Source organism: Micromonospora sp. PRAS1 (assembly GCF_059553435.1).
The window spans coordinates 1-55,857 of sequence record NZ_JCANNB010000021.1 but is presented as its reverse complement, the minus strand read 5'-3'; the positions used below and the strand labels follow the sequence as shown (position 1 = coordinate 55,857).

The 55,857-nt window shown below is 71.7% G+C and carries 55 protein-coding genes, 2 tRNA genes and 1 riboswitch (1 of these 58 only partly in view); of the genes, 41 read left to right on the top strand and 16 right to left on the bottom strand.

Translation table 11 applies throughout. The features are described from left to right. Positions 1-806: the start of a transglycosylase domain-containing protein gene (locus tag AC507J_RS20055; RefSeq protein ID WP_496290696.1), read on the bottom strand. It extends 1,327 nt beyond the left edge of the window; 806 of the gene's 2,133 nt are visible here — the first part of the coding sequence; the start codon lies at positions 804-806; its stop codon lies off the left edge, out of view. Between the two features lie 121 nt (positions 807-927). On the opposite strand from AC507J_RS20055, the gene cobC reads away from it, so the two are divergent. The 3 genes from cobC to cobA are packed head-to-tail and all read left to right on the top strand — an operon-like array spanning position 928 to position 4,561. Next, positions 928-2,052 (top strand): Rv2231c family histidinol phosphate aminotransferase CobC, encoded by a 1,125-nt coding sequence (gene cobC / locus AC507J_RS20050; protein ID WP_496290695.1) that lies wholly within the window; start codon positions 928-930, stop codon positions 2,050-2,052. Continuing rightward, entirely contained in the window at positions 2,052-3,203 is a 1,152-nt protein-coding gene (locus tag AC507J_RS20045) for a nicotinate-nucleotide--dimethylbenzimidazole phosphoribosyltransferase (protein ID WP_496290694.1), read from the top strand. The genes cobC and AC507J_RS20045 overlap by 1 nt, the downstream gene beginning before the upstream one ends. Further along, positions 3,200-4,561 carry a uroporphyrinogen-III C-methyltransferase gene (gene cobA, locus AC507J_RS20040; protein ID WP_496290693.1) on the top strand — a complete coding sequence of 454 codons (1,362 nt, stop codon included), beginning with the start codon at positions 3,200-3,202 and terminating at the stop codon, positions 4,559-4,561. The genes AC507J_RS20045 and cobA overlap by 4 nt, the downstream gene beginning before the upstream one ends. 120 nt (positions 4,562-4,681) lie before the next feature. Here the strand turns inward: cobA and AC507J_RS20035 are convergent, their stop codons facing one another. The 3 genes from AC507J_RS20035 to AC507J_RS20025 all read right to left on the bottom strand — a co-directional run bounded on the left by AC507J_RS20035 (position 4,682) and on the right by AC507J_RS20025 (position 9,645). Continuing rightward, positions 4,682-5,272, bottom strand: coding sequence for a hypothetical protein (locus AC507J_RS20035; protein ID WP_496290692.1), 591 nt, complete (start codon positions 5,270-5,272; stop codon positions 4,682-4,684). Positions 5,273-5,641: 369 nt separating this feature from the next. After that, on the bottom strand, positions 5,642-8,221 hold the full coding sequence (otsB, locus tag AC507J_RS20030; RefSeq protein ID WP_496290753.1) for a trehalose-phosphatase: 2,580 nt from the start codon (positions 8,219-8,221) through the stop codon (positions 5,642-5,644). 23 nt (positions 8,222-8,244) lie between these two features. Beyond that, a complete protein-coding gene (locus AC507J_RS20025; protein ID WP_341717264.1) occupies positions 8,245-9,645 on the bottom strand; it encodes an alpha,alpha-trehalose-phosphate synthase (UDP-forming) in 1,401 nt (466 codons plus the stop codon). A 332-nt stretch (positions 9,646-9,977) separates the two neighbouring features. Between AC507J_RS20025 and ettA the strand changes: the two genes are divergently transcribed. The 4 genes from ettA to AC507J_RS20005 all read left to right on the top strand — a co-directional run bounded on the left by ettA (position 9,978) and on the right by AC507J_RS20005 (position 13,506). Beyond that, positions 9,978-11,654 carry an energy-dependent translational throttle protein EttA gene (gene ettA / locus AC507J_RS20020; RefSeq protein ID WP_496290691.1) on the top strand — a complete coding sequence of 559 codons (1,677 nt, stop codon included), beginning with the start codon at positions 9,978-9,980 and terminating at the stop codon, positions 11,652-11,654. 14 nt (positions 11,655-11,668) lie between these two features. After that, entirely contained in the window at positions 11,669-12,100 is a 432-nt protein-coding gene (locus AC507J_RS20015) for an acyl-CoA thioesterase (protein ID WP_496290690.1), read from the top strand. Beyond that, a complete protein-coding gene (locus AC507J_RS20010; RefSeq protein WP_496290689.1) occupies positions 12,097-12,789 on the top strand; it encodes a DUF8185 domain-containing protein in 693 nt (230 codons plus the stop codon). Before AC507J_RS20015 ends, AC507J_RS20010 begins: the two co-directional genes overlap by 4 nt. A gap of 132 nt (positions 12,790-12,921) precedes the next feature. Beyond that, positions 12,922-13,506 (top strand): type III secretion system chaperone family protein, encoded by a 585-nt coding sequence (locus AC507J_RS20005; RefSeq protein ID WP_496290688.1) that lies wholly within the window; start codon positions 12,922-12,924, stop codon positions 13,504-13,506. A gap of 123 nt (positions 13,507-13,629) precedes the next feature. Here AC507J_RS20005 and AC507J_RS20000 read toward each other — a convergent pair whose 3' ends face one another. From AC507J_RS20000 to AC507J_RS19990, 3 genes are all read right to left on the bottom strand, one after another. Then, on the bottom strand, positions 13,630-14,058 hold the full coding sequence (locus tag AC507J_RS20000; RefSeq protein WP_496290687.1) for a globin: 429 nt from the start codon (positions 14,056-14,058) through the stop codon (positions 13,630-13,632). Positions 14,059-14,154: 96 nt separating this feature from the next. Next, positions 14,155-15,519 carry an MFS transporter gene (locus tag AC507J_RS19995; RefSeq protein ID WP_496290752.1) on the bottom strand — a complete coding sequence of 455 codons (1,365 nt, stop codon included), beginning with the start codon at positions 15,517-15,519 and terminating at the stop codon, positions 14,155-14,157. Positions 15,520-15,735: 216 nt separating this feature from the next. Next, positions 15,736-16,791: a mechanosensitive ion channel family protein gene (locus tag AC507J_RS19990; protein WP_496290751.1), complete on the bottom strand. Its 1,056-nt coding sequence runs from the start codon at positions 16,789-16,791 to the stop codon at positions 15,736-15,738. Positions 16,792-17,057: 266 nt separating this feature from the next. On the opposite strand from AC507J_RS19990, the gene AC507J_RS19985 reads away from it, so the two are divergent. Beyond that, entirely contained in the window at positions 17,058-17,591 is a 534-nt protein-coding gene (locus AC507J_RS19985; protein WP_496290686.1) for an HNH endonuclease, read from the top strand. Between the two features lie 41 nt (positions 17,592-17,632). Here the strand turns inward: AC507J_RS19985 and AC507J_RS19980 are convergent, their stop codons facing one another. From AC507J_RS19980 to AC507J_RS19970, 3 genes are all read right to left on the bottom strand, one after another. Continuing rightward, complete coding sequence (locus AC507J_RS19980; RefSeq protein ID WP_496290685.1) at positions 17,633-18,463, bottom strand: class F sortase; 831 nt, start codon at positions 18,461-18,463, stop codon at positions 17,633-17,635. Between the two features lie 13 nt (positions 18,464-18,476). Next, positions 18,477-19,007 (bottom strand): GVDTG sorting domain-containing protein, encoded by a 531-nt coding sequence (locus AC507J_RS19975; RefSeq protein WP_496290684.1) that lies wholly within the window; start codon positions 19,005-19,007, stop codon positions 18,477-18,479. 89 nt (positions 19,008-19,096) lie between these two features. After that, on the bottom strand, positions 19,097-19,576 hold the full coding sequence (locus AC507J_RS19970; protein ID WP_496290683.1) for an Lrp/AsnC family transcriptional regulator: 480 nt from the start codon (positions 19,574-19,576) through the stop codon (positions 19,097-19,099). Positions 19,577-19,722: 146 nt separating this feature from the next. Between AC507J_RS19970 and AC507J_RS19965 the strand changes: the two genes are divergently transcribed. The 16 genes from AC507J_RS19965 to AC507J_RS19890 all read left to right on the top strand — a co-directional run bounded on the left by AC507J_RS19965 (position 19,723) and on the right by AC507J_RS19890 (position 33,395). Next, the gene (locus AC507J_RS19965) at positions 19,723-20,616 is read left to right on the top strand and encodes a tryptophan 2,3-dioxygenase (protein WP_496290682.1); all 894 of its coding nucleotides are present in this window, start codon (positions 19,723-19,725) and stop codon (positions 20,614-20,616) included. A gap of 14 nt (positions 20,617-20,630) precedes the next feature. Next, complete coding sequence (kynU, locus tag AC507J_RS19960) at positions 20,631-21,938, top strand: kynureninase (RefSeq protein ID WP_496290681.1); 1,308 nt, start codon at positions 20,631-20,633, stop codon at positions 21,936-21,938. 17 nt (positions 21,939-21,955) lie between these two features. Continuing rightward, entirely contained in the window at positions 21,956-23,311 is a 1,356-nt protein-coding gene (locus AC507J_RS19955) for an FAD-dependent oxidoreductase (RefSeq protein ID WP_496290750.1), read from the top strand. 20 nt (positions 23,312-23,331) lie between these two features. Continuing rightward, entirely contained in the window at positions 23,332-24,813 is a 1,482-nt protein-coding gene (locus AC507J_RS19950; RefSeq protein WP_496290749.1) for a 2-hydroxymuconic semialdehyde dehydrogenase, read from the top strand. Then, a complete protein-coding gene (locus AC507J_RS19945) occupies positions 24,810-25,604 on the top strand; it encodes a 2-keto-4-pentenoate hydratase (RefSeq protein ID WP_496290680.1) in 795 nt (264 codons plus the stop codon). The genes AC507J_RS19950 and AC507J_RS19945 overlap by 4 nt, the downstream gene beginning before the upstream one ends. After that, on the top strand, positions 25,601-26,530 hold the full coding sequence (locus tag AC507J_RS19940; RefSeq protein ID WP_496290679.1) for an acetaldehyde dehydrogenase (acetylating): 930 nt from the start codon (positions 25,601-25,603) through the stop codon (positions 26,528-26,530). Before AC507J_RS19945 ends, AC507J_RS19940 begins: the two co-directional genes overlap by 4 nt. Then, on the top strand, positions 26,527-27,576 hold the full coding sequence (gene dmpG, locus AC507J_RS19935; RefSeq protein WP_496290678.1) for a 4-hydroxy-2-oxovalerate aldolase: 1,050 nt from the start codon (positions 26,527-26,529) through the stop codon (positions 27,574-27,576). The genes AC507J_RS19940 and dmpG overlap by 4 nt, the downstream gene beginning before the upstream one ends. Beyond that, on the top strand, positions 27,573-28,346 hold the full coding sequence (locus AC507J_RS19930) for a 2-keto-4-pentenoate hydratase (protein WP_496290677.1): 774 nt from the start codon (positions 27,573-27,575) through the stop codon (positions 28,344-28,346). The genes dmpG and AC507J_RS19930 overlap by 4 nt, the downstream gene beginning before the upstream one ends. Before the next feature lie 127 nt (positions 28,347-28,473). Continuing rightward, positions 28,474-28,908, top strand: a complete 435-nt coding sequence (locus AC507J_RS19925) for a RidA family protein (RefSeq protein WP_496290676.1) — start codon at positions 28,474-28,476, stop codon at positions 28,906-28,908. Continuing rightward, complete coding sequence (locus AC507J_RS19920) at positions 28,901-29,425, top strand: 3-hydroxyanthranilate 3,4-dioxygenase (RefSeq protein WP_496290675.1); 525 nt, start codon at positions 28,901-28,903, stop codon at positions 29,423-29,425. The genes AC507J_RS19925 and AC507J_RS19920 overlap by 8 nt, the downstream gene beginning before the upstream one ends. Next, positions 29,425-30,447 carry an amidohydrolase family protein gene (locus tag AC507J_RS19915; protein ID WP_496290674.1) on the top strand — a complete coding sequence of 341 codons (1,023 nt, stop codon included), beginning with the start codon at positions 29,425-29,427 and terminating at the stop codon, positions 30,445-30,447. The genes AC507J_RS19920 and AC507J_RS19915 overlap by 1 nt, the downstream gene beginning before the upstream one ends. 29 nt (positions 30,448-30,476) lie before the next feature. After that, positions 30,477-30,695, top strand: a complete 219-nt coding sequence (locus AC507J_RS19910) for a type II toxin-antitoxin system VapB family antitoxin (protein ID WP_496290673.1) — start codon at positions 30,477-30,479, stop codon at positions 30,693-30,695. Continuing rightward, positions 30,692-31,120: a PIN domain-containing protein gene (locus tag AC507J_RS19905; RefSeq protein ID WP_496290672.1), complete on the top strand. Its 429-nt coding sequence runs from the start codon at positions 30,692-30,694 to the stop codon at positions 31,118-31,120. Before AC507J_RS19910 ends, AC507J_RS19905 begins: the two co-directional genes overlap by 4 nt. A gap of 56 nt (positions 31,121-31,176) precedes the next feature. Then, entirely contained in the window at positions 31,177-32,640 is a 1,464-nt protein-coding gene (locus AC507J_RS19900) for an amidase (RefSeq protein WP_496290671.1), read from the top strand. A 46-nt stretch (positions 32,641-32,686) separates the two neighbouring features. After that, entirely contained in the window at positions 32,687-32,995 is a 309-nt protein-coding gene (gene ctaJ / locus AC507J_RS19895) for an aa3-type cytochrome oxidase subunit CtaJ (RefSeq protein WP_496290670.1), read from the top strand. Beyond that, entirely contained in the window at positions 32,982-33,395 is a 414-nt protein-coding gene (locus AC507J_RS19890) for a DUF5130 family protein (protein ID WP_496290669.1), read from the top strand. Before ctaJ ends, AC507J_RS19890 begins: the two co-directional genes overlap by 14 nt. 62 nt (positions 33,396-33,457) lie before the next feature. Here AC507J_RS19890 and pepN read toward each other — a convergent pair whose 3' ends face one another. Further along, the gene (pepN, locus tag AC507J_RS19885) at positions 33,458-36,010 is read right to left on the bottom strand and encodes an aminopeptidase N (protein ID WP_496290668.1); all 2,553 of its coding nucleotides are present in this window, start codon (positions 36,008-36,010) and stop codon (positions 33,458-33,460) included. Between the two features lie 218 nt (positions 36,011-36,228). Between pepN and AC507J_RS19880 the strand changes: the two genes are divergently transcribed. The 4 genes from AC507J_RS19880 (at position 36,229) to AC507J_RS19865 (ending at position 39,578) form a co-directional block, all read left to right on the top strand. After that, a complete protein-coding gene (locus tag AC507J_RS19880; RefSeq protein ID WP_496290667.1) occupies positions 36,229-36,852 on the top strand; it encodes a mycothiol-dependent nitroreductase Rv2466c family protein in 624 nt (207 codons plus the stop codon). A gap of 537 nt (positions 36,853-37,389) precedes the next feature. Then, positions 37,390-37,695 carry a hypothetical protein gene (locus tag AC507J_RS19875; RefSeq protein ID WP_496290666.1) on the top strand — a complete coding sequence of 102 codons (306 nt, stop codon included), beginning with the start codon at positions 37,390-37,392 and terminating at the stop codon, positions 37,693-37,695. A 140-nt stretch (positions 37,696-37,835) separates the two neighbouring features. Further along, on the top strand, positions 37,836-39,041 hold the full coding sequence (locus AC507J_RS19870) for a DUF1015 family protein (RefSeq protein WP_496290665.1): 1,206 nt from the start codon (positions 37,836-37,838) through the stop codon (positions 39,039-39,041). A 69-nt stretch (positions 39,042-39,110) separates the two neighbouring features. Beyond that, positions 39,111-39,578: a ribose-5-phosphate isomerase gene (locus AC507J_RS19865; RefSeq protein WP_496290664.1), complete on the top strand. Its 468-nt coding sequence runs from the start codon at positions 39,111-39,113 to the stop codon at positions 39,576-39,578. A gap of 153 nt (positions 39,579-39,731) precedes the next feature. Here the strand turns inward: AC507J_RS19865 and AC507J_RS19860 are convergent, their stop codons facing one another. After that, the gene (locus AC507J_RS19860) at positions 39,732-40,055 is read right to left on the bottom strand and encodes a hypothetical protein (protein WP_496290663.1); all 324 of its coding nucleotides are present in this window, start codon (positions 40,053-40,055) and stop codon (positions 39,732-39,734) included. Positions 40,056-40,180: 125 nt separating this feature from the next. Further along, positions 40,181-41,455, bottom strand: coding sequence for a GNAT family N-acetyltransferase (locus tag AC507J_RS19855; protein ID WP_496290662.1), 1,275 nt, complete (start codon positions 41,453-41,455; stop codon positions 40,181-40,183). Between the two features lie 70 nt (positions 41,456-41,525). Here AC507J_RS19855 and AC507J_RS19850 point away from each other — a divergent pair, with 70 nt between their 5' ends. From AC507J_RS19850 to AC507J_RS19820, 7 genes are all read left to right on the top strand, one after another. Next, positions 41,526-42,065 (top strand): hypothetical protein, encoded by a 540-nt coding sequence (locus AC507J_RS19850; protein WP_496290661.1) that lies wholly within the window; start codon positions 41,526-41,528, stop codon positions 42,063-42,065. Between the two features lie 294 nt (positions 42,066-42,359). After that, complete coding sequence (locus AC507J_RS19845; protein ID WP_496290660.1) at positions 42,360-43,457, top strand: questin oxidase family protein; 1,098 nt, start codon at positions 42,360-42,362, stop codon at positions 43,455-43,457. Between the two features lie 87 nt (positions 43,458-43,544). Beyond that, complete coding sequence (locus AC507J_RS19840) at positions 43,545-44,201, top strand: MOSC domain-containing protein (RefSeq protein WP_496290659.1); 657 nt, start codon at positions 43,545-43,547, stop codon at positions 44,199-44,201. Between the two features lie 62 nt (positions 44,202-44,263). After that, on the top strand, positions 44,264-45,655 hold the full coding sequence (locus AC507J_RS19835) for an MFS transporter (protein WP_496290658.1): 1,392 nt from the start codon (positions 44,264-44,266) through the stop codon (positions 45,653-45,655). 115 nt (positions 45,656-45,770) lie between these two features. Then, positions 45,771-45,846: riboswitch (S-adenosyl-L-homocysteine riboswitch) on the top strand. Positions 45,847-45,860: 14 nt separating this feature from the next. Then, positions 45,861-46,640, top strand: a complete 780-nt coding sequence (locus tag AC507J_RS19830) for a class I SAM-dependent methyltransferase (protein ID WP_496290657.1) — start codon at positions 45,861-45,863, stop codon at positions 46,638-46,640. A gap of 75 nt (positions 46,641-46,715) precedes the next feature. Next, positions 46,716-47,258, top strand: coding sequence for a levansucrase (locus tag AC507J_RS19825; protein WP_496290656.1), 543 nt, complete (start codon positions 46,716-46,718; stop codon positions 47,256-47,258). After that, a complete protein-coding gene (locus tag AC507J_RS19820; protein ID WP_496290655.1) occupies positions 47,236-47,601 on the top strand; it encodes a contact-dependent growth inhibition system immunity protein in 366 nt (121 codons plus the stop codon). The genes AC507J_RS19825 and AC507J_RS19820 overlap by 23 nt, the downstream gene beginning before the upstream one ends. Here the strand turns inward: AC507J_RS19820 and AC507J_RS19815 are convergent. Together AC507J_RS19815 and AC507J_RS19810 are read right to left on the bottom strand one after the other, a co-directional pair. Continuing rightward, positions 47,567-48,808 carry a hypothetical protein gene (locus AC507J_RS19815; RefSeq protein WP_496290654.1) on the bottom strand — a complete coding sequence of 414 codons (1,242 nt, stop codon included), beginning with the start codon at positions 48,806-48,808 and terminating at the stop codon, positions 47,567-47,569. The genes AC507J_RS19820 and AC507J_RS19815 overlap by 35 nt on opposite strands. A 271-nt stretch (positions 48,809-49,079) precedes the next feature. Continuing rightward, a tRNA-Gly gene (locus AC507J_RS19810) sits at positions 49,080-49,153 on the bottom strand. Positions 49,154-49,631: 478 nt separating this feature from the next. Here AC507J_RS19810 and AC507J_RS19805 point away from each other — a divergent pair. The 6 genes from AC507J_RS19805 to AC507J_RS19780 all read left to right on the top strand — a co-directional run bounded on the left by AC507J_RS19805 (position 49,632) and on the right by AC507J_RS19780 (position 55,067). Beyond that, positions 49,632-49,705: transfer RNA gene (locus AC507J_RS19805), tRNA-Pro, on the top strand. 166 nt (positions 49,706-49,871) lie between these two features. Further along, positions 49,872-51,218, top strand: coding sequence for a trigger factor (tig, locus tag AC507J_RS19800; RefSeq protein WP_496290653.1), 1,347 nt, complete (start codon positions 49,872-49,874; stop codon positions 51,216-51,218). A 170-nt stretch (positions 51,219-51,388) separates the two neighbouring features. Beyond that, a complete protein-coding gene (locus AC507J_RS19795; protein WP_341717229.1) occupies positions 51,389-52,030 on the top strand; it encodes a ClpP family protease in 642 nt (213 codons plus the stop codon). Positions 52,031-52,044: 14 nt separating this feature from the next. After that, positions 52,045-52,707 carry an ATP-dependent Clp protease proteolytic subunit gene (locus tag AC507J_RS19790; protein ID WP_396703786.1) on the top strand — a complete coding sequence of 221 codons (663 nt, stop codon included), beginning with the start codon at positions 52,045-52,047 and terminating at the stop codon, positions 52,705-52,707. A gap of 208 nt (positions 52,708-52,915) precedes the next feature. Then, positions 52,916-54,211, top strand: coding sequence for an ATP-dependent Clp protease ATP-binding subunit ClpX (gene clpX / locus AC507J_RS19785; protein WP_341717227.1), 1,296 nt, complete (start codon positions 52,916-52,918; stop codon positions 54,209-54,211). Positions 54,212-54,269: 58 nt separating this feature from the next. Beyond that, positions 54,270-55,067 (top strand): carbon-nitrogen hydrolase family protein, encoded by a 798-nt coding sequence (locus AC507J_RS19780; RefSeq protein WP_496290652.1) that lies wholly within the window; start codon positions 54,270-54,272, stop codon positions 55,065-55,067. Between the two features lie 7 nt (positions 55,068-55,074). On the opposite strand, the gene AC507J_RS19775 is transcribed toward AC507J_RS19780, so the two are convergent. Continuing rightward, positions 55,075-55,302: a hypothetical protein gene (locus AC507J_RS19775; protein ID WP_341717225.1), complete on the bottom strand. Its 228-nt coding sequence runs from the start codon at positions 55,300-55,302 to the stop codon at positions 55,075-55,077. Between the last annotated feature and the right edge of the window lie 555 nt (positions 55,303-55,857).

Sequence of the window (55,857 nt, the reverse complement as noted above, 5' to 3'; positions counted from 1 at the left end):
GCTGAGTCCGGCGACAGGTAGCCGAGTCTGGTCATGTTGTCCAGCACATAGTTGCGCCGTGCGGTGGCCTCCTTCTGGTCCGAGCTGGCCGGGTCGTACTGCGACGGCGACTTGACCAGCCCGGCGAGGGTGGCTGCCTCGACCGGGGTGAGTTCCTTCGGGGTCTTGGAGAAGAAGATCTCGCTGGCGGCGTAGATGCCGTACGCGCGGTGCCCGAAGTACGCCGAGTTGAGGTAGCGCTCCAGGATGTCCTCCTTGCTCAACTCCTTCTCCAGGTCGACCGCCATCCGCATCTCCTTGACCTTGCGGACCGGGGTCTGCGCGGTGGCCTCCTGCACCTCCCGTGGGCTGGTGGCGCTGTCCCGCAGCGCCATCCGGACGTACTGCATGGTCAGCGTGGAGGCGCCCTGGGAGACGCCGCTGGAGCGGGCGTTGGCGACGAAGGCGCGGGCCACGCCCTTCGGGTCGACGCCGTGGTGCTGGTAGAAGCGGTTGTCCTCGGCGGCGACGATGGCCTGCTGCATGTTCGGCGAGATGTCCGCCAGCTTCGTGTACTGCCGGTATTCCTCGTAGAACATGGTCAGCACGGTCTTGCCGTCCGGTGCGTACAGGTAGGAGGTCTCGGCGGGCATGGCGTTGGCCAGCAGCCTGGTCTTGCTCTCCACGGCGTGCGCGGTGGCTTTGGCGCCGAGCCCGGTGAGGGCCACCACGGGGTACGCGACGGCGGCGACCACGATGCCGGCGATGAGCCCGGCACGGAGGAGAGGGACGAGACGACCAGCGGCAGCAAGGGGTCGATTGCTCACACCGCTAAGTTATGACATTTCCGATTCTTCTATGAGAAATACTCATGAAGTGATGGGCGGTGATGCGGGCCACGCTCCGGGCGGCTGTCCCCGACGCCGCCTTCCCGGCAGGATCGCGGACATGCACGCTCAGTTGACCGGAGCCTTCGCCGCGTCGCCGGCCGGGCCGGACCCCGGCCGCGACACCGGACGGGGGGCCGGACCGGTCGACCTCGGCCACCACGGGGACGCGGAGGTGGGCGAGGGGCTGGTCGACCTCGCCGTCAACGTGCGGCAGGCACCGCTGCCGAGTTGGCTGGCCGAGCCGATCACGGCGTCCCTGGCCGACCTGGCGGCGTACCCGGACCCGGGTCCGGCGCGGGCGGCCGTCGCCGCCCGGCACGGCCGGGAGCCGGCCGAGGTGCTGCTGACCGCCGGCGCCGCCGAGGGCTTCGTGCTGCTCGCCCAGGCGCTGCGCGGCATCCGCCGGCCGGTGGTGGTGCACCCGCAGTTCACCGAGCCGGAGGCCGCGCTGCGGGCGGCCGGACACAACGTGCAGCGGGTACTGCTCGACCCGGCGGACGGCTTCCGGCTGCACCCGGAGCGGATTCCCGCCGACGCCGACCTGGTCATGATCGGCAACCCGACCAACCCCACCTCGGTGCTGCACCGCGCCGCCGACCTGGCGTCCCTCGCCCGACCGGGTCGGGTGCTTGTGGTCGACGAGGCCTTCGCCGACACCACCGCCGCGCCCGGCGTACCGGGCGAACCCGAGTCGCTTGCGGCCCGCCGGAACCTGCCCGGGCTGCTGGTCGTCCGCAGCCTCACCAAGACCTGGGGACTTGCCGGGCTGCGGATCGGCTACCTGCTGGGCGAGGCCGACCTGCTGCGCCGGCTGGCCGCCGTACAGCCGCTCTGGGCGGTCTCCACGCCGGCCCTGGCCGCTGCGACCGCCTGCGCCGGCCCCGAGGCGGTCCGGGCCGAGCGCGCCATCGCCGCACAGCTCGCGGCCGACCGCGACCACCTGCTCAGCCGGCTCGCCGCCCTGCCCGGGGTACGCGTTGCGGGCCGCCCGGCCAGCGCGTTCGTGCTGATCCACCGGCCCGGTGCCGATCGAATCCGAGCCGAGCTGCGCCGCCGGGGCTGGGCGGTACGCCGGGGCGACACCTTCCCGGGGCTCGGCCCGGACTGGCTGCGGATCGCGGTGCGCGACCGGGCCACCACCGACGCGTTCAGCACGGTGCTGGCGGAAGTTTTGGAGGCATGATGCTGGAAAGCACGATCGCGGCGATCGGTCCGCTCGACGAGCCGGCGATGACCGCCGCCCGGCAGTTGCAGTCCCGCCTGACCAAACCGGCCGGCTCGCTCGGTGTCCTGGAGGATCTCTCGGTACGCCTCGCCGGCCTGGCCGGTGCCTGCCCGCCGCCGCTGCCCAGCCCGGCGGCGGTGGCCATCTTCGCGGGCGACCACGGAGTGCACGCCCAGCGGGTCACCGGCTGGCCGCAGGAGGTCACCGCGCAGATGGTCGCCAACTTCCTGGCCGGTGGTGCGGTGGTCAACGCGTTCGCCCGGCAGGCCGGTGCCACGGTGACCGTGGTCGACGTGGGCGTGGCCACCCCGCTGCCTGTCCCCGAATCCGGCGCCACAACCGCCGCCAGCCCCGCGACAGGCTCCGGCGGTCCGGCCGCCGCCAGCCCCACGACCGGTACCGGCGGTCCGGCCGTGCCGGGGGTGCCCGGGCTGGTGAGCGCCAACGTCCGCCGGGGGACCCGGGACCTGGCCGTCACCGCCGCGCTGACCCGCGACGAGACGCGCGCGGCGATCGAGGTCGGCATCCGGGTCGCCGGGGAACTGGTCGACGCCGGGGCCCGGATCCTGCTCACCGGCGACATGGGCATCGCCAACACCACCCCCGCCGCCGCGCTGATCGCCGCCTTCACCGGGGTCGACGCCGCCGAGGCGACCGGCCGGGGCACCGGGGTCGACGACGCGACGTACCAGCACAAGATCGAGGTGGTGCGGAATGCGCTGCGCCGGCACGATCCCGACCCGGCGGACCCGCTTGGCGTACTGGCCGCGGTCGGCGGCCTGGAGCACGCCGCGCTCACCGGGCTGCTCCTCGGCGCCGCCGCGCGTCGGGTACCGGTGCTGCTGGACGGGGTGATCGCGGTCGCCGCCGCGCTCGCTGCGGTGGCCTTCGCGCCCGACGCGGTCGGTGCGATGATCGCCGGTCACCGCTCCGCCGAACCCGGCGCCACCGTCGCGCTGCGGCGGCTCGGCCTCACCCCGCTCGTCGACCTCGGACTGCGGCTCGGCGAGGGCACCGGCGCGCTGCTCGCGCTGCCCGTGGTCGGCGGTGCGGTCCGGGTGCTGCACGAGGTGGCGACCTTCGACTCCGCAGGGGTGGCCGAGAAGTGACCGCCAACCCCTACCCCCTCGGGCTCCGGCTGGCCGGCCGGCGGGTGGTCGTGGTCGGCGGCGGCGCCGTCGCCACCCGACGGGTACCGGCCCTGCTCGACGCGGGAGCGGACGTGCTGCTGGTGGCGCCGGAGATCAGCCCGGCGCTGCGCGCACACGCCGACGCCGGACGGCTGCGCTGGCTACCCCGCCCGTTCGTCCCCGACGACCTGGACGGCGCCTGGCTGGTACACGTCGCAATCGACGACCCGACCGCCGCCGGTTCGATAAGCACCGCCGCCGAACAGCGGCGCATCTTCTGCGTACGCGCCGACGACCGGGCGGAGGCGACCGCCTGGACTCCGGCGGTGACCCGGCACGGCCCGGTCACCGTGGCGGTCCTCGGCGGCGGCGACCCCCGCCGAGCGATGGCCGTCCGCGACGCCATCCGCACCCTCCTCGGTGCAAGGAAGGGCCCCTTATTAACGGATTCTGTAGAGGAAGGGCCCCCTCTTAACGCCGCAGCCGGCACCGCAGCCGGCACCGCAACCGGCACCGCAGCCGGCACCGCAACCGGTGCGGCGGCCAATGCCGTGGCCGACGTTGTGACCGGCACCGCGGCCGATACCGCGACCGGTGCGGCTGGGGGAGGCGGCCGGGTCGCCCTGGTCGGCTCCGGTCCCGGCGATCCGGAGCTGATCACCGTCCGGGGCTGGCGGCTACTCACCGAGGCGGACGTCGTCGTCGCCGACCGGCTCGTGCCGGGCCTGCTGCTCGACGAGTTGCGCTCCGGCGTGGAGCTGGTGGACGCCTCCAAGATCCCGTACGGCCCGTCCCGGACCCAGGAGGAGATCAACCGGATCCTGGTCGACCGCGCGCAGGCCGGCGCCTTCGTGGTACGCCTCAAGGGCGGTGACCCGTACGTCTTCGGTCGGGGTGGTGAGGAGCTGCTGGCCTGCGCGGAGGCCGGCATACCGGTGACCGTGGTGCCGGGTGTGACCAGTTCGATCGCCGCTCCGGCGGCGGCCGGCATCCCGGTCACCCACCGGGCGGTGGCGCACGAGTTCACGGTGGTGTCCGGGCACGTCGCGCCCGATTCGCCGGCCTCGCTGGTGCGCTGGGACGCCCTGGCTCAGCTGCGCGGCACGTTGGTGATCCTGATGGGGCTGAAGAACCTGCCGGCGATCACCGCCACCCTGCTCGAACACGGGCGGCCGGCGGACACCCCGGCGGCCGTCGTCCAGGAGGCCACCACCGGTGCGCAGCGGATCGTCCGCTCGACGCTCGGTGCGGTGGCCACCGACGCGGCCGCCGCGGGCCTGCGCCCACCGGCCGTGGTCGTGGTCGGCGACGTGGTCACCACCCTCAACGCACTCTGACCCGTCGGCCACGGCACCTCACTCCGGAGACGCGACTCCGGAGACGCCGCTGGACTCCGGGGACGCCGCTGGCCGGCACCCTTGTCGGGTGCCGGCCAGCGTGTGTTCGTTGGGTGGTGGTCAGCTGTTCCAGTGCTGGGTGACCAGGTCAGCGGCCTGCTGCTCCCACTGGGCGTAGTGATCCGGGTACGCCGACACCTGCACGGTCTGGGCGGCCTCGGTCAGCGGCATGTCCTGCCAACCCTTGACCTGCTTCAGCCCCTTCAGGAACGCCGTGGTCGAGTACTCCGGGTCGGTGATCTGCTCCACCGTGCCCCAACCACTGGACGGACGCTGCTGGAACAGACCCTGCGAGTCGTGGTCGTTGCGGTCGCCGAGGTGGCCCAGGTTCTCCAGCTTCGACTCCTGCAACGCGGTTGCGATCGACACCACGGCGGCACGCTCGTCCATGCCGGCCTTCTTCGTCGCGGCGATGATCGCCTTCACATTTGCGGTCTGCTCGCCGTCCAACTCGATGCGGGACTGCTCACCCTGCACACCGTGCGGGATCAACTTGGCGGTGTCCGGCTTGTCGGCCTGCACCGCCGCCACCGGCTTACCAGCGGCCAGCGCGCCACCGTCGACGTGCGCGGCGACCGGGCCGGCGACCATGCCACCGGCGAAGGCCAGACCAGCGATACCCAGCATGCTCTTACGGAAGATCGTGTTCATGGCGAAGCTCCATTCGGGGGTCGGCGTACACCACCGATGGGGGTCGGCAGGCGTACGCAAGCACCGTCCGGCGCTCAAAGAAGAGGGGGGAGTCTCCGGCGCGTGGGGTAACTGCCGCATCACGCCGCCGGGTCCAGGTGTAACGACCGCAGGCCCGCCATCATTCCGGGCCCGCAACCCCGCACATCCCGGGATCCTGCTGCGGTCGGTCACCCGGTTACAACGCCACGACCCCGCCGCCGATTCCGGCTGCCGGCCGGCGACGCCCTTCGGAAACCGGACATCCGGCCGCATCCACGACAGGCGGCCGCAATGGCGAAGCGGCCGGAGGCGGAACGCTCCGGCCGCTTGGGCGGTTTGTCCGGCGAACTACTGCTTGAGCATGTTGTCCAGCAGTAGCGCGCAGCGGATGACCCCGAGATGGCTGTACGCCTGCGGGTGGTTACCCAGGCCGCGCTCGGCGAGCGGGTCGTACTGCTCGGGCAACAGGCCGGTCGGGCCCGCCGTGTCGATCATCTGGGTGAACAGCTCCTCGGCGTCGGTACGCCGGCCGGTACGCAGGTACGCCTCGATCAGCCACGCGGTGCAGATGTGGAAGCCACCCTCGCGGCCGGGCAGGCCGTCGTCCCAGTGGTAGCGGTAGACCACCGGGCCGCTGCGCAGGTCCGCCTCGATCTTCAACACGGTGGAGAGGAAGCGCGGGTCGTCGCCGGGCAGCAGACCGGACAGGCCGATCCACAACGACGAGGCGTCCATGTCCTCATCGCCGTACGCGACGCTGTACGCCTCGGCGTGCTCGTGCCAGCCGTACTCGAGCACGTTGGCGCCGATCCGGTCGCGCAGCTCCACCCACTCCGTCCGGTCTCCGCCGCCGTGCTGGCGCGCCACGTGCAGCGCCCGGTCGACTGTCATCCAGCACATCACCTTCGAGAAGATGTGGTGCCGGGGTGGCAGCCGGGCCTCCCAGATGCCATGGTCCGGCTCGTGCCAGCGGCGGCGGACCGCCTCGACCATGTTCTCCAGCACCCGCCACTCCTCGGCCCGGACCGAGCCGCGTACGTCGGCGGTGGCGGCGATCAGGTCGGCGATCGGGCCGAAGACGTCCAGCTGGAGCTGGTGGTTGGCGAGGTTGCCGACGCGTACCGGCCGCGATCCGGCGTAGCCGGGCAGGGTGTCGATCACGGCCTCGGCACCCAGTTCGTAGCCGTCCACCGTGTAGAGCGGGTGCAGCCGCTCGGGGTGCCCGCCGGTGCGTTCCACACAGCCGTCCACCCAGCGCAGGAACGCCTCGGCCTCGGTGATCGAACCCAGGTCGACCAGGGCGCGGGCGGTCATCGCGGCGTCGCGCAGCCAGCAGTAGCGGTAGTCCCAGTTACGGACGCCGCCCAGCTCCTCGGGGAGCGAGGTGGTTGCCGCCGCGAGGATGGAACCGGTCGCCTCGTGGCAGAGGCCGCGCAGCGTCAGCGCGCTGCGGGCTACCAGGTCCCGGGCGGTGGTGGGCAGCCGCAGCGTGGCGACCCAGTCCTTCCAGGGCCGCTCCGCCGCAGCCTGCCGCTCGTGGATCGGCAGCCGGTGGTGTTCCAGGCTGTGCGTACCGAAGCGCAGCTCCAGCACCACCTGCCCGCCGAGTGCGGCGAGGTCCACCACCGCCTTGGCGCTGGCGTACCCGCCGTCGTTGCCCACCTCCCACTGCACGCCGGGGGAGTAGAGCGCGGCCGGCTCGTTGGAGCCGAGCACCAGCAGGCCGTCGCCGAGCGGTTGGAGCTGCACCGCGACCTGGGCGAACTCCGGCCGTGGCGCGAACTCAAGCCGCACCCGGCCGGTGCCGGTGAGGACCCGGATCAGGGTGGAGTCGCCGGCGATGATCGCCGGACCGTCCGGCGTGGCCTTGGGGTCGGGCTTGTCGAGCCAGTCCGTGACGGTAAGCCCCGACCAGCGCGTCTCCACGGTCATCGTGCCCGACCGGTAGCGCTGACCGAGCGGGATGCCGCCACGCTCCGGGGCGACGCTGAAGTGGCCGGCGGGGCTGCCGCCGACCAGGTCGGCGAAGATCGCCGCCGAGTCGGGCTTGGGGTGGCAGAGCCAGGTCACCTTCGCGTCGGGCGTGAGCAGCGCGACCGTACGCCCGTTGGCGAGCATCGAGTGCCGTTCGATAGGCACCGCCCGCTCACCGAAGAGCCAGTGCCGGCGGGTCTCCAGCAGCAGGCCGAGCGCCCGGGCGGCCTCGATCGGCTCGGCCACCCGGTAGTCGGCCTTGGTCTCGCCCGGCCCGATCTTGATGCCGACGTCGGGGCCGCTCAGGTTGCCGAAGGCGTTCTCGTCGGTGACGTCGTCGCCGATGAAGAGCACCGCGCTGGCCGAGAGCTGGGTACGCAGCTGGTCGACCGCGGTGCCCTTGTGGGTGGCCACCACGGAGAGTTCGATGACCTCCTTGCCCTGGGTGACCGTGACGTCGGGCCAGGTGGCGGGGCCGCTGCGGACCGCCTCGATGGCTGCGGCGGCCACCGCGGGGTCAACCCCGCGGGTGTGCACGGCGACGCTTGCCGGCTTGCGTTCGAGCCGTACGCCCGGGTGGGCCGTGGCGATCTCGCGCAGCGCCTCCCGCAGCCGGGTGCGTACCGCGATCAGTTCGGGGGAGAGCCGTTCGACGAAGCCGATGTCGAACTCGGAGCCGTGGCTGCCGACCAGGTGGACCTCGCTGGGCAACCTGGAGAGGGCGGCCAGGTCACGTAGCGCGCGCCCGGAGACCACGGCCACCGTGGTCTGCGGCAGCGCGGCCAGGGCGCGCACCGCCGCGACCGACTCCGGCAACGGTACGGCCTTGCTGGGGTCGGACACGATCGGCGCGAGGGTGCCGTCGTAGTCGCAGGCGACCAGGAGCTGAGGTACCCGGGCGATCCGCCCGATGGCGGCCCGGAGTTCCGGTGCCATGGTGCCCGCAGGGGGCATGACGATCTCGGTTGCGGCGGCGTTCACGCCGCCTCCATGTCGGGGACACCGAGTTCGGTGAGGAAGGACTTCGCCCAGTGCCCCACATCGTGGGTGCGCAGATGGCGTTGCATGGTCCGCATACGGCGACGAGCCTCCGGCTTCTCCACATGCACGGCCCGGAGCAGAGCGTCCTTGACCGCGTCCGGGTCGTGCGGGTTGCACAGGAACGCCTGACGCAGCTCGGTGGCCGCGCCGGCGAACTCACTGAGTACGAGTGCGCCCCCGTGGTCCGCCCTCGACGCGACATACTCCTTGGCCACCAGGTTCATACCGTCCCGCAGTGGAGTCACCATCATGACGTCGGCGGCGGCGTACATCGCAGCCAGTTCGGTCCGACTGTACGACTGATGGAGATAGTGCACCGCCGGGACTCCCACTCGACCGAATTCGCCATTAATCCGACCGACCTCGCGCTCTACCTTGACGCGAAGAGCCTGGTAGTGCTCCACCCGCTCCCGGCTGGGTGTGGCGACCTGCACCATGACGGCGTCCGGCACTGTCAACTTTCCGTCAGCCAGCAGTTCGCGGAAGGCCTTGAGTCGCAGCTCGATGCCCTTGGTGTAGTCGAGCCGGTCCACGCCCAGGATGATCGTCCGAGGGTTGCCCAGTTCCTCGCGGATCTCCTTGGCCCGCGCCTGGATCGCCGGGTCCGCGGCCAGCCGCTCCATCTCCTTCGTGTCGATCGAGATGGGGAAGGCGCCGGCCTTCACCCGGCGGCCGTCCACCTGGATCATCTGCCCCTCGTACCGCAGGCCGAGCAGGTGCCGGGCCAGCCGGACGAAGTTCTGGGCGGCGAGCCGCTGCTGGAAACCGACCAGGTCGGCCCCGAGCAGCCCGCGCAGGATCTCGGTCCGGAACGGCATCTGCATGAACAGCTCGATCGGCGGGAACGGGATGTGTAGGAAGAAGCCGATCCGCAGGTCGGGCCGGAGTTCCCGGAGCATCGCCGGCACCAGCTGGAGCTGGTAGTCCTGCACCCACACCGTGGCACCCTCGGCCGCCACGTCCGCCGCGGCCTCCGCGAACCGGGCGTTGACCAGCCGGTACGCCTCACGCCAGCGGCGCTTGAAGGCGGGCGTCTCGACGGCGTCGTGGTAGAGCGGCCAGATCGTCGCGTTGGACTGACCCTCGTAGTAGCGCTCCAGCTCCTCGGCGCTCAGCGGCACCGGATGCAGCCGGATGCCCTCCAGATCGAACGGCTCGGGCGCGGGGCCGGTGCCACCGGCCCAGCCGACCCAGGTGCCGTGATGCTCGGCGAGGACGGGATGCAGCGCAGTGACCAGCCCGCCCGGGCTGCGTCGCCACTGCCGTCCCTCTGGTGTGCTCACCTCGTCGACCGGTAGGCGATTCGCCACTACGACAAAGGAGCTACGGACGGTCACGATCGGCCACCTCCGGGTGCTGACGGGTCCACCGCGATGAGCGTACTGAGCGTAGCCGCGGTGTCTGTTCCCCCGTGCCGGAGTCCCGTACCCGTCCCAGACTGGCCCAACCGCAGGCGTGATCATGCTGACAGGTCGTCCGGCCGAGCGCGCAGCCGACCCGCCGTCGCGGTCGTCCGGGCGGGGCGATGTGGGCGCGGGCCCGCGTACCTGTCAGGATTGAGGATGGCGTGCGCGCGGCCGGCCCCGGCCGGCGGCCGCGGATGGCGGCCCGGCCCGCGCCCCGCACCACGCAATTCGGCGAACGCAACCGACGGAGGGTAGCCCGCACCGTGGCCCAGTACATCTACGTCCTGGAAAAGGCGCGCAAGGCGCACGGCGACAAGGTCGTGCTCGACAACGTGACGCTTAGCTTCCTGCCGGGGGCCAAGATCGGTGTGGTCGGCCCGAACGGTGCTGGTAAGTCCAGCCTGCTCAAGATCATGGCAGGCCTGGACCGGCCGAGCAACGGCGAGGCCCGGCTGATGCCCGGCTACACGGTCGGCCTGCTGGCCCAGGAGCCGCCGCTCAACGACGCCAAGACCGTCCTCGGCAACATCGAGGAGGCGGTGGCGGACACCAAGGCCAAGCTGGAGCGGTTCAACTCCATCGCCGAGCAGATGGCCACCGACTACTCCGACGAGTTGATGGAGGAGATGGGCAAGCTCCAGGAGGAGCTGGACCACGCCGACGCCTGGGACATCGACTCCAAGCTCGAGCTGGCCATGGACGCGCTGCGCTGCCCGCCGCCGGACGCCGACGTCACCAAGCTCTCCGGCGGTGAGCGGCGCCGGGTGGCGCTCTGCAAGCTCCTGCTGGAGGCGCCCGACCTGCTGCTGCTCGACGAGCCCACGAACCACCTGGACGCGGAGAGCGTGCAGTGGCTGGAGCAGCACCTCGCCAAGTACGCCGGCACCGTGCTGGCCATCACCCACGACCGCTACTTCCTCGACAACGTGGCCGGCTGGATCCTGGAACTGGACCGGGGCCGGGCCGTCGGCTACGAGGGCAACTACTCCACCTACCTGGAGAAGAAGGCCGCCCGGCTCTCCGTCGAGGGCCGCCGCGACGCCAAGATGAAGAAGCGCCTCTCCGACGAGCTGGAGTGGGTCCGCTCCAACGCCAAGGCCCGGCAGACCAAGTCCAAGGCCCGTCTCGACCGGTACGACGAGATGGCCGCCGAGGCGGAGAAGACCCGCAAGCTGGACTTCGAGGAGATCCAGATCCCGCCGGGCCCGCGCCTGGGCAACACCGTCATCGAGGCGCAGAACCTGACCAAGGGCTTCGGCGACCGGGTGCTTATCGACAACCTGTCGTTCTCGCTGCCCCGCAACGGCATCGTCGGCATCATCGGCCCGAACGGCGTCGGCAAGACCACGCTGTTCAAGACGATCGTCGGGCTGGAGCAGCCGACCGCCGGCTCGGTCAAGGTCGGCGACACGGTCTCGCTGTCGTACGTGGACCAGAACCGGCAGGGTCTGGCCGGTGACAAGACCGTCTGGGAGGTCGTCTCGGACGGGCTGGACCACCTGATGGTGGGCAAGGTCGAGATGCCGTCCCGGGCGTACATCGCCGCCTTCGGGTTCAAGGGGCCGGATCAGCAGAAGCCGACCAAGGTGCTCTCCGGTGGCGAGCGCAACCGGCTCAACCTGGCGCTCACGCTCAAGATCGGCGGGAACGTGATCCTGCTCGACGAGCCGACCAACGACCTGGACGTGGAGACGCTCTCCAGCCTGGAGAACGCGCTGCTGGAGTTCCCCGGCTGCGCCGTGGTGATCTCCCACGACCGGATGTTCCTGGACCGGGTCGCCACGCACATCCTGGCCTGGGAGGGCGACGACGAGAACCCGGCGAAGTGGTTCTGGTTCGAGGGCAACTTCGAGGCGTACGAGAAGAACAAGATCGACCGGCTCGGCGCCGAGGCGGCCCGGCCGCACCGGGTGACCTACCGCAAGCTGACCCGCGACTGACCGGGCCGGTAGCCGTGGCTGACCGGTTCGTCTACGAGTGCACCCTGCGGTGGTCCGATCTGGACGCCTACGGGCACGTCAACAACGCCCGCTTCCTCACGCTCTACGAGGAGGCCCGGGTGGCGTTGATGTTCGTCGGCGCGCGGGCGCAGGGCGTCGACTCGTTCGCCGACGGTGTGGTGATCCGCCGGCACGAGGTCGACTACCTGCGTCCGGTCGACTACACCCTGAGCCGGGCCACCGCCGAGGCGGCCCCGACGGTACGGATCGAGCTCTGGGTGGAGCAGGTCCGGGCCGGTTCATTCACCATCGGCTACGAGATGTACGACGGTGAGCTGCTGGTCAGCCGGGCGCGTTCGGTGCTGGTCCCGTTCGACCTGACCCGGCAGCTGCCCCGACGACTCAGCGAGCCGGAGCGCACCTTCCTGCTCGGGTACGCCACGTGACCGGCACCGGTGCCGGCGTGCGGCACGGGATCGAGGGCGTCGCCGACGCCGAGGCCTTCCTGGCCCGGCTGGTCCGGCTGGAGCGTGACGCCCTGGTCCGGCTGCGTCCGGCCGGTACGCCCGCGCGTACCGCCCTCTGGGCCCGGCTGCCGTGGGGGGTGCTGGCGGTCCGCACGGTGGCCGGCGTGGGCACCGGAGACGTCACCGTCGTGGCCGGACAGTTGCTCGCCGAGTTGGCGGCCGGTGGCACCGTGCTGCCGGACCGCCACGACGCCCGGTGGCGGTGGCCGCTCCCGCCGCCGGCCAGCCAGCGGGTCGAGACCCTGCCCGGCGGTGAGCTGCGCCGGCTCGCCGAGGCGGCGGCGGAGACCCTGCGGACGGCGGGCGCGCACGGGGTCGCCGGCCGCGCGGTCGGCCAGCGGGCGCTGCGGGACGCGCTGCTGGACCACGTCGCCGTGGTGGTGACTCCGGACGACGAGCCGGACCGCCCGGTACGGGTGACCCAGCGGATGGTGCAGGGATTGATCAGAATGGGTTTTCTCGGTCCCGAGGATTCGTCCGCACCAGACGGGGTACAGGTTCGGGCGGCTGGCCGATGGGTCGGCTTGGTGGGACCGTACGGAGCCGTCTGGTCGCAGAAGGCCACGGATCTTGCCGTAAGGCCCGCCGCGACTCATCCGTTCGGCTGACCACCTATCGTAAATCCGGGTTGGGGCTGGCGTTGGGGGGATGCTTCGTACCGGCTGTCCGGGTACCGTCCATCCTCGGATCCCAACCCACCGTAGGCGACTGGATCCGCTGGGGAGTGAGGTGCGCGAGCGATGCCGTGGTGGTCATGGCGCCCTGGTCCCGCCAGTGGCGGCGACTCGGAAACTCGAAGCAGGATCACGGTGGAGGGTGCCGTCCGGGTTGGACCGCCGGCGCCCCGTAAGCCGGGGGACGACTGTCCGGGCGGTGATCATTCTTTGATGGCCGACATGCCGGCCACCGTCGAACCGGTCACCCTGCGCCGGATCTGCGACGCGCTCGATCTGCTCGACGTGCGCTATCTCGCCGACGGCGACGGCAATCTGCTGGCCATGTGGGAGCGGCACGCCGTGCTGGTCACCCTGGAAGGGCCGGAGGACGAGATCCTCGTGCTCCGGGCGCGGCCACACGCGACCGTGCCGCCGGACTGGGCGGACCGGGCATACCGGGTGGTGAACGAGTGGAATCACACCCGACGCTTCTGCAAGGCGTACGTGGGTGACGCCACCGAGCGGGGCCAGTTGCCGATCTACGCCGAGTTGCAGGTGCCGCTCGCCGCCGGCACCCACGACGCGCTCCTGGTCGAGCTGCTCGACTGCGGGGCCGCGGTGGCGACGAGCTTCGTCGACTGGCTGCACGACGAGGGTGCCCTGCTCTGACGCCGACCACCCGGGCGGCCAGGCCCCCGCGCGTCGGCCGGGGTCACACCCCGGGGCGCGGCCGCATCACGCCGGGGTGGCCGGTCACGCGGGTGCGGCCGGGTCACACTCCGGGGTGGCCGGTCACGCGGGTGCGGCCGGGTCCTCCATCGCGTTCACCATGAAGTACGCCGCCCGCTCCAGGTAGTTCCAGAGTTCGGTGGCGGTCGCCGGCGGCAGGTCGAGGCTGTCGACGGCCCGACGCATGTGGCGTAGCCAGGCGTCGCGCTCGGCGGCGCCGATCCGGAACGGCGCGTGCCGCATCCGCAGCCGAGGATGACCCCGCTGGGCGGAGTAGGTGCTCGGACCGCCCCAGTACTGCATGAGGAAGAGCCGCATCCGCTCGTTGGCCGGGCCGAGATCCTCCTCCGGGTACATCGGGCGCAGCAGCGGGTCGGTGGCGATGCCGGCGTAGAACTCGTCGACCAGCTTGCGGAACGTGGGCTCGCCGCCGACGGCGTCGAAGAGCGTGACCGCCTCGCCGCGGGGTTCGGACTCAGCTGCGGAATTCACCGTTCCATCCTGCCAGGCTTCCCCTGCCGGCCGCCCGGCCCGGGGCGGGCGCGGCCGGTGGTTCAGATCACCTGGGCGGCTGGCTGGCGGTTTGGGTCAGGTCACCGCATGCCGGGGCCGGCCGGGACCCAGGTGCCCCGGGCCCGGATCGTCGGACGGCGGCTGCGCCTCGGCGCCGCCGGGGGAGTCCCGCCCGGCCGAGTCGATGGCGGCCGCGACGGTCTCCGGGTCCGGGAAGCGCCGGGCGACGATCGCCATCAGCACCACGCCGGCAGCGCTCCACACCCCCACCACCACCGGGATCGGGAACCGCTCGGCGAGCAGGCCGGTGACCAGCACCGAGACACCCTGGATCACCTGTATGCCCGTGCCCATCACGCCGAACGCGCGGGCCCGGAAGCCGTCGGGGAGGGCCTGGACGAAGAGGCCGTTGGCCACCGGGAGGATGCCGGCGACCGCGAACCCGCAGGCGGCGGCGAGCAGCGCCACCACCATCGGCGGCGGGTCGAGCAGCGCCGGCACCAGAGCCAGCGGTGCGAGTACGGCCAAGGGTCGCAGCAGGCTCTGCTGGCGGGCCAGAGTGAGGGTCCGCCCGACCAGCAGGCCGCCGAGCACGAAGCCCACCGGATTGGCGGCCATGATCAGAGCCTGGGCCGTCCCGGCCTGCAACTCGTCGTCGACGTGCTCGTTGGCCCAGGCCGCCGCCAGCCCCTCGGGCACGATGGAGAAGAGCACGGCGCTGAAGACGAGCACGGCGATCGCCCGCAACACCGGGGTACGGAAGATCAGGCCGAACCCGGCGGCGGTTTCCCGGAGCAGGTGGCTGCGGTGCGTGCTGGACATCGCCGGCGGCCGGTCGCGGACGCCGAACCGGACCAGCAGGGCCGACATGGCGAGGGCACCCGCGTTCAACAGCAGCGCGGCGGAGGGGCTGACCGTCGCCACGGCAGCGCCGAGCAGGTAACCGAGCACCTGGGCCGCCTGCCCGGTGCTGACGAAGAGCGAGAGCCCGAGGACGAGTTGCCGCTTCGGCAGGATCTGCGGCGCCAGGGCGGAGCGGGCGGACTGGCTCGGTGGATTGGCCAGGGTGGTGAGGAAGATCAGCGCCAGGACTGCCGGCACCGGCATCCCCGGGATGGCGATGAGCAGCATGAAGCCCATGCGGAGGAGGTCACAGATGACCATGACCTGCCGATAGCGGTGCCGCTCGGCGACGGCGGCGAGCAGTGGGCCGCCGACCAGCCAGGGCAGGAAGCTGACCGCGAACGCGGTGGCGGAGAGGGCGACGGACTCGGTCGCCCGGTAGACGAGGAGGGTGACCGCCGCCTTGGCGACGTAGTCGCCGAGCCAGGTCAGCGCGGTGGCCCCGAGGACGGCGCGGTACTCACTATGGGCGAAAACCTCCCGGAAGGTGGCGGGTCCTTCACGACGAGGTTGCTCGTCCGACACCTTCGCCTCCATCACCCCGGCAGCGCGCCACTCGTGATGGCTGCCCCGGGACCATCGTCAGATCTGCGGATCAGCGAGGACGTGACCACGCTCGGGGAGCGCGTGCACCGGATTCTGCCCGATTGTCTGACAACTGGCTAGGGCGAACGGTTAGATCGTCACATCCCCGACTGAACCGAACGGACGATACCTGAGGGGCCGCTCAGTCGCGACCCCCCGTCGGTCGGCTCATCCGGAAGTGCCCCGACCGGTTTCGGTGCCGCCTGGAGTAGGTGCGCCGGGAAAGCCTCGCCCGGCCACCAGTCGCGCCGTGATGCCGGAGTTCTCCAGTGCCTCGGCGAGTCGGCGGCGCAGTTCCCGGGCCACGGCGGCCTGGCCGTCGGCGGTGGTCTTGACCACCGTGCGGATCACGGTGCCCTCCATCGTGATCTGCTCGACCCCGAGTACCTGCGGGGGCTCGACGACCGAGGGTTCGAGCTCCGGATCCACCGCGATCGAGGCGGCGGCCGTCCGCAGCACCGCGGTGGCCTCCTCGGTACTGGCGAAGCCGATCGGCAGGTCGACCACGGCCAGCGCCCAGCCCTGGCTCTTGTTGCCCACCCGCACGACCTCGCCGTTGCGGATGTACCAGAGCACGCCGCGCCCGTCCCGGACGGTGGTGACCCGCAGGCCGACCGCCTCGACCACCCCGGTCGCCTCGCCCAGGTCGACCGTGTCGCCGACCCCGTACTGGTCCTCGATCAGCATGAACAGCCCGGCGATCAGGTCCTTCACCAGGCTCTGCGCGCCGAAGCCGAGGGCCACGCCGGCAATGCCCGCGCTGGCCAGCAGCGGTGCCAGGTCGAAGCTGAACTCCTTGAGCACCATCAGCAGGGCGATGCCGAAGATGAAGGCGGTGCTCAGGCTGCGTAGCACCGAACCGATCGCCTCGGCCCGCTGCCGGCGGCGCTCGGGGACGAACTCGCCGGGCTCGGCGGTGGCGGACGGGATGCGCTCGCGTAGCGGACGCAGCATGGTGGGTACGCCGGCGTCGCTTGTGGTCCGCACGAGCCGCCGGATGGTCCGGTGCACCAGCCACCGGGCGGCCACCGCCAGCAGCAGGATCAGGATGATCCGCAGCGGTTTGATCAGGATCCAGTAACTGCCCTCGGCGAACCACACCGAACCGGTCAGGTCCCACGCCCAGCGGCACAGGCTCAGGCTCTCGGTGAGGCACTCCGGACTGGGGGCGTCGGACGTCTCGGTCGGGTCCGGGCTCGGCGTGACTGGTGCGGGGCTGGGCATGCTGAGGGTCACCCTGATTTCGTACCGCAAGTACCGGCCGGACCCACCATCGACCCACCGGCGGGTGGCGCGGACCGCGCCGGAGCCGCTGGCGGGCGAAAGCTCCGCCAGGTACCCGGGATTAGTGCGTGCATTCGCGGGTCCGATCAGGGACGATTGGCGCAGCGGACGTCGGTGATTCGGCCGGCGTCTAGGTGGTGTAGGGCTGTGTCCGGCACCGGTCGGCGGTGGCGTGTTGGCAGCCGCCTGACCGGGAGGGTGACGCGATGCCTGACATACGACCCGCAGTGGGCTCCGGCGCGCTGGTCCTCAACGCCACCTACGAGCCGCTGTGTGTCGTATCGGTACGTCGAGCCGCGATTCTCGTGCTCTCCGCCAAGGCGGTCTGTGTCGCCGACGGCGAAGGCATCCTGCACAGCGCCCGTAGCGCTTTACCGGTGCCCTCGGTCGTCCGCCTCACCCGGTTTGTCCGGGTTCCGTACCGCACCCACGTGGGCCTGTCCCGCCGAGCGATCTTCGCCCGGGACGGCTGGCGGTGTGCCTACTGCCGGGGGCCGGCCGAGACGATCGACCACGTCTTCCCGCGCAGCCGCGGCGGGCGGCACGCGTGGGAGAACGTGGTCGCCGCCTGCGCCAGGTGCAACCACACCAAGGGCGACAAGACCCCGGCCGAGTTGGGTTGGCGGCTCAGCGCGCCGCCCGCCGCACCGAAGGGGATCGCCTGGCGGGTGCTCGGCCACCGAGCGCCCGACCCACGCTGGGCCGACTGGTTGGACCTCCGCGAATCCGAGGCCGCCTGACCGCACCCGGGCCCCGGAGCGGCCCTCGGCCCGGCGGGCACTCACCGCGCCTCCACCAGCGAGGCGAAGACGATTACGTTGTCCGCGTAGCCGGTCTCGCCGCCCACCCAACGGCCGCCGCAGGTGATCAGCCGCAACTGGGGCCGGCTGAAGTCGCCGAAGACCTCGCCCGCGGGCAGCTTCTCCTTGTCGTACCGGCCGACCCGGTCGACCTCGAAGATCGCCACCGAGCCGTCCGCGCGGGCGACCTCCACCCGGTCGCCGGCGCGCAGTTTCCGCAGCTGGGCGAAGACCGCCGGGCCGGTGTGGGTGTCGACGTGTCCGACGATGACGGCCGGGCCGTACTGGCCGGGCGTCGGGCCCTGGTCGTACCAGCCCGCCTCCTGGGCCCGCTCCGTCGTCGGTGCGGCGACGCTGCCGTCCGGGGCGATGCCCACGCTGTGCACGGGCGCGTCCAACTCGATCGAGCTGATCTCGATGCCGAGCGGCTGGCTCGCCGGCAGCACCGGGAACTCCTTCGGCGGGGGTGCCAGCCCGGCGATGAAACGGTCCGGCAGGACGGTCATCCCGGTCACTCGCTCGACGCCGAGCATCGTGACGATCAACAGCATCAGCGCGCCGATCACCAGCACGGGCAGTCCCGGGTTGGCGCGGCGCCGGAACCCTGCCGACGCGACCCGGCGCGGTCTCGCCGCCACCGGCGCGGCCGAGGGATCGGTGGTGGCGACGCTGGCCGTACCCACCTGCGCGGCGGCCCGACGCAGCCGAGCCACCGCCGCGGCCATCCTCCGCCGCAATGCGCGGCGCCGGCTCACGGCGGTCCGGGGCGAGCCCGGACCCGGTTCCGGCGCGGGTACGCGGGAGCCGATCATGGCCGTGATGGGGTCAGGAGCCGGTCCGGCGTCGGCTGCTGAAGAGGCCGAAGACCACCGCCGCTGCCACCGCCGCGGCCCCGCCCAGCAGCAGCATCGAACCGGTGCTCCGGTCAGCGGTGCCGCCGCCACCGGTCGCCGGACCCTTGGTCGGCTGTTCCATGTTCAGTACGGTCAGCGTGGTGCTGGCGGTCTGGCCGTTGTTGCAGCGCAGATGCACCGGATAGTCCCCGGCCGCCTTGTTGCCGGGCACCGTGACATCGCCGGTGAGGAAGCCGTTGTCCGGCCGGAGGAAGACCCGGTTGAAGGCGTCCGAGGTCACCTCGGCCTGCCGGTTGTTGGCGTTGTCGCAGCTGGCCCGGATGTGCACCCGGGAACCGGCCTGCACGCTGCTAGGCGTGACCTCGACGAAGGTGTTGTCACCCGCTCGGGCGGGTGCCGCGCCGACCAGGACGAACGCCCCGATCAGGGCGAACGCGCCGAGCAGCCGGACGATGCTGGACGAGGCGTGCAGTACGCCTCCGTACGGTCGCAGACCCCGCATGATCCTCCCTCCCGGCACCGGTGTACCGGTCCTGCTGGGGCGACCCGCGGTGCTTTCCCCTTGCCCGCTCGGCTAACCGGGGGCGGATGTTAAGAAGGGGCCCTTCCTCTACCCGAGGCGTTAATAGGGGGCCCTTCCTTCGGGGTCAGCGGGCGCCAGCCGAGGGGGGTGGAGAGGACCATGGTGCTGGAGGGCTGACCGTACGGGGCGAGCCGGTCGATGACCGCCTCGAACTCGCCGATCGAACCGGCCGCCACCTTCAGCACACTGCACGCGTCACCGGTGATCCGGTGGATCTCCAGGATTTCCGGCCAATCGGCGACGTCGGGGTCGTGCAGGATGCACCGGGCGCCGTAACAGGACATCCGGATCAGCGCGACCACCGTGCGGCCGGCGCGGGTCAGGTCGACGTGGGCGTGGTAGCCGGTGATCACCCCGGTCTCCTCCAGCCGGCGTACCCGTTCGGCCACGGCCGGCGGGGAGAGGTGCACCCGCCGGGACAGCTCGCTGAACGACAGCCGTGCGTCGGCCTGCAGCTCGCGGAGCAGGGCCCAGTCCATCTCGTCCACCGCTCGACCTTACGCCTGACAAGCCAACCAGGTCGAGTGCCTTTCGTTCAGCAGGTCGATCCCGCGAAGCGCCGTTGAACAGGCATTCCATCCGGCGTTGGCGGCGGGAGATCATGAGTGCCTGGGAGTCAGGAAGGAGCGGACGTATGGAGCAGACCGAGCTGCGCCCTCGGACGGTGGTGCGTCCGGTCACGCCCCGGCAGCGCGCGGCCCGGGCCGCCCGCAACGGCGGCGAACCGACGCTGGAGTTCACCGAACGGGTCCCCTACGACGCCTACGTACAGGCCAGTACGCTGCACCGGCTGCAAGAGCCGCTGAGCGACGACCCGGGCGAGATGTCCTTCCTGATGGTCAGCCAGATCATGGAGCTGTACTTCGGGTTGACCTGCCACGAGTTGCGGGAGACCGCCCGGCTGCTGCGCCAGGACCAGGTGTGGGCGGCGCTGGCCCCGCTGCGTCGCGCCGCGCTGCACCTGGAGGGCCTCAACGCCGCCTGGCGCGGCCTGCGCTGGATGACCCCGGCCGACTTCAACCGCTTCCGTAACCTGCTCGGCGAGGGCTCCGGCTTCCAGTCGGCGATGTACCGGCACCTGGAGTTCCTGCTCGGGCTGCGGGACCCCGCGCTGATCCGGCCGTTCCGCCGGCAGACCGAGGTGTACGCCGAGCTGACCGGCGCCCTGGCCACGCCGAGCGTCTGGGACGAGGTACTTGCCCTGCTCGACCGGCACGGTCACGGCCTCCCCGCCGAGCTGCTGGAGCGGGACGTGGCCACCGAGCACGAGGCGCACCCCGCCGTCGAGGCGGCCTGGGTACGGATCTACGCCGACCCCGGCCCGGAGAACCACCTGCGGCTGCTCGGCGAGGCGCTGACCGAGGTGGCCGAGCAGTTCGGCGACTGGCGGCACCACCACATCAAGGCGGTGCAGCGGACCATGGGCGCCAAGGTCGGCAGCGGCGGCTCGGCCGGGTTGGCGTGGCTGCAACGCAGCATGGCCCGGGTGGTCTTCCCCGAGTTGTGGTCGGCCCGGACGGCGATGTGAGGCGGGAGTCGTAGATGACGACAAGGACGACCGAGACCGAGCCGCCCCGCCCCGGCGAGGCCGAAGCTCTCCGGCTCGACGACGCCGATCCGGGCCACCGGCACCTGTTCCACGTGCCGCCGGCCGACGGCGGGCGCTATCCCGAGACGGCGTACCTGGCCGGCAACTCGCTCGGTCTGCAACCGAAGGCGACCCGCGCCGAGCTGCTGGCCGACCTGGACGCCTGGAGCCGGCTCGGCGTCGAGGGCCACCTGGAGGCGGCGCGGCCCTGGCTGCCGTACCACGAACTGCTGACGGCGCCCGCGGCGCGACTGGTCGGCGCCCGGCCCACCGAGACCGTGGTGATGAACTCGTTGACGGTCAACCTGCACCTGCTGATGGTCAGCTTCTACCGTCCGGCAGGTGAACGGACCCGGATCGTCATCGAGGACACCGCCTTCCCCTCGGACAGCTACGCGGTGCGCAGCCAGGCGCGGTTCCACGGGCTCGACCCGGACGCCACTGTGGTCCGGCTGACCCCGCGCCCCGGCGAGGAGAACCTGCGGACCGAGGACGTCACCGCGTTCCTGGCGGCCGAGGGACACACCGTCGCGCTGGTACTGCTCGGCGGGGTCAACTACCTCACCGGCGAGCTGCTGGACATCCCGGCGATCACCGCCGCCGGCCGGGCCGCCGGTGCGGTCGTCGGCTGGGACCTGGCGCACGCCGCGGGCAACGTGCCGCTGGCGCTGCACGACTGGGACGTCGACTTCGCCGCCTGGTGCTCGTACAAGTACCTCAACTCCGGACCCGGCGCGCTGGCCGGGGTCTTCGTGCACGAGCGGCACCACGGCGACGGCACGCTGCCCCGCTTCGAGGGCTGGTGGAGCACGGCGGCGGACACCCGCTTCGAGATGACCCCGGTCTCCCGGCCACCGGCCACTGTCGAGGCGTGGCAGATCTCCAACCCGCCGATCTTCGCGATGGGACCGGTCCGCACCTCGCTGGAACTCTTCGACGCCGTCGGCATGCCCGCGCTGCGCGAGCGCAGCCAGCGCCTCACCGGCTACCTGGAGCGGCTGCTGGACGAGGTCACCGTCGACCGGCCGCTTACCGTGGTCACCCCGCGCGAGGCGAGCCGGCGCGGCTGCCAGCTCTCGGTACGCATCGGCACGGGCAGCGCCAACGAGTTGACCAAGCGGCTGCGGCACGAGCACGGCGTGATCGCCGACGCCCGCGAACCCGACATCGTCCGGTTCGCCCCGGTGCCGCTCTACTCGACGTACCACGACTGCTGGCGGGTCGCCGACGCGCTGGCCGCGACCGTGGAGGCCACCCCATGAACGTCGGACGCGACGAGATGACCGCATCGAACCACGAGATCGACCCGGGGCGGGACGAGATCGCCGTGGTCGGCGCCGGGCTCGCCGGTTGCCTGCTGGTCTGCTTCCTGGCCCGGCGGGGCTATCCGGTGGCGCTCTACGAGCGGCGGCCGGATCCGCGTACCGGCAGGCCCGAGCGGGGCCGGTCGATCAACCTGGCGCTCTCCGAGCGGGGCCTGGACGCGCTGCGCCGGATCGGGCTGGCCGAGCAGGTGATGGCGGACGCCCTGCCGATGCGCGGCCGGATGGTGCACCCGGTGGTCGGCGAGCTGGGGTTGCAGCCGTACAGCGTCGACGGTGACCGGGCAATCAACTCGATCAGCCGGGGTGCGTTGAACAACGCCCTGCTGGAGGCCGCCGCCAAGCTGCCCGGGGTGCGGATCGCCTTCGACCACCGGCTGGTCGGGCTCGACCCGGACTCCGGCGAGATGACCTTCGAGACCCCCTCGGGTCCGGTCACCGAGACCGCCCGGGTCGTCCTCGGCGCCGACGGCGCCGGTTCGGCGGTACGCGGGCAGCTGCTCGCCCACGACCTGCTCACCGAGAGCGTCGACTTCCTCGACTACGGCTACAAGGAACTCACCATCCCCCCGCTCGGCGGCGACTTCGCCCTGGACCCCGGCGCGCTGCACATCTGGCCGCGCGGCACCTCGATGATGATCGCCCTGCCGAACCCGGACCGCTCCTTCACCTGCACGCTGTTCTGGCCCACCCACGGCACCGCCAGCTTCGCCTCGCTTGGCAGCCCGGCGGCGATCGAGCGGCACTTCGCCAAGCACTACCCGGACCTGCTGCCGCTCGCCCCCGACCTGGTGGACGACTACCAGCACAACCCGGTCGGCGTGCTCGGCACGGTGCGCTGCGACCCGTGGCAGTACGACGGGCGGGTCGCACTGCTCGGCGACGCGGCGCACGCCATCGTGCCGTTCTACGGCCAGGGGGCGAACTGCGCCTTCGAGGACGTGGTGGAGCTGGACCGCTGCCTCGACGAGTGCGCCGACGACTGGTCGGCGGCGCTGCCGCTGTTCCAGCAGCGCCGGCAGGAGAACGCGGAGGCGATCGCCCGGATGGCGCTTGCCAACTTCGTGGAGATGCGGGACAAGGTCGCCTCGCCGGTCTTCCGGACCCGCAAGAGGATCGAGCACGCCCTGGAGCGCGCCCTGCCCGGCCGGTACGTCTCCCAGTACGAACTGGTCTCCTTCTCCACCGTCCCGTACGCGCAGGTGCGCCGCCGGGTACGCCGGCAGTACCAGGTGGTAGGGGCGGTGGCCGCCGGCGTGGTGGCGGCGTTGGCCGGCGCGGCGGTGGCGCTCGGACGCGGGAGGCGTGGATGACGCTCTGGGATCCCCGACTGATGAGCGGGCGGGCACCGGACGGGCCCGGCCTGCTGCGCAACTTCGTCGGCGGCGAGTTCGTCGAGACCGGTGACCGGTTCAGCAAGCGCTCCCCGGTGACCGGCGAGCCGGTCTTCGAGGTGGTCGAGGCGTCGCAGTCCGTGGTGGACGACGCGGTGACGGCCGCCCGGGCGGCGCTGCGCGGCCCGTGGGGCCGGATGGGGGAGCGGGAGCGCGCCGATCTGTTGCGTCGGGTCGCCGACGAGCTGGAACGCCGCTTTGACGACCTGGTCGCCGCCGAGGTCGCCGACACCGGCAAGGCCATCTCGCAGGCCCGGACCCTGGACATCCCGCGCGGCGCGGCCAACTTCCGGGCCTTCGCCGAGATCGTGGCGACCGCGCCGACCGAGTCGTTCACCACGGTCACCCCGGCCGGCGGCCGGGCGCTCAACTACGCGGTCCGCAAGCCGGTGGGCGTGGTCGCGGTGATCGTGCCGTGGAACCTGCCGCTGCTGCTGCTCACCTGGAAGGTCGCCCCGGCCCTGGCCTGCGGCAACGCGGTGGTGGTCAAGCCCAGCGAGGAGACGCCCGCCTCGGCCACGCTGCTCGCCGAGGTGATGGCCGCGGCCGGCGTACCGGAGGGGGTGTTCAACCTGGTGCACGGCTTTGGTCCCGGCTCGGCCGGGGAGTTCCTCACCCGGCACCCGGGCGTCGACGCGATCACCTTCACCGGCGAGTCGGCCACCGGCGGCGCCATCATGCGGGCCGCCGCCGACGGGGTGAAGGCGGTCAGCTTCGAGCTGGGCGGCAAGAACGCCGGCCTGGTCTTCGCCGACGCCGACCTGGACGCGGCGATCGCCGGCTCGGTGCGCTCCAGCTTCACCAACGGCGGCCAGGTCTGCCTCTGCACCGAACGGATCTACGTGCAGCGGCCGGTCTTCGAGGAGTTCACCGCCCGGCTGGCCAAGCGCGCCGAGGAGTTGGCGTACGGCTGGCCGGCCGACGAGGCGACGGTGAACATGCCGCTGATCTCGCACACCCACCGGGACAAGGTGCTCGGCCACTACGACCTGGCCCGCACCGAGGGCGCGCAGGTGCTCGCCGGTGGCGGGGTGCCGCGCTTCGGCGATGCCCGCGACGGCGGCGCGTACGTGCAGCCCACGGTGCTGACCGGACTCGGCCCGCAGGCCCGGACCAACACCGAGGAGATCTTCGGCCCGGTGGTGCACGTGGCGCCCTTCGACACCGAGGACGAGGCGTACGAGCTGGCCAACGGCACCGAGTACGGCCTGGCGGCGACGGTCTGGACCCGGGACGTGGGTCGGGCGCACCGGGCCGGGACCCGGCTGGACGCCGGCATCGTCTGGGTAAACACCTGGTTCCTGCGCGACCTGCGCACCCCGTTCGGCGGGGTGAAGGCCTCCGGCATCGGCCGCGAGGGCGGCGTGCACTCCCTCGACTTCTACTCCGAACTCACAAACGTCTGCGTGGACCTGTCATGAGCGATATCGAGTCGGCGGCCCGGGAACTGACCGAGGCGCGCCAGAGCGGCAAGCCCTGCCCGCCGGTACGCGGGCGGCTGCTGCCGGAGGGGGACGTCGAGTCCGCGTACCGGGTGCAGCAGCGCCAGGTGGGCGAGTGGCTGGCGGCCGGGCAGCGCCGGGTCGGCGCGAAGATCGGCCTGACCTCCCGGGTGGTGCAGGAGAGCTTCGGGGTCTTCGAGCCCGACTTCGGGGTGCTCACCGACGCGATGGCGGTGCCCGACGGCGCCGAGGTGGCCCTCGACCGGCTGCTCCAACCCCGGGTCGAGGCGGAGATCGCCTTCGTGCTCGGTGCCGACCTGCCCGACGGTCGGGTGACCACCGCCGACCTGCTGCGCGCCGTGGACCACCTGCTGCCGGCCATCGAGATCGTCGACTCGCGCGTCGCCGGCTGGGACATCTCCATCGTGGACACGGTGGCGGACAACGCCTCCAGCGGGCTGTTCGTGCTCGGCACCAGCCCGCGGCGGCCCGGCGACGTGGACCTGCGGCTGGCCGGGATGGTGCTGGAACACGCCGGTGAGCCGGTGTCGGTAGGCGCGGGTGCGGCCTGCCTCGGGAACCCGTTGCACGCCCTGGCCTGGCTCGCCGACACCATGGCCCGCGCCGGTGACCCGCTGCGCGCCGGTGACGTGGTGCTCTCCGGCGCGCTCGGCCCGATGGTGCCGGTGACGCCGGGCGCGGCGTACGAGGCCCGGATCTCCGGCCTCGGTTCGGTCCGGACGTGCTTCTCCAGGGAGGTCGCCTCATGACAGGTGTGGCGGTGATCGGGTCGGGCAACATCGGCACCGACCTGATGATCAAGGTGCTCCGGCTCTCGGACACGTTGCGGATGGTGGCCATGGCCGGCATCGACCCGGCCTCGGACGGGCTGGCCCGGGCCCGCCGGCTCGGCGTGGCCACCACCGCCGAGGGCGTCGACGGCCTGGTGGCGATGCCCGAGTTCGCCGACGTCGAGCTGGTCTTCGACGCCACCTCGGCCGGCGCGCACCGGCACAACGACGCGGTGCTGCGTGCCCACGGTCGTACGGTGGTGGACCTGACCCCGGCCGCGCTCGGCCCGTACGTGGTGCCGCCGGTCAACCTGGACGAGCACCTGACCGAGCCGAACGTCAACATGGTCACCTGCGGCGGCCAGGCGACGGTGCCGATCGTCGCCGCGGTACGCCGGGTCACCCCGGTGGCGTACGGCGAGATCGTCGCCTCGATCGCCTCCCGCTCGGCCGGTCCGGGTACCCGCGCCAACATCGACGAGTTCACCGAGACCACGGCCCGGGCGATCGAGGTGGTCGGTGGCGCCGACCGGGGCAAGGCGATCATCGTGCTCAACCCGGCCGAGCCGCCGCTGCTGATGCGGGACACCGTCTACTGCCTCTGCCCCGACCCGGACGCCGACCGGGCCGCCATCGCCGATTCGGTCGCCGCGATGGTCGCCGACGTGCAGGAGTACGTCCCGGGCTACCGGCTCAAGCAGGACGTGCAGTTCGACCGGGTCGACACGTACGTGCCGGCGCTCGGCCGGCACCTGACCGGGTTGCAGGTCTCGGTCTTCCTGGAGGTCTCCGGTGCCGGGCACTACCTGCCCGCGTACGCCGGGAACCTGGACATCATGACCTCGGCCGCGTTGCGTACCGCCGAGCGGCTGGTCGCCCTGCGCCCGACGGGAGCGCTGGCATGACGGAGCTGTACATCCAGGACGTGACGCTGCGCGACGGCATGCACGCCATCGCCCACCGGTACAGCGTCGACCAGGTCCGCACCATCGCCGCCGCGCTTGACGCCGCGGGGGTGGCCGCGATCGAGGTGGCGCACGGCGACGGGCTCGCCGGGTCCAGCGTCAACTACGGCCACGGCGCGGCCAGCGACGCGGAGTGGATCTCGGCGGCGGCCGAGGTGATGACGAACGCCAAGCTGACCACCCTGCTGCTGCCGGGCATCGGCACCATCGCCGACCTGAAGGCGGCCAAGGCGCTCGGGGTGACAAGCGTCCGGATCGCCACCCACTGCACCGAGGCGGACATCTCCGCCCAGCACATCTCCTGGGCACGGGAGAACGGCATGGACGTGGCCGGTTTCCTGATGATGTCGCACATGAACGATCCGGCCGGGCTGGCCGGCCAGGCCAAGCTGATGGAGTCCTACGGCGCGCACTGCGTCTACGTGACCGACTCCGGCGGCCGGCTGCTGATGTCCGACGTGGCGCAGCGGGTCGACGCGTACCGGCAGGTCCTCGAACCGACCACGCAGATCGGCATCCACGCCCACCACAACCTCTCGTTCGGCGTGGCCAACAGCGTGGTCGCCGTCGAGCACGGCCGGGTCGCCGGTGACGGCCCGGTCGGTGCCGCCACCGGCCGGACCGTCCGGGTCGACGCCTCCCTGGCCGGGATGGGCGCCGGGGCCGGCAACGCGCCGCTGGAGGTCTTCGTCGCGGTCGCCGAGCTGCACGGCTGGAAGCACGGCTGCGACGTGTTCGCGCTTATGGACGCCGCCGACGACATCGTCCGCCCACTCCAGGACCGGCCGGTCCAGGTCGACCGGGAGACCCTCTCCCTGGGGTACGCCGGGGTCTACTCCAGCTTCCTGCGGCACGCCGAACGCGCCTCGGCCCGCTACGGCGTCGACGTCCGGTCGATCCTGGTGGAGCTGGGCCGGCGCCGGATGGTCGGCGGCCAGGAGGACATGATCGTCGACGTGGCGCTGGACCTCAAGGAGAAGCAGTGAACGAGCCGGACATCGCGGGCATCGCCGAGCGGCTGGGCGAGGCGGCGCGGCACGCCGCCGCGACCCCGCAACTCGCCGCCGAGGTTGGCCTCGACGTCGACACCGCGTACGCGGTGCAGGGCGCTCTCGTCCAGCGCCGCCTCGACTCCGGCGAGCGGCTGGTCGGGCTGAAGATGGGGCTGACCAGCAAGGCGAAGATGGCCCAGGTCGGGGTGGACGAGGTGATCTGGGGGCGGCTCACCGACGCGATGCGGGTGCCCGACGGCGGCACCGTCGACGTGGCCGACTTCATCCACCCCCGGGTCGAGCCGGAGGTGGCGTTCCTGCTGGACCGGCTCCCGGAGCCGGGCGAGCCGGTCGGCGACTTCCGCGACGCGGTTCGCGCGGTCGCCCCGGCGCTCGAGCTGATCGACTCCCGGTACGCCAACTTCACCTTCTCCCTGCCGGACGTCGTCGCCGACAACGCCTCGGCCGCCGCGTTCGTGGTCGGGCCGTGGTCGGCGGTGCCGGACGGGCTGGAGAACCTCGGTGTGCTGCTGGAGGTGGACGGGCGGGTGGCGCAGGTCGGTTCGACCGCGGCGATCCTCGGCGATCCTCGGCGGGCGCTTGACGAGGGGCTCCGGCTGGCCGGGCGGTACGGGTTCCGGTTGCGCGACGGCTGGGTCTTCCTGGCCGGTGCCGCCACCGCCGCCGTTCCGCTGCGTCGTGGCGCTCAGGTTCGGGCCGTGGTGGAGAAGCTCGGCACCGCCTCGCTTCGGGGTTCGTCGTGATCGGCGTCGGGGGTTCCGGGCAGCCCACCCGGCTCCGGGCGGTCAGGCTTGATCCCTCCGCCGGGCGGGCTGCCCGGAACCCCGCCGTGGTCGTGGTCCGCGCGTCGGTGCAGCGGGGTGGACTGTCGTGAGTGGTGACGGGGCGCGGGTGGTGGCGGGAAAGGCGGTGCCGCGGGGGGCGTTTCCGCACGTGAAGGTGGCGGGCGGCTTCGTCTTCGTGTCGGGTACCTCGTCGCGGCGGCCGGACAACACCTTCGCTGGCGTGTCGGTGGACGAGTTCGGTACCACGGACCTGGACATCCGGGCACAGACGCGGGCGGTGATCGAGAACCTCGGCGACCTGCTGCGCTCGGTCGGCGCCGAGCTGTCCGACCTGGTGCAGGTGACGTCGTACCTGGTCAACATGAATGACTTCGGTGGATACAACGAGGTGTGGGCGGAGTTCTTCGACGCCACCGGACCGACCCGGACGACGGTGGCCGTGCACCAGCTGCCGCATCCGCACCTGTTGATCGAGATGCAGGCCGTGGCCCTTCTTCCGTCAGGAGGCAGTCGTGAGTGAGATCGCCGAGCCGTTCAGCTTTCCCGGCTGGATCGCCGAGAACCAGCACCTGCTCAAGCCGCCGGTGGGCAACAAGGAGATGTTCCCCGGCGCCGACGACTTCATCGTGATGGTGGTCGGCGGGCCGAACCAGCGCACCGACTTCCACGTCGACCCGTACGAGGAGTTCTTCTACCAGGTCAAGGGCAACATGCACATCAACCTGATGACCCCGGAGGGGCCGCGTACGGTGCACGTACGCGAGGGTCAGATGTGGATGCTGCCGCGCAACGTGCCGCATTCGCCGCAGCGCCCCGAGCCCGGCTCGATCGGCGTGGTCGTCGAGCGGGTACGTCCGGAGGGGACGCTGGAGAAGTTCCAGTGGTACTGCCCCGAGTGCGGGCACCGGGTGCACGAGGTCGAGTTGCAGGTCCGCGACATCGCCGCCGATCTGCCCCCGGTCTTCGGCGCGTTCTACGCCGACGAGTCGGCGCGTACCTGCGGCAACTGCGGCGCGCTGCACCCGGGCAAGGGCTGATGGCGCAGCCCGCTGCCCAGCCGGTGGTGGACGTGCACACGCACGTCGTACCGAAGGGCTGGCCGGATCTGGCCACGGCGTGCGGTGGGTCCGGCTGGCCCTGGCTGCGGATCGACTCGGAACGCGCCGCCATGATCATGGTCGGCGAGTCCGAGTTCCGGCCGATCGGCGCCGAGTGCTGGGACGCGCCGACCCGGCTGGCCGACATGGCCACCGACGGCGTGGACGTGCAGGTGGTCTCGCCCACCCCGGTCTTCTTCGGCTACGACCGCCCGGCCGACCAGGCGGTGCGGGTGGCCCGGATCTTCAACGACCTGACCCTGGAGGTCACCGCGGCCGGTGGCGACCGGCTGCTGCCGTTCTGCCAGGTCCCGTTGCAGGACCCGGACGCGGCCTGCGCCGAGCTGGACCGCTGCCTGGCCGCCGGGCACGTCGGCGTGGAGATCGGCAACCACGTCGGCGACCGGGACCTGGACGACGCCGGGATCGTCACCTTCCTGACCCACTGCGCCGAGGTGGGCGCGCCGGTCTTCGTGCACCCGTGGGACATGCCCGGCGGCCCCCGGCTCGACCGCTGGATGGCCCGCTGGCTCACCGGGATGCCGGCCGAGACCCACCTGTCGGTGCTGTCGATGATCCTCGGCGGGGTGTTCGACCGGGTGCCGCCGAGCCTGCGGATCTGCTTCGCCCATGGCGGCGGCAGCTTCCCGTTCTGGCTGGGGCGCGCCGACAACGCCTGGCACCGCCGTGGCGACCTGGTACGCGGCGCCTCCGTCGCCCCGCCCAGCTCCTACGTCGACCGCTTCTACGTCGACTCGGTGGTCTTCGCCACCCCCGCGCTGCGGCTGCTGGTCGACACCATGGGCGCCGACCGGGTGCTGCTCGGCAGCGACTACCCGTATCCGCTGGGCGAGCGCCCGGTCGGCCGGGTGGTGCACGAGGCCGACTTCCTCACCGACGCCCAACGCGCCGACCTGCTCTCCCACAACGCCCTACGTTTTCTGGGTTCAGCTGATATATAGCGCGAGCGTTGCCGTATACACTGGCGCTCGTGAAGACTGTCATCGACCTGGACGACGAGCTGCTTGAGCGGGCCCGTCGCGAGCTGGGCACCAGAAGCAAGAAGGACACCATCCACGCCGCGCTCCGGATGGTCGCGGAGCGCGGTGAGCGGTTGGAGGCGATCCGCGAGTTGCTCTCGGTCGACCGTGACTGGACCGGTCTCCTTGAGGACGACAAGACACCCCACGGCGAACGGGACGTTGCGTGACGCCTCCGGTCGGCCTGTATCTCATCGACACGTCCGCCTGGGGGCGCCTGCGTCATCCGGTCGTCGGCAAGCGCATCCAGGCGATCCTGGAGGAGCGGCTCGCCGCGACCTGTCTCCCGCTCGACCTGGAAGACGGGCGGAGCGCCCGCGACTTCCGCGACGCGATGACGGTGCGGGCCCGACGCTCGGAGCTGATGATCGACCTCCCGATCACCCCCGCCGTGGCCACTCGGGCACGGGATCTGCAGTTGGCATTGACGGCTCGTGGCCACCACCGGGCGGCGAGTCCGGTCGACGTCACGGTTGCCGCGGCCGCCGCCGAGTACTCGTCGATCGTCCTGCACTACGATCGCGACTTCGACCTGCTGACGCAGGTGGGCGGGCCCCGGTCCGAGTGGGTGTCGCCGCCCGGCACGCTCTCCTGACAGCTGACCGCTCGTGTCGGGCGGCGACGGGCCACCCGAGCGGGCAGGATGGCGGCATGGCCGAGCCGCACGAGCTGACCGCCCTGGAACAGGCCGCCGCCATCTCCCGTGCCGAGCTGTCCAGCCTGGAACTGGTCGAGCACCACCTGCGGCGGATCGACGCGCTCGGCGACACCGTCGGGGCGTTCGTCACGGTCACCGCGGAGCTGGCCCGCGCGGCGGCCCGGGCGGCCGACGCGACCCCGACCGGGGATCGTGGCCCGCTGCACGGCGTACCGACCGCGATCAAGGATCTGACGTTGACGGCCGGGGTCCGCACCACCTTCGGCTCGGCCGCGTTCGCCGACTTCGTACCGCCCGTCGACGCCGACGTGGTGCGGTTCATCCGCGCCGCCGGCCTGGTCAGCCTCGGCAAGACCACCACCTCCGAGCTGGGCTGCTCGCTCTACTCCGAAGGGCTGGTCGCCCCGCCGGCCCGCAACCCGTGGGATCTGGCGTACACCGCGGGTGGTTCCAGCGGTGGCGCGGCGGCTGCGGTGGCCGCGGGCCTGGTGCCGGTGGCCCAGGGCTCCGACGGCGGTGGCTCGCTGCGCATCCCGGCGGCGCTCTGCGGACTGATCGGTGTCAAGCCCAGCCGGGGCGTGGTCTCCGGCGGCCCGCTCGGCTTCGGCGCCTTCGGCCTGCCCACCAACGGCCCGATCGGCCGGAGCGTCGCCGACGTCGCCGCGCTGCTCGACGTCCTGGCCGAGCCGGTGCCGGGCGAGCCGTACCTGCCGCCCGCCCCGCCGGCCGGTGGCTACCTGGCCGCCGCCCGCGCCGGCGCGCCCGGCCGGCTGCGGGTCGGCCGGTTCACCACCCCGATGCTCGCCGACGAACCGGTCCATCCCGACTGCGTCGCGGCGGTGGACCGGGCCGCCGCGTTGCTCACCGCCGCCGGCCACGAGGTGGTCGAGGTGTCGCCGCCGCTCGGGCCGGCGGTCTGGCCGCTGTTCGAGATCATCTGGTACGTCCTGGCGCTCGCGCCGGTGCCGCCGGAGCGGGAGCACGAGCTGCTGCCGCTGACCCGCTTCCTGCGGTCCAGGGCGGCCGGGATCTCCGCCGGCACCCTCACCGCCACCCTGGGCGAGATCCAGGCACAGGTACGCCTCGGTGCCCGCCGTACCGCCGGCTGTGACCTGCTGCTCTGCCCGACCCTGGCGGCGCCGCAGGCCCCGATCGGCTGGTTCACCGAGGGACGCACCCCGGAGGAGGATTTCGACCGGCAGCGGAGGTTCTCGCCGTACTGCGCGGTGTTCAACGTCACGGGTGAGCCGTCCGTCTCACTGCCGGTCGGGGTGACCGCCGAGGGGCTTCCGGTCGGGGTGCTGCTGAGCGGGCGGTACGGCGACGACGCGAGACTTCTCGCGACCGCTGCGCAACTGGAGCTCTCCAGTGGCGGTTGGGATCGCCACCCCGCAGTCTGGCGAAGCGTCGGCTCCGCTAACGTGAGTAACAGCGGAGTCGGGAGGTCATCGCGGTGACCAGCCACCCGATCCGGTCGAAGGTCTCTCTTTCCGCCTGGGGGCGTTGGGATTGTCTGTAACCGACACGTTGCTGGTCTTCGTCGGCATCCCGGCAGCCGTCGTGCTGGTGATCGCCGGCCTCGTCTACGCGGGTAGCCACGGCCGTGGCGGCGGAACCAAGCGTTACCGCCCGGGCCGCCCGTTCGAGTTCACGCCGGTCTGGTTCCTCGGCCGACCGGAGGAGCTGGCCGACTCGGCCGGCGCCGCGCTGGCAGCGGGGGCACAGGCGCCGGCCCTGACCAGCCACAAGCAGGAGCAGGCCGGCGTGGAGGCGCCGGCCGGTGGAACCGGAGGCGCAAGTGACCGTTGGTGAGAAGCAGGCCGAGGCCGGGGCGGAGACCCCGCCCGACGTGCTCGACGGGCCGTTCTCGACCCGCCATCTGCTGCGCATCGATGAGGCGCTCCGCCTCGCCGACCGGACGACCGGGCTGGTCTTCTCGGTCTTCGTGGGCGGCCTGGACGAGCCGGTCCGGGAGCACGCCGAGCGGCTGCACCGGCAGCTCGCCGAGCCCGACCGGTCGGTGCTGATCGCGCTCTCGCCCAACCAGCGGCAGCTCGAGATCGTCACCGGGCGGTACGCCCGCAAGCGCATCCCGGACACGTACGCCAAGCTCGCCGCGCTGTCGATGGTCGCCTCCTTCGGCGGCGGCGACCTGGCCGGCGGCATCATCCAGGGGCTCGACCAGCTCTCCCGCTACGCCGGCAAGGGCTGACACCCCTCCGATACGACGAAGAGGCCGGCTCCGCGATGCGGAGCCGGCCTCTTCCGTGTCGGTCAGGCGCTGCTGCGGGCGTCCCGGGCGCGGGCCTTCAGCGCGCGGACGACGCCGTCCCGGCCCTCGGCGACCAGCCGCCGCAGCGGGGCCGGGTGACCCTCCTGCGCCAGCCAGGCGTCGGTCGCCTCGATGGTCTCCTCCTCGACCAGGTACGCCGGGTACGCCAGCATGGCGAACTCCTGCGCCGGCTCGCTGTCCCGGCTGGCCCAGACCTGCCCCACCGAGGCGAAGTAGCGCTCGCGGTACGGCGCGGTCAGCTCGACCTGCGCCGGGTGGCTGAAGCCCTGCAACAACGCCCGGTTCCGCCAGTTCGGCAGCGAGTCGGCGCCGGTGAGCTGGGCCCAGACCGCTGCCTTGTTCGCCTCGGTCGGCACCAGCGCGTGCGCGTACGCGGCCTCCCGTTCGCCGCTGGAGGTCTTGTCGTTGGCCAGCTCGGCCTCGATCTCCGCCGCACCGGCCGCGCCGTTTGCCACAAGCGCCTGGACCACGCTCCAGCGCAGCTCGGTGTCGATGGTCAGCCCCTCCGTCACCTGCGTACCCTCCAGCCAGCCACGCAGGATCGCCAGGTCCTCCGGCGAGCGGGCGGCCGAGACGAGGGCCCGGGCCCAGGCCAGCTGGAAGCCGCTGCCCGGCTCGGCCGCGGCGAGCGCGGTCTTCGCGGTACGGGCCAGCTCGGCCCAGCCGGTCGGCGCCCAGGCCGGATCGGCGTAGAAAGTGAGCGCGCTGCTGGCCTGGCGCAGGGTGGCGGTGACCAGGTTGATGTCGGCCTCGGCGGGCAGCCCGGCCAGCACCAGCGCCACGTAGTCGCGGGCGGCCAGCTCGGCGTCGCGGGTCATGTCCCACGCGGCGGTCCAGCACAGCGCCCGGGCCAGCGACGACTCGAAGCCGGCGATGTGCTGCACCACAGTCGCCATGGACCGCTCGTCCAGCCGCAACTTCGTGTAGGTGAGGTCGTCGTCGTTGAGCAGCAGCACGTCGGCGGCGCGTACCCCGGCGAGTTCGGTCAGCTCGGTCAACTCACCGTCGATGTCGACCTCGTACCGTTCGCGGCGGACCAACCGGCCGTCGGCGAGGTCGTACAGGCCGACGCCGATGCGGTGGGTCCGCATCGTCGGGTGCTGCTCCGGCGCCTCCTGGCGCACCGAAACCCGCTCGTAGGTGCCGTCCGGGCCGATCGTCAGCTCCGGTCGCAGGGTGTTCACCTGAGCCGTCTCCAGCCACTGCGCGGCGAACGTGCGCAGCTTGCGGCCGGAGGCCGTCTCCAGCTCGGAGAGCAGGTCGTCGAAGGTGGCGTTGCCCCAGGCGTGCTGGGCGAAGTACGCCCGCAGACCCGCCAGGAACGGCTCCTCGCCCACGTACGCGACCAGCTGCTTGAGCACGCTGGCGCCCTTGGCGTACGTGATGCCGTCGAAGTTGACCTCGACCGCCTCCAGGTCGGGCATCTCACAGTAGACCGGGTGGGTGGAGGAGAGTTGATCCTGCCGGTAGCCCCAGTTCTTCCGGACGGAGAGGAACGTCGTCCACGCCTCGGTGAACCGGGTGGCGTGCGTGTTGCACCAGTGGCTGGCCCACTCGGCGAACGACTCGTTCAGCCACAGGTCGTTCCACCAGCGCATGGTGACCAGGTCACCGAACCACATGTGGGCCAGCTCGTGCAGGATGGTGTTGGCCCGCTGCTCGTACTCGAAGTCGGTGACCTGCGAGCGGAACAGGTAGTGCGACTCGGCGTGCGTGACGCAGCCGAAGTTCTCCATCGCGCCGGCGTTGAAGTCCGGCACCCAGAGCTGGTCGTACTTGGGCAGCGGGTAGCGCACCCCGAACTGCTCGTGGAAGAAGTCGAAGCCCTGCTTGGTGACCAGGAACAGATCGTCGCTGTCCAGGTACTGCGCCATCGAGGCCCGGCAGAAGGCCCCCAGGTCGATGCCGTCGTGACTGTCCCGGACCTCGTGGTACGGCCCGGCACAGAGCGCGGTGATGTAGGTGCTCATCCGGACCGACTCGGCGAAGTGGATGGTCTTCAACGCCTCGCCGGCCGGCTCCTCCCGCTCCACCGGCATGTTGGAGACCACCTTCCAGTGTTCCGGAACGGTGGCGTGCCAGGTGTAGACGCTCTTCAGATCCGGCTGGTCGAAGCAGGCGTAGACCCGCTGCGCGTCCGCCGTCTCGAACTGGCTGTAGAGGTACGTCTCACCGTCGACGGGGTCGACGGAGCGGTGCAGGCCCTGCCCCGAGTTGGAATAGCCGAAGTCGGCGTCGACGACCAGGGTGTTCTCGCTGGCCAGCCCGGTCAGCGTCAACCCCTTCTCGGCCGACCAGTCGGTCAGGTCGACAGGGGTGCCGTTGAGCGTCGCCGAGCGTACCGAGTCCGCCGCCACCTCGATGAAGGTGCTGGCGCCCGGCTCGATGCAATGGAAGCGCACCTCCGTGGTCGATCGGAAGGTCCGACCTCCGGCCGCGTGGACGGCGCTGGAGAGGTCCAGACTGATGTCATACCCGATCACGTCGAGCAGGCGGGCCCGCTCGGTCGCCTCGACCTGCGTCAGGTTACGCACTCCCGGCACTGTTCGTCTCCATCCCACTCTCGCCGTACGCCACGGTCGCGTCGTTCGTCGACCGCTCGTGACGGCCGGTCCCGGCCTGAGTCTTCCATGTGCCGACCGCCAACGGTGGGCGAGGTCACGCCTCCGTTCTCACCCTCACCTGCCGGTGCGGAGCAAAGATCGGAGGTACGCCGGTCGAGCCGGTGTCATCGTCGTGAAGGGAACGCATCGTGAACGAGCGAGTCGCTGTCGACATGTGGTTCGATCCGATCTGCCCGTGGGCCTGGATCACGTCCCGCTGGCTGCTTGAGGTGGAGCAGGTCCGTCAGCTCGACGTCCGCTTCCACGTGATGAGCCTGTCGGTGCTCAACGAGGGTCGGGAACTGCCCGAGGAGTACCAGGAGATCATGCGGAAGGGGTGGGGCCCGGTCCGCGTCTGCATCGCCGTGCAGCAACGGTACGGCTCGGCGGCCGTCGGCCGGCTGTACACCGCCCTGGGTACCCGGATCCACCTGGGCAAGGAGCAGCTCGGGCCGGAGCTGTTCGCCGCGGCCCTGACCGACGCCGGGCTGGACCCGGAGCTGGCCACCGCGGCCGAGGACACCGGGCTCGACGCCGCGCTGCGGGAGAGCCACGAGGCGGGAATGCGTCCGGTCGGCACCGAGGTCGGCACCCCGGTCATCCACGCGCCCGGCCCGGACGGCAAGCAGGTGGCCTTCTTCGGCCCGGTGGTCACCCCGGCACCGAAGGGCGAGGCCGCCGGCCGGCTCTGGGACGGCGTACTGCTGGTCGCCGGCACCCCCGGCTTCTTCGAACTGAAGCGCAGCCGCACCCTCGACCCCATCTTCGACTGAGGTGTAAGGAAGGGCCCCCTGTTAACGCCTGCGGTAGAGGAAGGGCCCCTTATTAACAACACATCCGCCAACACCGCGCCCGCGCCGGTGCGCCGTACCGCTGCCTGACCGCGCGCCACGTCGAGCATCGCGGTGCCCGCGCGGCGCCGGGCAACGGTCCGCCGCGCGGCGCCGCGCGGCGGACCGTTGCGCCGGGTAGTGAGTGCCGCGCTACGTCTGGTCGGTCGCCCAGGCCCGACCGGCGCGGCCGGCGGTAGCGCGGCGCCGGGCCCGGCAGTGCCCCGGCGGCAGCCCGACACGGTCCGGTGGTAGCCCAGCACGGTCCGGTGGTAGCCCGACACGGTCCGGTGGTAGCCCAGCACGGTCCGGTGGTAGCCCGACACGGTCCGGTGGTAGCGCCGGCGTCGGGCCCGGCGGTAGCCCGGCCGGTACGAGCGCAGCGTCACCGGTCGATTCGCGGACTCGTTTGCATGGTTGTCCGCAGCGCTCCGGCGGGTCGCGCCGCTGCCCGCTGCCCGCAACTCGTGGAGGTGCCGGATGGCCAAGCATCGTGCGCCAGTCGACGATCATCGGAGTCAGGAGGAGGGGCCGGACGTCTCCGCGTACCGGTCGGCGGACCGCTGGCGCTGGCCGACGCACTGGCCGGAGCGAGCTCCGAACGCCCCCGAGCCGCCGGTTCGGCCGAGCGTGGTGGGCGTCGCCCGGGTGCCGGCCACCTCCCAGTTGACCCCACCCGGCCGGGAACTGCGCAACCAGGGCCCGCGAGCAGTCCCACCGCGCGGCCCCGCCGCGGCGCCCAGGCCCGCCGGTCGCCATCGCCGATCCGGTACGTACGGCGGCTAGCGCCGAGCCGACGAGCGCGGCTGTTAATAAGGGGCCCTTCCTCTACCGCAGGCGTTAACAGGGGGCCCTTCCTTTCACACAATGGTCGAGGTGAGGGTCCGGCGGCGGGGGAGTACCGGGCGGCGGTAGCGTCATGGGTCATGACGGTCGTGCATCCGATCACCCGGGCCTGGATCACCACTGGCGGCACGGGTGCCCAGAATTACGACGAGTTCGCCGACGACGCGGAGATCACCGCGATCATCGAGGCGAACCCGCACAGTGCCCTTGGCATCGAGATGCCGCACCGGGCTCCGGAGAGCCTCGGCAAGTCCTTCGGCGACGCCCTCCCGGACGCGGTGAGTCGGTTGGTCGAGGCGAAGGCCGACGGCAGCTACACGCCGGCCGAGCAGGTGGTGGTGCTGTACCGGATCAGCGCCCCGGGCGAGGAGTCGGCCTACGGGCTGTTCGCCATGGTCGACACCGACCAGATCTCCACCAGCGCCGACGAGCCGGGCCTGGTCATCCGCAACGAGGACGTCTTCATCGCCAAGGTGCGCGAGCGGGTCGCCCTGGCCGAGGCGCTGGGTCACCTGCTCTCGCCGGTACTGCTGCTACAGACCGGGCGGGGCGACGAACTGCACGCCGCGTTGGCCGCCGCCACCGACGCGGCCGGCGCGCCTGCCGCCACCGACACGGACCAGGCCGGGCGTACGCACGCCATCTGGCCGATCGGTCCGGGCCCGGCACAGGACGAGCTGACCGCTCTCGCGGGCGGCGGCGAGCTGGTCGTGGCCGACGGCAACCACCGCAGCCTGGCCGCACAGACCGGCGGACTGCCCCGCTTTCTGGCGGTGGTCACCACGCCCGCCTCGGTGGCCATCCAGCCGTACAACCGCCTGGTCAGCGAGCTGCCGGCCACGCCGCAGGAGTTGCTGGACCGGCTGCGTGCCGCCGGTGCCCAGCTCACCCCGGTCGAGGGCCCGGCCGAGGTCCCGGCGGCCGGCGGCACCGTCGTGCTCCAGCTGCCGGGTGAGGCGTACGCGATGACGCTGCCGCACACCGGCGCGAGCCGGTTGGAGAACCTCGACCACGCCCTGGTCGAGCGGCTGCTGCTGCGTGACGCTCTCGGGCTGGATCCGGGTGACAAGCGGATCACCTACGTCGGTGGTGACTACCCGGCGAGCTGGCTGACCGGCGAGGTCGCGGCCGGGCGGGCCGAGCTGGCCGTCCTCATCGCGCCGGTGACTGTCGACGACTTCGTCGCGGTGAACCTGGCCCGGGAGAAGATGCCGCGCAAGAGCACCTGGTTCACCCCGAAGGCGCGCGGCGGCCTGGTGGTCGCCGAGCTGCCGGACGGGGCCTGAGTTGGCGCCCGCCCGGCCCGGCGCCGCCCCGGCGGTGCCCGGCTGGGCGGGCCTGACAGACTGCCCGGTATGCGCGTCTACCTGGGATCCGATCACGCCGGTTTCGAGCTGAAGGTGCACCTGGCCAACCACCTGGCCAACCAGGGGTACGAGGTGGTCGACGTCGGCCCGCACGGCTACGACCCCGACGACGACTACCCGGCCTTCTGCCTGCACACCGGCACCCGAGTGGTGGCCGACGCGGGCAGCCTGGGTGTGGTCATCGGTGGCTCGGGCAACGGCGAGCAGATCGCCGCCAACAAGGTCGCCGGGGTCCGGGCGGCCCTGGCTTGGAGCGTGGAGACCGCACAGCTCGGCCGGCAGCACAATGACGCCAACGTGGTCGCCGTCGGTGCCCGCCAGCACACCCTCGACGAGGCGACCGCGATCGTCGAGGCGTTCCTGACCACCGGCTTCTCCGGCAACGACCGGCACGCCCGCCGGATCGCCCAGGTGGCGGAGTACGAGAAGTCCGGGCAGCTGCCCGACCTGCCCTGACCGCAGCCCGGGGCGGCAGCTACCGGCCGGGCAGCTACCGGCCGGCGGGCTTGCCGCAGCCCCGCAGCCACGAAGGCGGGTTGCCGGGCGGGCGACGTTGCGCCCCTGGCGCACCCGTGGTGCCCCTCGGCGCCATCGCGGATCGCCCGTCGGTCAGCGGCGGGGTAGTTCGTCGCGCGGGGTCCAGTTGCGGCGGACGATGACGAGCCGGGCCGCGGCCTCGGCGAGGTCGTCCTCGCTGGGGCGGGCGGCGTCCCGGGCTCGCATCGCCGCCGTCACGCTCACCTGTGACGAGCCGGAGCCGACCAGCCCGCGCAGTCCTCGCTCGCCCTCCTCGGCGGTGCCGGAACGCCGGCCACGTGGCGGTTCGCCACCGTCGTGCACGCCCGAGGTCGTCGCGCGGCCACCCTCGTCGGCGCCCGTCTCCGGCCCGCCGTGGTGCCGGTGCCGTCGCCGCCGTCGCTCCGCCTCCGCCATCCCCCGACCGTACCCTCCCATCCCACCCCGCCTACCCCCGCGATCATGCACCTACCGCCTCGGCAAATGCCGCAAAGGTGACATTCAAGCGACCAAGAGTGCAAGATCGACGGGGGTGGAAGGGGTCAGAAGACTTCCATTGCGGAGGCGGCGCGGTGCCAGGTGAAGGCGGGGGTGGTTTCGGCGAGGGCGCCGGAGCGCAGTTCGCGTACCCGGCCGGCGGCGGCAAGCGTGCCGAGGCCGGCGCCTCCGAGGAACAGCTCGCCGAGGCAGCGTACGTCGCAGGCCAGATCCGCCGGGCCGGTCGCCGGGGTGCAGCTGGCGGTCTTCGGCCCGCCGACCAGGCGCCACCGGCCGGTGTTCTCCGGCAGCAGATCGTCGGTCACCTCGATGACCACGTCGAGGTCGGTGGCGTAGCGCCGGGCGGCCAGCGCGGCCGGTACGTCCACCACGCGTACCCAGAGGGCGTCGATCTGCTTGGCACCGAGCCGGCGTGGCTCGTCGACCAGCCAGAGCAGCGGTTCGTCCACCGCCGCCCGGACCCAGGTCAGCTGCCGGGTCAGGTCGATCGAGAGCAGCATCCGCCAGATCGCCAGGTACGCGGCCGGGCTGGTCGCCACCACCTCGTCGACGGTGGTGGTGGACTTCGGGCCGCCGCTGTCCCACTCGGCCCTGGTCCGGAAGAGTCCGTACCCGTCGATGCCGTCGGGTCCCTCGTGCAGCACCACCCGCCGTTCGGTGGCACCGCTGCGCTGTGACTCCGGGTCGATCAGCACGTACCGCCACCACCGGTCGTCGCGGGCGGACCAGCCGGGGCGGTCGACCCGGGCCTCGTCGTACACCCGGGCGAGGTCGGGCTGGCGATCGGCCGGCCGGTCCAGCCGTAGCCGGCCCTCGTCGGGGGTCGGGGCGGGCAGCCGCAGCTCGGCCGTCTCGCCGCTGATCATGAGTCGCTGCGAGGCCAACCCGTAACCGAAGCGGGGGTAGATCCGGCCCTCACTGGCCCAGAGCACCGCCACCGGCTCCCGGCCGGCGTCGTGGATGTCCCGCAGTTGCCGGCGCATCATCGCGGTGAGCAGGCCCCGGCGGCGATGGGTGGGTGCGACCCCGACCATGCTGACGTGTGCCGCCGGCACCGCACCGCCGGGAACGGTCAGCTCCCGGGTGAAGGCCGCGGCGGTGGCCACCAGCTCCGCCCCGTCGCGTACCACGAGGGCCCGCTCCGGTTCGAAGATCGCGCCTTCGGCCTGGTGGGCCTCGGGTTCGAGGGGGTGATGGAAGAGCGTATTGAGGAACCGGTTCATCTCGTCGAAGTCTTCGACGCGTGCGGTCTCGATGGGTGGTGAAGAGGTTGTCACACCGGTTGTGTCTAACCGATCGGTGCGGCGAGGGCGACCCATTTGCCGGCTGGCTACCCTCGAAGTCACAAGCGGTGGCCGGGGGCGCCGCCGGCCAAGGGGAGGGGACGAGATGGCCGACCAGACGCAGCCGTGGGCGGAACGGACCGTGGAGGTGCCGCCGCAACCGGAGGGCGCAGTACCGACGCAGCGCGATCCGTTCCGGCGCGGCGTGGCCTCGGTCGGGCCCCGGACATCGCCCACCGAGCCGTTCCCGACCATGGAACACGAGCCGACCGGCACCGGCTGGCCGGGTGAGCCCGCGCCGCGCCGGCCGCTGAGCTGGCACGTGGCCCAGCTGAAGCGGGGCGGCGAGTGGAGCATGGCGGGGGTGCTGTTCGCCTTCGTGTGCTGGGGGATCTGGGCGATCTCCGGCGGTGGTGACCTGGCCGGGCAGTTCCTGATCTTCGTGCTGAGCCTGCTGGTGGCGGCCGGGCTCTTCGCGCTGGCCCGGCTGCTGGGCCGGGTGGTGCTGGAACGGCAACTGGGCCGGATCCGGCGCAGTGCCCGGGGCGCCCACCTGGTCACCGCCGTCTTCCTGGCCGGTCTGGGCATCGCCTACCTGCAACAGACCCAGTGGATCGTGGACGCCTGGAACTGGCTGACCAGCTGAGCCCACCGCCGGGCGGATGGCCCGGTCAGAGGCAGCCCACCGCCGGGCGGATGGCCCGGTCAGAGGCAGCCCGCCGCCGGGCGGATGGCCCGGTCAGAGGCAGCCCGCCGCCGGGCGGGTCAGGCCGACCCGCCCGGCCGGGCCGGTCGCGGCACCGCGACCGGAAGGTCGTCACTCCACCAGGACGGGCCTACATACCCGGCCGCCGCCGGTTCATCCGTGGCCGCGACCCGATCCACCCGACCCCGCCGATCGGGTTGACCTGAACCGAACTTCAAGTCCTAGCGTCGCCGCATGAGCATGCTCGACGAGGCGTACCAGCGGCTCCGGCACTCCGGCCCGGAACGCGACGGCTGGCTCTCCAACCACGCACCGATGGCGGTAGAGGCGCTGGTGCGGCACGGCCACGAGGCGGAGGTGCCGCGCTGGCTCGACGGGTACGCCGACCGCCTGGAGGAGCGCCCGCGCGGCATCGAGCCGATCGACGCCGACGAGTGGCGTGACCCGCTCGGCGATCCGGTGCGTACCGGCGACTGGCTGGACCACTTCGACCGGGAGTTGGCCGACGCGCCATGGCGGGAGGTGCTCGGTCGCTGGTGGCCGCGCCTGCTGCCCGGCATCGCGGCCGGTGCCACCCACGGCGTGATCCGGGTCGGTCACGCCGTGCGCGCGCTGCTCGACCAGGAGAGCACCCCACGCGTCACCGAACTCGGGCAGGGGCTGGCCTACTGGGCGGCCCGCTGGCAGCCGCTCGCGCCGCCCGGCGCCGGACCGTACCCGATCACCGACCCGCGTACCGCGCTCGACGCGGTGCCCCGGGTGCCCGACCAGCGTGCCGGCATCCGGGCCCGCCTCGCCCAGTTGGCCGAGCTGCCGCAGTGGCCGGCGGCCGCCGGCGCGGTCCCCGACATCGCGCTGTCCGACCGGCTGGCGGGCGACCTGCCATGGCACACCGGGGACGAGGCAGCGGCCCGGACCGGCCAGAGCCCGGAGGCCGTGCCCGAGCGGCTGGCCGGCATCGTGGCCGCCGCCGTGACCCGGCACGGCACCCACGGGTACGCCAGCCCGGTCATGCTTGTGCACGCCGCCACCGCGCCGAACGCGGTGCTGCGTACCCTGCCGGCCCTGCCGCGGGCGCTCTGGGTGCCGAGCCTCGGCGCGGCCTGGGCGGCAACGGCGGCGGTCACCGCCGCGTACGCCCCGGCGACCGGGCGTCCCGCCCCGCCGGCCCGGCCCGGGCTGGATGTCGCCGGGGTGATGCGGCGTGCGGTGGACTCCGGCGACGCCCACGCGATCAAGTTCGCGGACGCCGCGATCGAGGCGTACGCCCGGTGCGGCGACGACACCCTGCTCGCCGCGTCGGTACGCGCGACGGAGCAGATCGCGGCCTGACGGACGCCGGCCGGAGCGCAACCGCCGCACCGCCTCGGGCAGACCCCCGGGCCTGCGTGCCGCCGCCCTGCGCCGTACCGTCGTCTCATGCAGGTGCGCTCGGTGAACGTCGGCAGGCCGCGACCCAACCCGTGGAAGTCCGGTTCCGGGCTGACCGGCATCGACAAGCGGCCGGTCGAGGGCCCGGTGGCCGTGGTCGTGCCCGGCCCCAAGGGCACCGGCGAGGTCGGCCTGGTGGGCGACCGGGTTTACGACGTCAAGCACCACGGCGGCGCCGACCAGGCCGTCTACGCCTACGCGCGGGAGGATCTCGACCACTGGGCGGCGGAGTTGGGTCGCACCCTCGGCGACGGCTCCTTCGGGGAGAACCTGACGACCGTCGGCGTCGACGTCAACCGCGCGCTGATTGGCGAGCGCTGGCGGATCGGGTCGGACGTGGTCCTGGAGATCTCCTGCCCACGGATCCCGTGCGGGACGTTCCAGGGCTGGCTCCAGGAGCGCGGTTGGATCAAGCGGTTCACGCAGGCGGCGGTGCCTGGCGCGTACCTGCGGGTGATCGAGCCCGGCGAGGTCCGCGCCACCGACCCGATCGAGGTGCTGCACCGGCCCGACCACCAGGTCACCGTCGAGTTCGCCTTCCGTGCGTTGACCATCGAGCCGGAGCTGTTGCCGCAGCTGTTGGTCGCCGACGCCCTGCCCGAGGAGGACCGGGCACAGATCCGTCGGCGGGTTGCCGCCGGATAACCCGATCCACCGGCCCGGACAGCCAATCCGCTGCCCTACTTCGCAGTGGGGATGGAGGACCGATGGAACCAGCACTGACCGCGCCGGCACCCCCGGCTCCGCCGCAGCCGGTGCGCCGCTGGCCCGTCGCCCTGGTCCTGGCCAGCGTGATGTTCCTGGTGCTCTTCGACAGCCTCGCCGTGGCCACCGCCCTGCCGCAGATCGCGACGCAGTTCGACATCGCGCCCGACCGGCTGCAATGGGTGATCACCCTGTACTCGCTGAGCATCGGCGGATTCCTGCTGCTCGGCGGGCGGGTCTGCGACCTCTGGGGACGGCGGCGGCTGATCATCATCAGCCTGGTGGTCAACACCCTCGGCCTGGTCCTCGCCGGCCTCGCCTCGTCCCTGATCCCGCTGCTCGCCGGCCGGGTCCTCCAGGGCCTCGGCGCTGCCTTCGCCATCCCCGCCGCCCTGGCGTCGGCGGCGGCCCTCTTTCCCGACGAGCCCTGGCGCAGCCGGGTCTTCGCGGTGGTCGCCGCTGCGGCGAACACGGCCGGTCTCGCCGGTGCCGTCTGCGGCGGCCTGATCACCTCGTACTGGGGCTGGCGCTGGATCTTCCTCGCCGTCGTGCCGGTGGGGATCGTGGCGGTGATCGCCACCCGGCGACTGCTGCCGCCGGATCCGCCCGTGGCTACCGACCACCGGTCCCTGGATGTCACCGGAGCCGTCCTGGCCACCGGCGGGCTGCTCGCCCTGATCTACGGCGCGAGCCGGATCTCCGAGCCGGGGCCGGTGTGGCCCGCGCTTGCCTTCCTCGGCACCGGCCTGTTCCTGCTGGCCGTCCTCGTTCCGCTCGAACGCCGGATGCGCAACCCGCTGCTCAAGCCCGGCCTGCTGCGGTCGCGGTCGCTGATGGCCAGTTGCCTGGCGTTCGCTGCGCACTCGGCGTCGTACGCGGCGGTCGTCGTCGTGGGCAGCCTCTACCTCCAGCAGGTCCACGGGCTCTCCGCCGCGCAGACCGGCCTCGTGCTCGCCCCGGTCCTGCTTGGCGCGCTGCTCAGCGCCGTGCCGGCCGGAAACCTCATCCGACGGTACGGTCCCCGCGCCGTCGCGGTGGTGGCGCTCGCGCTCTGCGCCGGCACCCTCGCCGGGGTGGCGGTGGGCACCGGCGGATCCCTGCCTGTCGTGATCGCCTGGCTGGTCGGCTGGGGCATCAGCGCCGGCCCCATCTACGTGGCGCTGACCCGGGAAAGCGTCGGCAACGCGGCCCCCGACGACCGGGGTACCGCCTCCGCGCTCTTCGAGTCGACCAGCCACGTCGGAGGCGCCCTCTCGGTGGCTGTCTTCCTCACCATGCTCGGCGCGGGGGCGGCCTACGGCACCGTGCAACTGCTCGGCGCCGCGGTGGCGGGCCTCGGCATCGTCGCCACCATCGCGCTGATGCCCCGCACCGACCGGGCCGCCAACCCGTGACCGGCGTCACTCCGCCAGGTAACCGGAAATCGGTGGGCTTCGCGTCGCCCGACCTGCGCCAAGGTGGGTTTGGTGCCTTGCCGGACCGCCGGCCCGCCCGTTACGGTCAAGGTATCCGGGCGAGAGGCGCTGCGACGGACGGGGTCCGCCACGCTCGCCCGACTTCTGCGAACCAAGGGCGCCTTCTCGACCGGGAAGGCGAACCGTGGTTTCTCTGACGACGTGGGGCATTGGCGACTACCCGGCCATCGCGCGCCGGCTGGAACCGGTCGCGGAGTCGGTGGCGGAGGCCGCCGCGATCAAGGCTGGCGACCGGGTGCTCGACGTGGCCACCGGGACCGGCAACGTCGCTCTCCTCGCCGCGCAGCGCGGTGCCCGCGTCACGGCGGTGGACCTCGAACCCGCGCTGCTGCGACTGGCCCGGCAACGGGCCACCACCGCTGGCCTGACGGTGAACTGGGCGGTGGGCGACGCCGGCGCGCTGCCGGTACCCGACGGCTGCGCCGACACCGTGCTCTCCGTCTTCGGCGTCATGTACGCCACGGACCACGACGCGGCGGCGCGGGAGTTGGCGCGGGTCTGCGTACCCGGGGGGCGGCTCGTGCTGGCCGCCTGGGCACCGGGCAGCGTCATGCCGGCGATGGGCCAGGTCCTCGCCGACCACCTGCCCCCGCCGACCAGCGGCCCGCCGAGCCGCTGGGGAGACCCGGAGGCGCTCGCGGGACTGCTCGGCGACGCCGGGCTACGGCTCACCACCGCCTGTACGCGCGACCTTGAGCTGACCTTCGCCGACGCCGACGCGGCGGTCACCTTCCTGGTCCGTACGGCCGGTCACGTGCTCGCCGAGCGGCAACGGCTGACCGCCGAGGGCCGGTGGGACAGCCTCCTTGCCGACCTGCGCCGCTTCGTCGACGAGCGCGGGTCCACCTCAGACGGCGGCTTCACCCTGCCGCTCACCCACCTGCTGGCAACCGCCGTACGCTGACCGCGGTGACGCTGCCGACCCCTGGACACCCGGGTCGATCCTGAGTAGAGACACCCGGACGAGAGGGAGACCGTCATGGCGGAAAACGCGGTGCAGGAGTACATCACGGCGACGGCAGTGCGGTTGGCCGCCGACGGCTGCGACGTGCAGACCGAAAACTGGCACGGCACTGCCGTGCTGATCGGCTACCGCTCGGATTTCCGCGTCCAGTGGATGGCGACGAAGTTGCACCTGGTCACGATCGTGGCCCCCGCGACCGACGTCACCGCAGCCGACGCGGAAGCCTTCACGCAAACCGCATTCGAGTACGCGGAGACGCGCAAGGGACAGTGGCGCGGCTTCCAGTCCGGGGTCGCCGTCCTTCCGGCCCTCGTCGGCACCCGCGTCGACCCGGCCGCGACAGCCTGGGCTCAGCGGAAGCAACTGCTGCACTTCGCCAGCATGGCCCGCCCGGTCGTGGTGGACGTGACCGCCGGCACCGTCGGCTGCTACCGGCGTACCCCGGCCCTCGGCTTCGTCTACGCGGCACACCTGCGCCGCAAGCTCGACACGTACTTCCCCGCGCCCGACCGGCAGGCTGACTACCCTGACCGCCGTGACGACCATCGAGCAGCTTGAGCGGGACGTCTGGCCGGACCCCGGCCCGGACGCCACCTCCCTCGTCCGCCGCTGCACCGAACTGCGCCGCAAGCCGCTAGCCGACTTCACGGTCGAAGACCTGCGCCTCATGCTCGGTCAGCAGATCGGAGTGCCAGCCCTGCTGCCGCTCGCGGTAGAAGTCTTGCTCCGAGACCCCCTGGTCGGGGGCGACCACTACCCGGGCGACCTGCTCCTCAACGTGCTGGAACTGCCGGACTCGGCGTGGTCAAACCACCGCGCCGAACTGGAACGCCTGATGTCCGCTCTGGTCGTTGACGCGGAGGTGGTCAGGGGGAGACGCCCAGCAACTCGGCCAGGTTGATCCCGGGAATCGCGCCGGCGTTCGACCTGATGGCGTCCCGGAGCACTGGCTCGACGTTGTCCCGCACCATGTCGTCGATCATGCGGTGTGCGGTCTGGTCGCGTACGGTGAGGTCGTCCCGGATCTGCCCAGCGGCCAACGGGTTCTCTTGCGCTGTCGCTACCGCGAGAAGTTGCAAGAGGCCCGTCCCGATATCCTCATGGACGATGCGATAGTGGGCGAAGAGTCGGCCGCCCGCAGCCATGGTCACCGATGAGAGTCGGATGACCGGCCAGTCCTGGCCGAGCGCACGCAGGTTGAGTATCGCGCCCGGGCCGGACGCATCAAGTTGGATCCGGGCGATACGGACGCGCGCCGCGCTGGTCGGCACGTTTCCGGCCAGGAAGGCGGTGGCCGACAAGCGGGTGCCGGACGGGACCGCCATGGTGACGCCGTGACCGAGGTCGCGGGTCAGTTCGCCGCTTACGGCGAAGTCGCCCTGAAGCTGAGCGCCGGAGATCCGAGGCAGGCTACCCGAGCCGCCCGCACTTGCCAGTCTGCCCACCAGTTCGGTCAGGTCACCTGGCAGGTTCTCGTCGGTGAACGGGTTGTAGCCGGCTTCGCGGGTCCGGGCAGGCAACTGTCCCAACGCCTGTCGGAACGGCCCGAGGAGTTGCTCGCCCACTCCACCGAACCAGTTGACCGCGTTGGCTGCCGTCCACTCCGCGCGCAACATCTGTGTGCCGAAGTCCCAGCTCAGCCGATGCAGGTCGATGTCGACATCGAGCCAGCCGATGGCGTCTTCCTTCGTGATGACGAGGGACGGGCCGAAGTCGATGGAGAGCCCACGGGTGGTGACGGACACCCGTACGGTCGTGTCGCCCGCGGTGTGGATGTGCGTACCGTCGCTGTTGGACAGCGTCTGCCCGCCGGCGATGGTCCCGGACGCGGTCAACGAATGCCTGACGGTGTCGGCGCCAACGGTTGCGTCGACCTGGCCGGCAACCGAACCGGGCGGGCCGTCCCGCTGCACGGTCAGTGCCGACGTGACAGCCCGGTTGCCGGCGAGTCGTTGCAGCGCGAAAACGTTTCCGGCGGCTGGGATCCGGCCGCCTCGCAGGGCGCCGATGGCCATGCTTGCACTGGGCAGATCCGATTTAACTGATCGGCCGGACGACCCCGCCTGGCCGTGCCGCTCGCGAACCCGAATCGTGTCATGACCCGGCATACCTGCACCGTAGCAACGTGGCGCAGTTGATACAGCGAGGGAAAATTCCACATTCCTGCCTGAGGTGAAATCACGCCTAATGATGTCGGCCGGTCCAGCTACCGGAGGGCGAAACGGCGTGTCTCCCGCCCGTGGGACCGCGGTTCGAGATGTCCCGAGACCCGGACCAGCGCGCCGCCGGTGCCGCAGGAGGCGACCTTTACATCGAAGAGAGCTAGCACGAGAGCAGCCCAGGCTCGGCGATCTTGTCGCTGACCTGGGCCGGAGTGCGTGGAGCGGGCGACGGGAATCGAACCCGCACCGTCAGTTTGGAAGACTGAAGCTCTGCCATTGAGCTACGCCCGCGTACGCCCAGCATCCGGACGTGCCCGACAGCCTACCCAATGCCGGGCGGCGCCCGCACGGCCGTATCCCGGCGGCGCGTCGTTCATGATCCACCCGGGCTGCCGCATGTCGCGGTCACCGCCGCTCCGGATGCCCCGAGATGCCGCAGACCGCGAGCCACCCCTCGGATTGGTGCCGCGCGCCGTACGCCCGGCGCGCCGTCATGATCCACACAAGTGCGGCGATGTTGCGGCATCCGCCGCGACGGGACACCGCAACATCGCCGTACTTGCGCCGCCGAGCCCCACCCGGGCACCGCCGATTCCCACCCGCGTGCCGCCGAGCCCCACCCGGGCACCGCCGAGTCCCACCCGGGTGCCGCCACGGCCCCACCCGGTGGCCGTCACCAGCGAGCCTGGGCGGTTTGTCCTCGTTCGGCGCGTTGGGTGACGCCCCGGCACCCGGGTATCCGGGGGACGGCATAGACTGCTCGTCGCCACGGGGTGTGGCGCAGCTTGGTAGCGCACTCGCTTTGGGAGCGAGGGGCCGTGGGTTCAAATCCCGCCACCCCGACTGCCGCAAGCGTGCGACAGCGCGCATCCGGGCGGCCGGCGTGTGGGTATAACACAGCCCCGCGGGCCGGCCCCTGGGTGCTGCTGGTCGTCGCCGCTGGCTCGCCTACACTCGATGGGCCGAAAGAGCGCCCAGACTCAACCGAGATCCGTCAAGGAGTACGCCTGTGAAGAGCACCGTCGAGACTCTGAGCCCGACGCGCGTGCGGCTCGCCATCGAGGTGCCGTTCGTCGAGCTCGAGCCGAGCCTCAAGAAGGCGTACCGGGAGATCGGCCAGCAGATCCAGATTCCCGGCTTCCGTAAGGGGAAGGTGCCGCCGCAGGTCATCGACCAGCGGGTGGGCCGGGGCACCGTGCTCAACGAGGCGGTGCAGGAGGCGATCCCGCAGAACATCCTCTCGGCGGTTCGCGAGCACGACCTGAAGACCCTGGGGCGCCCCGAGGTCGAGATCACCGAGTTCAACGACGGTGACTCGCTCAACTTCACCGCCGAGGTCGACGTCCGGCCGGAGATCACCCTGCCCGACCTGTCGACGATCGAGGTCACCGTCGACGAGCTCCAGGTCGACGAGAGCGAGATTGACGAGCAGGTGAAGGGTCTGCGCGAGCGTTTCGCCACCCTGAAGACCGTCGAGCGGGCCGCGGCCGAGGGCGACTACGTCCAGATCGACCTGCGGGCGACCGTCGACGGCGAGGAGGTGCCGGGCGGCTCGGCGACCAACATCTCCCACGAGGTGGGTAGCAAGCAGCTGCTGCCGGGCCTGGACGAGGCGGTCGTCGGCCTCGCCGCCGGCGAGGACACCACCTTCACCACCCAGCTCGTCGGCGGCGACTTCGCCGGCCGGGACGCCGATGTCGTGGTCACCGTGCGCACGGTGAAGGAGAAGGAGCTGCCCGCGCTGGACGACGAGTTCGCCCAGCTGGCCAGCGAGTTCGACACCATCGAGGAGCTGCGCAACGACCTGCGCGAGCGGGTCACCCGGGGCAAGCGGGTCGAGCAGATCTACGCCGCCCGGGACAAGGCCCTGGAGCAGCTCGTCGAGGCCGCCGACGTGCCGGCGCCGGAGGGCGTGATCCGCGACGAGGTGGAGAGCCGCAAGCAGGCGATGGCCGACCAGCTGGAGCGCATCGGCGCCTCGATGGAGGACTACCTCGCCGCCGAGGAGAAGACCGAGGAGCAGATCGACACGGAGCTGACCGAGGCCGCCACCCAGGGCGTCAAGGTCCAGTTGCTGCTCGACACCCTCGCCGACGCCGAGGACGTGCAGGTTTCCGACGACGAGTTCGGCCACGAGATCGTGCACCGCGCCCAGCGTGCCGGCATGGCGCCGCAGCAGTACTACGACCAGCTGGTCCGCTCGGGTGCGGCCGGAGCGGTCTACGGCGACGTCCGCCGGGGCAAGGCGCTGGCTGCGATCATGGAGCGCATCACGATCAAGGACGCGGCCGGCAACGTGGTCAGCCTGGACGCGCTGCGTGAGGCGAGCGAGGCGGAGCACGGCCACGAGCACTGATCGCCGGGTGGGGCCACCGTCCGCCGGTCGCGGTGGGTGGTGGCCCGATCCCTTTTCGGGTACGCCTTCGGGTGGTCTGCGCTGAGAGCGAACAGTGCCCGGAGCGGGCTTCTGGCCCCCCGCGCAGCGGTTAGTGTCGGACACGACGGTACGGAGAGCGAAGGGCTGCCATGACCGACATGCACATCCCAGCGAAGCCGCTGCGGGCGCTCGACGCCCGAGGTGGCGACTCAATTGGCAACCTCGACGACTCGGTCTACAACCGGTTGCTCAAGGAGCGGATCATCTTCCTTGGCAGCGAGGTCAACGACCAGGTGGCCAACCGCATCTGCGCGCAGCTGCTGCTGCTCGCGGCGGAGGACCCGGACCGGGACATCTTCCTCTGGATCAACTCGCCGGGTGGCTCGGTCTACTCCGGCATGGCGATCTACGACACCATGCAGTACATCGACAACGACGTGTCGACCGTGGCGATGGGCATGGCGGCCTCGATGGGCCAGCTGCTGCTCTGCGCGGGCACCAAGGGCAAGCGTTATGCCCTGCCGCACGCCCGGATCATGATGCACCAGCCGTCCGGTGGCATGGGCGGCACCGCGGCCGACATCGCGATCCAGGCCGAGCAGATGCTCTACACCAAGCGGATGTTCCAGGAGCGGGTCGCCTTTCACACCGGCCAGTCCCCGGCGCAGATCGAGGCGGACTCGGACCGGGACCGCTGGTTCACCGCCCAGGAGGCCGTGGACTACGGCTTCATCGACAAGGTGATCACGGGGGCCGCCCAGGTTCCCGAGGGCGCCGGGACCCTGAGCTGATCGAGGAGCAGACGATGACCGACCTGAGCCTGCCGCCGCAGTTCGCGGCCGTGCACAACCGTTACGTCCTGCCGTCCTTCGTCGAGCGCACCTCGTACGGGGTCAAGGAGTCCAACCCGTACAACAAGCTCTTCGAGGACCGGATCATCTTCCTCGGGGTCCAGGTGGACGACGCGTCGGCCAACGACGTGATGGCCCAGCTGCTCACCCTGGAGGGGACGGACCCCGACCGGGACATCATCATGTACATCAACTCGCCCGGTGGCTCGTTCACGGCCATGACGGCGATCTACGACACCATGCAGTACGTCCGGCCGGACATCCAGACCGTCTGCCTCGGCCAGGCCGCGTCGGCGGCGGCGGTGCTGCTCGCGGCGGGCACTCCGGGCAAGCGGATGGCGCTGCCGAACTCGCGGATCATCATCCACCAGCCGGCCACCGAGGGCGGCTACGGGCAGGGCTCGGACATCGAGATCCAAGCCCGGGAGATCCTGCGGATGCGGACGCAGCTGGAGGAGATGCTCTCCCGGCACTGCAACCAGCCGGTCGAGAAGGTTCGCAAGGACATCGACCGTGACAAGATCATGACGGCCGAGGAGTCCCGCGAGTACGGGCTGGTCGACACGATCCTCACCAGCCGTAAGAAGGGGCTGCTGGCCGCCAACGCGGCCAGCTGACCGGTACCGGGTCAGAGGTCGGTCGGGTCTGACGCCGGCCGACCTCTGACACACCCGTTTTGGGGGTCGGAGAAACCTCCGATAGCGGGTAACGTCGGGTCCGTACCAACTTGGTCGGGCGACCGGCAAGGTGGGTAGAAGACGGGCGGAACGCAGCGTCCGCAGGTCGTGGCCGGGGCTCCGGCCGATGAGTGCAGGGAGAACGTAGGTGGCACGGATCGGTGACGGCGGCGACCTACTCAAGTGCTCCTTCTGCGGCAAGTCGCAGAAGCAGGTCAAGAAGCTCATCGCGGGCCCCGGGGTCTACATCTGCGACGAGTGCATCGATCTCTGTAACGAGATCATCGAAGAGGAGTTGGCCGAGTCCGGCGAGGTGAAGTGGGAAGAGCTTCCCAAGCCGATGGAGATCTGCCAGTTCCTCGACAACTACGTCGTGGGGCAGGAGCAGGCCAAGAAGGCGCTCGCCGTCGCGGTCTACAACCACTACAAGCGGATCCAGGCCGAGGCGGCAAACGCGCCCGGCGCCGGTAACGACGGCGTCGAGCTGGCCAAGTCGAACATCCTGCTGCTCGGTCCGACCGGGTGTGGCAAGACCCACCTGGCGCAGACCCTCGCGCGGATGCTCAACGTCCCCTTCGCGGTCGCCGACGCCACCGCCCTGACCGAGGCCGGCTACGTCGGCGAGGACGTGGAGAACATCCTCCTCAAGCTGATCCAGGCCGCCGACTACGACATCAAGCGGGCCGAGACCGGCATCATCTACATCGACGAGATCGACAAGATCGCCCGCAAGTCGGAGAACCCGTCGATCACCCGGGACGTTTCCGGTGAGGGTGTCCAGCAGGCGCTGCTGAAGATGCTCGAAGGCACTGTGGCGAACGTCCCGCCGCAGGGCGGCCGGAAACACCCGCACCAGGAGTTCATCCAGATCGACACCACGAACGTGCTGTTCATCTGCGGTGGTGCCTTCGCCGGTCTGGATCAGATCATCGAGGCCCGCACGGGCCACGGCGGCACCGGCTTCGGTGCCCGGCTCCGCGCCGTCTCCGAGCGCTCCACCGACGACATCTTCAGCCAGGTGATGCCGGAGGACATGCTCAAGTTCGGGCTGATCCCGGAGTTCATCGGGCGTCTGCCGGTGATCACCAGCGTCCGTAGCCTCGACCGGACGGCACTGGTCCGGATCCTCACCGAGCCGCGCAACGCCCTGGTCCGGCAGTACCAGCGCCTCTTCGAGCTGGACGGCGTCGAGCTGGAGTTTGAGCGGCCGGCGCTGGAGGCCATCGCCGACCAGGCGATGCTGCGTGGCACCGGCGCCCGCGGCCTGCGCGCCATCATGGAGGAGGTCCTGCTCTCCGTGATGTACGAGGTGCCCAGTAACCCCGACGCCGCCCGCGTGCTGATCAGCCGCGAAGCGGTGTTGGAGAACGTGAACCCGACGATCGTGCCGCGCGAGTTCACCGGCCGCCGGGCCCGGCGCGAGCGCGAGGAGAAGTCGGCCTGAGTCGCCGCCCGCCGACTGCTACTGCACCCGACCCGTCTCCGCCCGTACGCTGACAGCCATGCGCGTCGCCGTCTGCCAGCTGAACTCCCGCGACGACCGGAAGGCGAACCTCGCCGCCGCCGAAGCCCTGATCGACCGCGCGGCCGACGCTGGCGCGGACCTGGTGCTCCTCCCGGAGTACGTCGACTATCTCGGGCCCGGGGCCGGGATGCCCGCGCCGGAGCCGGTCGACGGCGAGGTCGGCTCGTTCTTCGCTGCCACCGCGCGGCGGCGCGGCGTCTGGTTGATAGCCGGCTCCTTCCACGAGGCCGGCCCCGATCCCGAGCACACCTGGAACACAATGCTGGTCTTCGACCGCTCCGGCGCGCTCGCGGCCAGCTACCGCAAGATCCACCTGTACGACGTGGAGATCCCCGGCCGGGTCTCGTACCGGGAGTCGGCGACAGTGGCCCCGGGCGACCGGACGGTGGTGGTTGACGTCGAGGGACTCCGCGTCGGCCTGTCGATCTGTTACGACCTGCGCTTCCCCGAGTTGTACCGGGAACTCGCCACCGACGGCGGTGCCCACCTGCTGGTGGTGCCGGCGGCGTTCATGATGCACACCGGGCGTGACCACTGGGAGGTGCTGCTCCGCGCCCGCGCCATCGAGAACCAGTGCTTCGTCGCCGCGGCCGGCCAGTCCGGTGATCACGAGCCGGGCCGGACCTGCTACGGACGCAGCATGGTGATCGACCCGTGGGGCACCCTGCTCTCCCAGGTGCCGGACGGCCCTGGGTTCGCCGTCGCCGACATCGACCTGGACCGCCTGGCCCGGATTCGCGCCGAGCTGCCGAGTCTGGCCAACCGTCGGCTCTGAGCGCGGGCTATCCCTGCAACAGCACACCGAGCACCGCGAAGCCGACGATGGCGGCGGCGGTGACCAGCAGCGCCGTGCTCATCCGGGAGGGGCCGCGTCGAGCCAGCCGCCCGATCGAGACCACGACGGCGAAGAGCACAAACGCTCCGATGATCAGCTGCCAGAAGGGCAACAGGAGGCCGAGCAGAGCGTCCTCGGCGAGGACCGGGCTGGCAGGCCGGGACACGTCATCCATGCCAGACACTCTGGCACGCTCGCGGCTGCCGCGGTCCCCGCCAGGAGGACTTGATGTCCGGACGGGACTTCGGCCGGTCGGCCGCCCCGCTGCCCGCAGAGATCGGCCCGCGCCGTCCCGCCGGTCGGCACCGGTCACACCGTGAACCCATCCCATCGACGTACGATGATTTGCCTTCTCCGGGGCGGACGCGTAACTTTCTCTCTGCACGCGGGAGGCCGGGGCAAACCGGCCGAGAACGGGCGCCAGGATCGCGGCGGTGATACCGACGTGAGACTGAGACCGGGCGGTGCGACGGGCTCCATGAGATGGAGTTGCGATCGCGAGGCCGACCGGGTAGAGTTTCGAAGCCGGCAGGAGCCGGGCGGGTCGCCGGAAACGACGATCGGTCGGTCTGCGGTCTTCCACGATAGAAGCGACCGCCGCAAGGCGTGCGCCAACGTGGGCCCCGAGCAAGCAGCGAAAGAAACCTGATAATTCAGGTTGATCTCGAAGTGTGGTTCGGGTATTTTGGAGCGGTTGCCCCAGACGCGATCTCTGATCGAGGTCGGTGTG

Excerpts from the sequence above, each read along its gene's own strand:
- AC507J_RS19945 (WP_496290680.1), top strand. The coding sequence starts at position 24,810 with ATGAGCGATATCGAGTCGGCGGCCCGGGAACTGACCGAGGCGCGCCAG.
- AC507J_RS19900 (WP_496290671.1), top strand. The coding sequence starts at position 31,177 with ATGGCCGAGCCGCACGAGCTGACCGCCCTGGAACAGGCCGCCGCCATC.
- AC507J_RS19850 (WP_496290661.1), top strand. The coding sequence starts at position 41,526 with ATGGCCGACCAGACGCAGCCGTGGGCGGAACGGACCGTGGAGGTGCCG.
- AC507J_RS19975 (WP_496290684.1), bottom strand. The coding sequence starts at position 19,007 with ATGCGGGGTCTGCGACCGTACGGAGGCGTACTGCACGCCTCGTCCAGC.
- AC507J_RS19855 (WP_496290662.1), bottom strand. The coding sequence starts at position 41,455 with ATGGGTCGCCCTCGCCGCACCGATCGGTTAGACACAACCGGTGTGACA.
- AC507J_RS19940 (WP_496290679.1), top strand. The coding sequence starts at position 25,601 with ATGACAGGTGTGGCGGTGATCGGGTCGGGCAACATCGGCACCGACCTG.
- AC507J_RS19985 (WP_496290686.1), top strand. The coding sequence starts at position 17,058 with ATGCCTGACATACGACCCGCAGTGGGCTCCGGCGCGCTGGTCCTCAAC.
- AC507J_RS19795 (WP_341717229.1), top strand. The coding sequence starts at position 51,389 with ATGACCGACATGCACATCCCAGCGAAGCCGCTGCGGGCGCTCGACGCC.
- AC507J_RS19860 (WP_496290663.1), bottom strand. The coding sequence starts at position 40,055 with ATGGCGGAGGCGGAGCGACGGCGGCGACGGCACCGGCACCACGGCGGG.
- dmpG (WP_496290678.1), top strand. The coding sequence starts at position 26,527 with ATGACGGAGCTGTACATCCAGGACGTGACGCTGCGCGACGGCATGCAC.
- AC507J_RS19775 (WP_341717225.1), bottom strand. The coding sequence starts at position 55,302 with ATGGATGACGTGTCCCGGCCTGCCAGCCCGGTCCTCGCCGAGGACGCT.
- AC507J_RS19840 (WP_496290659.1), top strand. The coding sequence starts at position 43,545 with ATGCAGGTGCGCTCGGTGAACGTCGGCAGGCCGCGACCCAACCCGTGG.
- AC507J_RS20005 (WP_496290688.1), top strand. The coding sequence starts at position 12,922 with ATGCCGTGGTGGTCATGGCGCCCTGGTCCCGCCAGTGGCGGCGACTCG.
- AC507J_RS19865 (WP_496290664.1), top strand. The coding sequence starts at position 39,111 with ATGCGCGTCTACCTGGGATCCGATCACGCCGGTTTCGAGCTGAAGGTG.
- AC507J_RS19835 (WP_496290658.1), top strand. The coding sequence starts at position 44,264 with ATGGAACCAGCACTGACCGCGCCGGCACCCCCGGCTCCGCCGCAGCCG.
- AC507J_RS19870 (WP_496290665.1), top strand. The coding sequence starts at position 37,836 with ATGACGGTCGTGCATCCGATCACCCGGGCCTGGATCACCACTGGCGGC.
- AC507J_RS19990 (WP_496290751.1), bottom strand. The coding sequence starts at position 16,791 with ATGCCCAGCCCCGCACCAGTCACGCCGAGCCCGGACCCGACCGAGACG.
- AC507J_RS19980 (WP_496290685.1), bottom strand. The coding sequence starts at position 18,463 with ATGATCGGCTCCCGCGTACCCGCGCCGGAACCGGGTCCGGGCTCGCCC.
- AC507J_RS19915 (WP_496290674.1), top strand. The coding sequence starts at position 29,425 with ATGGCGCAGCCCGCTGCCCAGCCGGTGGTGGACGTGCACACGCACGTC.
- AC507J_RS19815 (WP_496290654.1), bottom strand. The coding sequence starts at position 48,808 with ATGCCGGGTCATGACACGATTCGGGTTCGCGAGCGGCACGGCCAGGCG.
- AC507J_RS19955 (WP_496290750.1), top strand. The coding sequence starts at position 21,956 with ATGACCGCATCGAACCACGAGATCGACCCGGGGCGGGACGAGATCGCC.
- AC507J_RS19825 (WP_496290656.1), top strand. The coding sequence starts at position 46,716 with ATGGCGGAAAACGCGGTGCAGGAGTACATCACGGCGACGGCAGTGCGG.
- kynU (WP_496290681.1), top strand. The coding sequence starts at position 20,631 with ATGACGACAAGGACGACCGAGACCGAGCCGCCCCGCCCCGGCGAGGCC.
- AC507J_RS19790 (WP_396703786.1), top strand. The coding sequence starts at position 52,045 with ATGACCGACCTGAGCCTGCCGCCGCAGTTCGCGGCCGTGCACAACCGT.
- AC507J_RS19875 (WP_496290666.1), top strand. The coding sequence starts at position 37,390 with ATGGCCAAGCATCGTGCGCCAGTCGACGATCATCGGAGTCAGGAGGAG.
- cobC (WP_496290695.1), top strand. The coding sequence starts at position 928 with ATGCACGCTCAGTTGACCGGAGCCTTCGCCGCGTCGCCGGCCGGGCCG.
- AC507J_RS19780 (WP_496290652.1), top strand. The coding sequence starts at position 54,270 with ATGCGCGTCGCCGTCTGCCAGCTGAACTCCCGCGACGACCGGAAGGCG.
- AC507J_RS19845 (WP_496290660.1), top strand. The coding sequence starts at position 42,360 with ATGAGCATGCTCGACGAGGCGTACCAGCGGCTCCGGCACTCCGGCCCG.
- AC507J_RS19950 (WP_496290749.1), top strand. The coding sequence starts at position 23,332 with ATGAGCGGGCGGGCACCGGACGGGCCCGGCCTGCTGCGCAACTTCGTC.
- AC507J_RS19965 (WP_496290682.1), top strand. The coding sequence starts at position 19,723 with ATGGAGCAGACCGAGCTGCGCCCTCGGACGGTGGTGCGTCCGGTCACG.
- AC507J_RS20045 (WP_496290694.1), top strand. The coding sequence starts at position 2,052 with ATGCTGGAAAGCACGATCGCGGCGATCGGTCCGCTCGACGAGCCGGCG.
- AC507J_RS19995 (WP_496290752.1), bottom strand. The coding sequence starts at position 15,519 with ATGGAGGCGAAGGTGTCGGACGAGCAACCTCGTCGTGAAGGACCCGCC.
- otsB (WP_496290753.1), bottom strand. The coding sequence starts at position 8,221 with ATGCCCCCTGCGGGCACCATGGCACCGGAACTCCGGGCCGCCATCGGG.
- AC507J_RS20035 (WP_496290692.1), bottom strand. The coding sequence starts at position 5,272 with ATGAACACGATCTTCCGTAAGAGCATGCTGGGTATCGCTGGTCTGGCC.